Source organism: Butyrivibrio sp. VCB2001 (assembly GCF_000423965.1).
In the GTDB taxonomy this organism is placed as follows: domain Bacteria; phylum Bacillota; class Clostridia; order Lachnospirales; family Lachnospiraceae; genus Butyrivibrio.
Genome location: NZ_AUIZ01000019.1, coordinates 1 through 57671, shown reverse-complemented (window position 1 = coordinate 57671; position 57671 = coordinate 1). Strand labels below are relative to the sequence as shown.

The following is a 57671-nucleotide window of genomic DNA, read 5'->3' as shown; positions in this document are numbered from 1 at the left end:
AAAGATCTCGTTGATGGCAAAAAACCTTATTTCACCGCAGGTTCCGTCGGGATTCTTTCTTACGGACATGACGGTTGCCGGCATTGTGAATGTGTTTAAGCTGCTTTTGAAGATATTGTACATCTGACTTGACATTTTGGCCTCCATACAAACGGCATGACGTTAATAATTGTACTATTATATATTATCATAAAATGCGTGGAAAGATTAGATTACAGGACAATATTTTTGTGAAAAGACTATTAACAATAAGCTACTTCCGCCAAAGGGCAAAGTGAAGTATAATCTACTAAAAGGAGGAGAGTGTATGGATGTCTCATTACCGATTATCTGGTTGATCATCACAGTTGTAATGTCAGTAATCGAACTTATGACCATGGGACTTGTTACCATCTGGTTTGCAGCAGGGGCAGTGATAGCTCTTTTGCTGGCTCTTATCGGAGCACCTCTTTGGCTTCAGGTGGCAGCTTTTCTTGTGGTATCAGTGGTAGTTCTGGTTCTCGTAAGACCTATTGCAGCAGCACATTTTAACAACAGGCTTAAGAAGACCAATATAGATGCTATCATCGGCAGAAAACTCATTGCCAAGACCGACATTGACAATCTTCATGGCACAGGTAAAGTAGATATGGACGGCTCAACCTGGATGGCAGCTTCAAGCGTTGACAATATCACAATAAAGGCAGGAGAAGAGGTCAGGGTTGTAGAAGTCAGAGGAGCAAAACTTATTGTTGAAAGGGAGGGCTTATAATGACAGCCGCAATAATTGCAATTTTCGTTGTACTCGTAATCATTTTATTAGCTACCAATATCAAGATCGTACCACAGGCTCATTCCTACGTAGTTGAGGAGCTTGGTGCATACAAGGAGACCTGGGACGTTGGTCTTCACTTCAAGATTCCTTTTATCGACAGAGTAGCAAGACAGGTGGACTTAAAGGAACAGTACTGTGACTTCCCACCTCAGCCCGTTATCACACAGGATAACGTTACAATGCAGATCGACTCAATCGTATTCTTCAGAATTTCCGATCCAAAGGCTTATGCATACGGCGTAAGAAATCCTATCGGAGCTATTGAGAACCTTACAGCTACAACACTTCGTAACGTAATCGGTTCACTTACACTTGATGAAACTCTTACTTCAAGAGATCAGATCAATGCCCAGATGCAGGATGCACTTGATATCGCAACCGATCCCTGGGGAATCAAGATCACAAGAGTAGAGCTCAAGAACATCAATCCTCCTGAGCAGATCAGAGATGCCATGGAGAAGCAGATGAAGGCTGAGCGTGAAAAGAGAGAAAAGATCCTCTTTGCAGAAGGTGAGAAGCAGTCACAGATCACTGTTGCAGAAGGTGAGAAGCAGAGTAAGATCCTTCAGGCTGAGGCTGACAAGCAGGCTACGATCCTTAGAGCTGAGGCTGAGAGAGAGAAGAGAATCCGTGAGGCTGAAGGTCAGGCTGAGGCTATCAAGAGCATTCAGAAGGCTAACGCTGAAGGTATCACAATGCTGAAAGAGGCTGGAGCTGATGAGTCAGTTCTTACACTTAAGAGCCTTGAGGCCTTTGAGAAGGCCTCAAACGGACAGGCAACCAAGATCATTGTTCCTTCAAATATCCAGGGCATTGCAGGCCTTGCAGAATCAATAAAAGAGATAGTTAAGTAATGGCAAATGATTTCGCGGTATTTAGTGACATACACGGCAATCATACAGCTTTTCAGGCATGTATAGATTATGCCATGGGCAAGGGAATAACCAATTTTGTCCTTTTGGGTGACTTTGTCACTGACTGCCCGTACCCCCAGAAGACCATGGAACTGATATATGTGCTGAAGCAGTACTTTAACACATATATTATCCGTGGAAATCGGGAGGAATATCTTTTAAATTATAAGAATACCGGAGCCGGAAACTGGAGAAAAGGCTCTGCCAGTGGTTCTCTTCTTTATACCTATGAGAATCTTACGGGCAAGGACTTTGATTTCTTTGAGTCTCTCCCCAACTATGGGATGTATCAGGTGAAGGGAATGCCCGGATTTGAATTCTGCCACGGCTCACCTACCAATACCAGTGAGCTTTTGTTCAGGGAAAAGAGAAATACCAAGAAGGTACTTTCTCACCTAAAGTCGGGAGTTCTTCTGCACGGGCACAACCATATTCAGGGCACCTACGTGTACAGAGGAAAAAAGGCCGTCAATCCCGGATCCATAGGTATACCGTGGTACTACGGAGGAAAGACTCAGTTTTGCATTCTCCACGGTAATGGTAAGGCCTGGGAAGAGGAGTATATTCAGCTGGACTACAACAGGAAAGAGATCCTCAGGGAGTTTAAGGAATCGGGACTTAGGGAGATAGCCCCCGCATGGGCAGCTGTTACCATGCACACCATCAGGACAGGCGTGGACCTTAACCAGACGGTTCTGTTAAGAGCCATGAGGCTCTGTGAACAGGAGAGGGGAACAGTAAAATGGCCCAATATTCCTGAGAAATACTGGGCTATAGCTCTTAAAGAAAACAATATCGATCTTAAGGGTAAGGAAATACCCAAAAAAGAAGAGGAGACTTAAAGGTCTCCTCTTTATGTTTGCATTAAATTGTTGTGTCTACATTTGTTCCGGCTGCTGCTTCAGAAGCAGTTGTCTGTGCCTTGCTCTCTTCATTTTTTAGTTTAGCAAGAAGCTCTGACTTAGTGTAGGTTCCTGAGTTTTTGATAGATGAAAAATGGCTGTCCAGGAAGTTTGACTTGGAAGCCGAACTCTTTTTTGAACTTGCTGTTGTTGTAGCATTAGAAGAGTCAGCAGCTGTAGTGGTGGAACCTGTCTCCTGATAAGCCTTCAGTGCAGATTTGTTTCCGACTTTTTTTACATATGACTTCATAAGAGAGCCATAAGCGCCGCTCTTTATCTGATTATAATCGCCATAAAGGCTGCTCATGCTGCTGTTGAGATCAAACTTGCCGTTTAAACTTGAAAAGAAGTTTGTGCTCACTTTAATCACCTCCTTGAGTAAGTGTCTGCCAATCCGGCAAACGCCGCGCCGTCCATGGCGGGGCAAAGCATACAATTACTTATGATTATTATGCAGCAGGCCCTTTGTAAATGCAATTTACCTGATATTAAAAAAATATAAATTTATTGTAATATCGATTTATTCGATAAATCCTTTTATTGGTGGTATAGTTAATAGGCTATTAAAGAATTAGGTGGATTTTAAATGACAGAAGGTTCTATTACAAAGAAGCTGATAAGCTTTGCAATACCGCTGTTCTTTGGGCAACTTTTGCAGCAGCTCTACAATGTTGTTGACTCGGTTGTTGTGGGACAGTTCGTTGGAAAAGAGGCTCTTGCTGCTGTAAGCACGACAGGAAGCCTTATATTTCTTATGGTCGGATTTATCAACGGCCTCTTTATGGGTAGCAGTGTAATAATAGGAAAGAGCTATGGGGCAAGGGACTATGACAAGGTCTCTGTGGCTGTACATACAGGCATTAAATTTGCAGTTCTGATGGGAATTACACTTACGGCTGTGGGCTTTTTCTTTACACCGGTGATCCTTGGATGGATGGGGACTCCTTCTGACGTTTTACCAAGCTCAACACTGTATTTCAAGATATATTTCCTCGGCGGACTCGGAAATGTTATGTACAATGCCTGCTGCGGCGTTTTTCAGGCGGTGGGTGATTCGAAAAGACCTCTGTATTATCTGATGGTCAGCACGATCGTCAATACTTTACTTGATATTTTATTTGTAAGATTTTTGAGCTTTGGGATCGGCGGAGCAGCAGCTGCTACGGTTATTGCTCAGTTTATAAGCGCAGGTCTTGCTTTTTCAAAGCTTACGCGCGTGGATGGACCTCACAGGATAACCATATCCAAGCTTGTTATAGATCCTCAGATCATTAAAAAGGAACTGGCTCTGGGCTTTCCAACAGGAATTCAGAACAGTGTTATCGCTATCGGCAATGTTGTCGTACAGTCTAACATCAACGCTTTTGGGGCAGATGCAATGGCAGGGTGTGGAAGTTACTTCAAGCTCGAGGGATTTGTCTTTTTACCGATTGTATGTATGACTATGGCACTGACCACGTTTGTTAGTCAGAATCTCGGAGCGGGATTGTATGAGAGAGTTACCAAAGGCTCCAAGATAGGCGCCTTTATCAGCGCAGGCGCTGCAGAGATCATAGGTGTTATAACATTTGTCCTTGCACCTGTGCTTCTTAGAATGTTCTCACAGGATCCGGAGGTACTTGCTATCGGAGCTATGCAGGCAAGGACCGAGAGCCTTTTCTATTTCCTGCTTGCAACAAGCCATGCTCTGGCGGGAGTTTACAGAGGAGCAGGCAAGACTACCGTTCCCATGATCGTAATGCTCTCAAGCTGGTGCCTTTTGAGAATAACCTATATCACCATCACAGTAAGACTCATACCTGTGATCAATGTCATCTTCTGGGCTTATCCGCTTACCTGGTGTACCAGTACAATCATATTCATCATCTACTATTTCAGGGCAAACTGGATGAGACAAGAAAAATCATAAATATACTTGAATGACATGATAAAAGGTGCTAATATATGTTCTTGGAGGTTAGCACTCAATAGACCAGAGTGCTAACAAATAAAAAAGTAAATTCATAAGATTACATAAAGGAGGCGTTTTGTAATGAAGTTAGTACCACTTGCAGACAGAGTTGTATTAAAGCAGCTTGAGGCAGAAGAGACTACAAAGTCAGGAATCGTTCTTCCCGGCGCTGAGAAAGAGAAGCCACAGCAGGCTGAGGTTATAGCAGTAGGACCCGGCGGAGTTGTTGATGGTAAGGAAGTTAAGATGGAAGTTAAGAAGGGTGACAATGTCATCTATTCTAAGTACTCAGGAACAGAAGTTAAGCTTGATGATGTAACATACATCATTGTTAAGCAGAATGATATTCTTGCAATCATTAAGTAATTTTGCGAAGTAAGAAAAAGAAAATCGGAGGCAATAAAAATGGCAAAGACAATTAAGTACGGCGCTGACGCCCGCACAGCTATGGTAGAAGGCGTTAATAAGCTTGCTGATACAGTCAGAGTAACACTTGGACCAAAAGGAAGAAACGTAGTTCTTGATAAGTCATACGGTGCACCTACAATCACAAACGATGGTGTTACTATTGCAAAAGAGATCGAGCTCGAGGATTCTTACGAGAACATGGGAGCTCAGCTTGTAAAGGAAGTTGCTACAAAGACAAACGATGTAGCAGGTGACGGTACAACAACAGCTACAGTTCTTGCACAGGCTATGATCAATGAGGGTGTTAAGAACCTGGCTGCAGGTGCTAACCCAATCGTTCTCAGAAAAGGTATGAAGAAGGCTACTGACGCAGCAGTAGAGGCTATCGGCAAGATGGCAACCAAGGTTAAGGGCAAAGAGCAGATCATGAGAGTAGCTGCTGTTTCATCAGGAGATGATGAAGTAGGACAGATGATCGCTGATGCAATGGAGAAGGTTTCTAACGATGGTGTTATCACAATCGAAGAGTCCAAGACAATGCAGACAGAGCTTGACCTTGTAGAAGGAATGCAGTTCGACAGAGGATACATTTCAGCATACATGGCAACAGATATGGATAAGATGGAAGCTACTTTAGAGGATCCATACATCCTTATCACAGACAAGAAGATCTCTAACATCCAGGATATCCTTCCTCTTCTTGAGCAGATCGTTAAGACAGGAAGTAAGCTCCTTATCATCGCTGAGGATGTTGATGGTGAGGCTCTTACAACACTTATCGTTAACAAGCTCCGTGGTACATTCAATGTAGTAGCTGTTAAGGCTCCCGGATACGGCGACAGAAGAAAGGCTATGCTTGAGGATATCGCTATTCTTACAGGCGGTAAGGTTATTTCTTCAGATCTTGGTCTTGAGCTCAAGGATACAACAATGGATGACCTTGGAAGAGCTAAGAGCATCAAGGTTGAGAAGGAGAAGACAACAATCGTTGACGGTCTTGGAGCTAAGAAAGAGATCCAGGCAAGAGTAGCTCAGATCAAGAAGCAGATCGAGGATACAACATCAGACTTCGACAGAGAGAAGCTTCAGGAGAGACTTGCTAAGCTCGCAGGCGGTGTTGCAGTTATCAGAGTTGGTGCTGCTACAGAGACAGAGATGAAGGAAGCTAAATACAGAATGGAAGACGCTCTCAACGCTACAAGAGCAGCTGTTGAAGAGGGTATCATCTTCGGTGGTGGATCAGCATACATCCACGCTTCCAAGGAAGTTGCAAAGCTTGCTGACAAGCTCGAGGGAGATGAGAAGACAGGAGCTAAGGTTGTTCTTAAGGCTCTTGAGGCACCTCTTTTCCACATCGCAGCTAATGCCGGTCTCGACGGATCAGTTATCGTTAACAAGGTAAAAGAGTCTAAGGCCGGAATCGGATTTAACGCATACTCAGAGCAGTACGTAGACATGGTTAAGGACGGAATCATCGATCCTGCCAAGGTTACACGTTCAGCTCTTCAGAACGCTACATCAGTAGCTTCAAGCTTCCTTACAACTGAGGCAGCTGTAGCTACAATCAAGGAGCCGGTTCCTCCTATGCCAGCTGGCGGCGCAGGAATGGGTATGGGGATGTAACGTATAACGAGTCAAGCATCCTACAAGAATATGAATAAGGACCACGTTAGTGGTTTCAAAATAAGAGAGACAGTCCTTCAAGCTTGCTTGATAAGGGCTGTCTCTCTTATTTTGAAAGAATCGCCGGGGCGATTGTTGTTCATATTCGCAGGAGGATATTTGGCGACAAGCGATGACAACGAAATTGCAACGCAATTTCGTTGTATGATCTGATTCAACACAGTAGAGGGAAACACCCCAAAATGTAAAAAAAATGCTTCAAAAATTTGCTACTTATTTTTCGCCTAATTTGTTTTTCCTTGCAGTATAATATAAAAGGGTAAAAGACAGCTCTTATTGAGCTAAATTGGCGGGGGATAAGCATGATAAACAAAGCAATTGAGGACTACACTAAGGAAGACCTGTTAAGCATCCTTGACGAGACAGTCGATGCGATCGTAATTGTCGATTCAAAGCTTAACACCTACAGAAGCATCATAAGAAAAGGGGTATTTGCTGAGCTTCTTGGTGAAACAGGTGTCTATGAGGATCTGATTCAAAAGATCTGGTTCCATCTTGATAATTCCAATGAAGAAATAAACGATGATTACAAGGCGTTCATCTCATATTACCGGGAGTTTAGGGGTAAATACAGCAGAAGAGCCAAGGTATTTGTAGATGGGGACGATACCCCTCACCATATTCAGATGAATGTTTATCCAATAGATGGCACAGGGCAGTATATATTTGCCATGGATGAACTCAATGATGGGGAAAATGTCGAGGAACATGCTACATCAAGCAAGGTAAACACTATACAGAGCACCTATCTGTTCTCAATGTATGTGGATCTTATAAGGGATACCACCAGCAGTATCAGTGTTACCGAGATATCTGAAGATACTGTTAATGCCACCATCAAGTACTCCCAGTGGAGACTTATGACTGTAAATATGATATGGCCTGAGGATCAGCAGCAGTTCATGACTATTACAGATCCAGAGTATCTTAAGGCCAATCTGAGTACCGGTCGAACAACCTCATTTGACTGCAAGATGAAGAATCTTGAAGGTGTGTTCATCTGGGTTAAGCTTGTTTTCATTAAAGCCGAGACATCTGATGATGAGTTCAGATTTGTCTTCATGGTTCAGGACATCAACGAGAATGTAAAAGAGCTGATGACCACTATGAAGAAATATGAGAGCCTTGCTCTTAAGGATCCTTTGACAGGACTCTTTAACAGGGGCGGTATAGAAACAGAGATCAGAAATGCCATTGAGCTCTTTAAAAATGGCGGTTCCGATGTAGCACTACTGATGCTGGATCTTGACTTCTTCAAACAGGTAAATGACACATATGGTCATTCTGCAGGTGATACAGCACTTAAAGACTTTGCTAAGATTCTTGAAAGCGCTGTGGAGTGTAAGAGCGCTTCTGTCGGAAGATGGGGCGGTGAAGAATTTATTATCATTCTTCGCAACATGTCCGGAAATGAAGCTTATAAGTTTGCCGAGGAACTGAGAAGGCGCGTAGAGGAAACTCATTTTGGCGAAGTAGGAAAGCTTACCTGTTCAATAGGACTTAGCCGTGTAGAGCCTGAGGACACCTTTGATGATGTTTTTAAGCGAATTGACAGAGCTATGTATTCATCCAAGGATTCCGGAAGAAATAAAGTAACTGAAGAATAATACAAAAAGGAATAATTGTTTAAAACGCTTTAATTTAAAACAATTATATAGTATGATTAAGTGCGGTCAAATTAGATATAACAAGGGGTAGCATGAGAGAAATCTCATGCCACTCCTTTTCGCGTGTTTACAAGAGCGAATGGTTGGAGGAAGTTTAGTTGGATTTAGAACAGCAGAGAAGAGCCCCTATATATGAAGCACTGGAGCGTTTCAGGAAGCAGAGAGTAGTTCCCTTTGACGTGCCGGGGCATAAGAGGGGAAGAGGAAATGCCGAGCTGGTGAGGTTTTTGGGAGAGAGATGCGTAGGCATTGATGTAAATTCCATGAAACCGCTTGATAATCTGTGCCACCCGGTTTCGGTTATAAAAGAAGCAGAAGAGCTCATGGCTGATGCCTTTGGTGCAGCCCATGCTTTTATGATGGTAAACGGAACAACAAGTGCCGTGCAGGCAATGGTTCTTTCCCATGTGAAGATGGGAGAGAAGATCATCATGCCCAGAAATGTGCATAAGAGTGCGATCAATGCCCTTATTTTGTGCGGAGCTGTTCCTGTATATATTGACCCCAAGGTTGATGTGAACTTAGGGATTCCTCTGGGAATGGAGATAGCTGACGTTGAGAGGGCGGTAAAAGAGAACCCCGATGCCAAAGCTATCCTTATCAACAATCCTTCCTACTACGGAATCTGTTCGGACCTTAAGGCAATCGTTGATCTTGCTCACAGACATGGCATGAAAGCCCTGGTGGATGAGGCCCATGGCACTCACCTTTACTTTGGACCGGGACTTCCTCTAAACGGTATGGCTGCAGGAGCGGATATGGCTGCCATCAGTATGCACAAGTCAGGAGGAAGTCTGACTCAGAGTTCCATCCTTTTATGCGGACCAGATGCAAATGTTGGCTACATCAGCAGGATCGTTAACCTTACTCAGACCACATCTGCAAGCTATCTTCTTCTGGGAAGCCTTGATATATCAAGAAGAAACCTTGCCCTTAACGGACATGACAGCTTCGAGAAGGTTACCAAGATGGCGCAGTATGCAAGGGAAGAGATCAATGATATAGGCGGCTACTATGCATACGGCAACGAGCTGAAAAATGGCGGAAGCATCTTTGATTTCGACGAGACCAAGCTTGTTGTAAACACCAGGAAAATAGGACTTACAGGAATCGAGGTCTATGACCTCTTAAGAGATGAGTATGATATCCAGATGGAGTTTGGAGATCTCTCAAATGTTATGGCCTACATCTCAATCGGAGACAGGATCCAGGATATCGAGAGACTTGCCGGGGCTTTGGCTGATATCAGAAGACTATACAGTAAGCCTGAGCAGCAGTTCTTCTCAGCAGAATATGTCACACCTATCGTTAAGGCTACTCCGCAGGAAGCTTTCTATGCAGAAAAAGAGTCACTGCCTATAGATCAGTGTGTTGGCAGAATAAGCGCAGAATCGGTTATGTGCTATCCACCGGGAATCCCGATTTTATCACCCGGAGAGATGATAACCGAGGAAATCCTTGAATATATAAAGACTGCCATGGAGAAGGGATGCTCCATGCAGGGACCGGAGAGTGAGGATATCTCCGAGCTTTTTGTACTAAAGTAATAAGGGAGAATGACTATGGCAGAGATGGATTATTGGTTCAGTGATATGCATACCGCTAATGTTAAAATTAGTATAAGGCTTGCCAAGCAGCTCTTTTCCGGAACCAGTGAGTTCCAGAGAATAGACGTGTTTGACTCGCCGGAGTTTGGCAAGTTCCTGACATCAGATGGAAACATCATTTTCTCAGAGAAGGACGAGTTCACCTACGATGAGATGATCGTTCACGTACCCATGGCTGTTCATCCAAAGGTCCAGAGAGTACTGGTTCTTGGTGGCGGCGATGGAGGAGTTGCAAGAGAGCTGACTCACTACGATGAGATTAAGGTCATCGACGTGGTTGAGCCCGATTCAATGTTTGTGGATGTGTGCAAGCAGTACTTCCCGGACAATGCTATCGGCCTTGAGGATGACAGGGTTCATATCTTTTATCAGGATGGCCTTAAGTACTTAAGAAAATGTGAGGATATGTATGACCTGATCATAAATGATGCCACAGAACCTTTGGGGCATGAGGCAGGTCTTTTCACAAAAGAGTTCTACGGAAGCTGCTACAAGGCACTTCACGACGACGGAATCATGGTTTATCAGCACGGAAGCCCATTCTATGACGAGGATGAGGAGAGCTGCAGAGCTATGCACAGGAAGGCTTACAGAGTATTCCCAGTAAACAGAGTTTATCAGGCACATATTCCGACGTGCCCGGCCGGTTACTGGCTCTTTGGCTTTGCCAGCAAGAAGTATCATCCGCTCAAGGACTTTAATCCCGACAGGTGGGATGAGAGAGGGATCAAGACCTGGTATTACACAACGCATTTGCATAAGGGAGCGTTCATGCTGCCTAAGTATGTAGAAGATTTATTACAGGAAGAGGAGGATATGTCTAGATGAGTAGACTTTTAGTTATCGGATGTGGAGGAGTAGCACAGGTTGCTATCCAGAAATGCGCACAGAACAGCAAGGTTTTTACAGAGATGTGCCTTGCAAGCCGCACAGTAAGTAAGTGCGACGCACTTAAAGAAAAACTGGAGAAGAACGGTACTCCTGTTAAGATCACAACAGCAACTGTTAATGCTGATGATGTAAATGACCTTGTTAAGCTGATCAAGGAGTATCAGCCTGATGCGGTACTTAATGTAGCACTTCCTTATCAGGATCTGACAATCATGGATGCCTGCCTTGAGTGTAAGGTTGACTACATCGACACAGCAAACTATGAGCCTGAGGACACTGACGAGCCCGTCTGGCGCGCAGCTTATGAGAAGAGATGCAAGGAGAAGGGCTTTACAGCTTACTTTGATTACAGCTATCAGTGGGCATATATGGACAAGTTTAAGGAGGCAGGGATCACAGGCCTTCTCGGAACAGGCTTTGACCCGGGTGTAACCAGCGTCTTTGTTTCTTACGCCAAGAAGCATTATTTCGACGAGATCCACACCGTTGATATCCTTGACTGCAACGGCGGAGATCACGGCTATGCCTTTGCCACAAACTTTAACCCCGAGATCAACCTTCGTGAAGTATCAGCCAATGGTAGCTACTGGGAGGATGGACACTGGGTTGAGACAAAGCCTATGGAGATAAAGAGAGAGTACAACTTCCCTGAGGTTGGACAGAAGGACATGTACCTTCTTCACCACGAGGAGATCGAGGCTCTTGGAAGGAACTTCCCTGAGATCAAGAGAATCCGTTTCTTCATGACCTTTGGACAGAGCTATCTTGATCACATGAGATGTCTTGAAGACGTTGGAATGCTCTCAACAACTCCTATTAAGTTTGAGGGAAAAGACATTGTTCCTATCCAGTTCTTAAAGGCTCTTTTACCTGATCCTGCAAGCCTTGGACCAAGAACTGTCGGCAAGACCAACATCGGCTGCATCATCCGCGGAATCAAGGATGGCAAGGAAAAGGTTATTTATATCTACAACGTATGCGACCACCAGGAGTGCTACAAGGAGCTTGGAAGCCAGGCTATCAGCTACACAACCGGTGTTCCTGCCATGATCGGTACAGCTCTTGTACTTTCCGGACAGTGGAAGAAGCCCGGTGTATACACAACTGATGAGTTTGATCCCGATCCATACATGGATATGCTCAATGAATTCGGACTTCCATGGGTTGTTGACGAGAATCCTGTAGAGGTAGAATAAGCGAGAGCATGACTTCATTGTGAGGTGCACTGTTTATGAGATTTGAAGATATTCCGACACCATCCTATGTGCTGGATGAGAAGAAATTAAAGCAAAATCTTGAGATACTAAAGGAAGTAAGGGAGAAGTCAGGAGCTAAGATACTTCTTGCCCAGAAGGCCTATTCGGCATATCAGACTTATCCGCTGATCGCTCAGTATCTGGATGGCACAACAGCTTCGGGCATATATGAAGCAAGGCTTGCCCATGAAGAGTTTAAGGTTCCCACAACGGACAGACTGGCCCGTGATGAGATCAGAAAAACTCTTGATGCAAATGCTCCAAAGCCCGAAAACCACGTGTTTGAGCCGGCATTTAAAGAGGATGAGCTCAGGGACCTTTGTAAAATGTGTGATCACATTGTCTTTAACTCACTTAGCCAGCTTGAATATCACAGACCAACATGGGAGAAAGCCGTTTCAGAGGGCAAGGTTTCAGTTGGCATAAGGATAAATCCTGAGATCAGCACCGAGGATTCTCATGAGATATATGATCCCTGTGCTCCTGGTTCAAGACTTGGAGTCAGAAATGATGACATGCCTGAGACACTCCCTAAGGGCGTTGAGGGACTCCATGTTCACAATCTCTGCGAGCAGGGCTTTGAGCCGCTTGAGGATACATTCCTAAAGGTTGAGAGGGAGTTTGCAAGGTTCTTCCCGAGTCCTCTTATTCCTGACGACTATGATACATTTATTTTCAAAGAGTTTGAGAGAAACATGCGCATCCGCGACAGGGAGGAGTATGACGTAAATTACGGTGAGAATGCCGATAATACAGAGCTTGCTGCGCCTGCTCCGGATGAAAACATTGGAAAGATCAAGTGGATCAATCTCGGCGGTGGTCACCACATCACAAGATCTGATTATGATATTGATGCACTTATTGGACTTGTGTCCTATATCAGGGCCAAGTACGGTATTGACGTTTATTTAGAACCGGGAGAGGCTATAGCATTAAATGCCGGATACCTTGTTACCACAGTTCTGGATGTTGTTGAGACAGACAGAATGCCGGTACTTATCCTTGATACATCCGCTGCCTGCCATATGCCGGATGTACTGGAGATGCCATACAGACCACCTCTTCGCGATTCTGAGGAGCCTGGTGAGATGAACTACACCTACAGGCTTTCATCAAGGACATGTCTTGCAGGGGATATCATCGGAGATTACAGCTTCAATGATGAGAAAAAGCCCGGAGACAGACTCGTCTTTGAGGATATGGCGATCTACAGCTTTGTTAAGAACAACACCTTCAACGGAATGGCGCTTCCAAGCATTTCGCTTATGCATGAAGACGGAGAGGTGGAGATTCTTAGAAGCTTTAACTATTACGACTTCAAGACAAGGCTCTGATAACAGAGCCTTTTTTGAAAAGGAGACATATTGGAGAAGTTTAAGTCAAAACCAATCGAAGATGGCTTTTCTATGCCGGCTGAGTTTTCACCTCACCTTGGCACTATCATGATCTATCCGACGCGCCCGGGAAGCTGGGGGAAGGATAGGGGTGATACACTAAAGTCCTTTGGAGAGGTCTTTTTGGAGATCCTAAAGCGCGAGGACTTGTATCTGCTTGCCTCTAAGGATTTTGTAAAAGAGGCGGATGCCTTCATGGACAACCTGATAACAACTCATTGCCATGGGGATGAGAATCTGGAAAAAGAACTCTCGGAGAGATGCTTTATTTTTGAGATAGATAGCGATGATGCCTGGGCCAGAGATGTAGGACCTACATTTGTGACAGGACGTGGGAAAGACATTCGCGCAGTCAATTGGAGCTTTAATGCCTGGGGCGGAGAAGTGGACGGTCTTTACGCCTCCTGGGATAAGGATGATAAGGTTGCACTTTCGTTTCTTGAAACCATGGAAGTTGATGGGTATGACGCTTCGCCTTTTGTGCTTGAAGGGGGATCCATACACTGTGACGGCGAGGGAACGGTGATGGTGACGGAGAGTTGTCTTTTGAGCAAGGGACGAAATCCTTCGCTGTCTAAAGAGCAGATCGAAGATAGATTAAAAGAGTATCTGGGAGCAGAAAAGGTTTTGTGGCTTCCAAGAGGAATTTACAATGATGAGACCAATGAGCATGTGGACAACGTCTGTGCCTTTATAAGGCCCGGAGAAGTGGTTCTTGCATGGACAGATGATGAGAGCGATCCTCAGTACGAGATGTCCAAGGCTGATCTTGACTACCTTGAGAGCGTGACGGATGCAAAGGGAAGGAAGATCAAGGTCCACAAGCTTTATATTCCGGATAACCCTGTTCTCGTTAAAGAGGAGGATCTTGCAAACTACGAGTTTGAAGAGGGCGAGGATATGCGTGAAGTAGGAGAGAGACTGGCTGCAAGCTATGTCAATTTCTATTTTATAAACGGCGCAGCTTTAGTACCTCAGTTTGGAGATGAGAACGCAGAAAGCGATAAAAGAGCTTTGGATACGCTTAAAGCTCTTTTACCCGAAAAAGAGATCATCGGCATTGATGCAAGGCCCATACTTCTGGGCGGCGGAAACATCCATTGCATTACGCAGCAGGTGCCGGTAGGAGGAACAAAGGCATGAGTGAGAAGATAAAGGTTGCCTGCGTGCAGTTTGAGTGCGGAAACAGCGCCCTTACTGACGCAGAGCTGGTTAATAGAAATATAGAAAAGGCCGGGGAACTGACAAGAAAGGCAGCTAAGGAAGGCGCGAGGATCATTCTTTTGTCTGAGCTCTTTGAGAGGCAGTATTTCTGTCAGGAGAGAAGATACGACTACTACGAGTATGCCACGGAGATTTTGGAAAACCCTGCAGTTAAGTATTTTTCAGACCTGTGCAGAGAGCTGGAAGTCGTGATGCCCATCAGTATTTACGAGAAGGATGGGAACGAACTCTACAACTCGGTTGTTATGATAGATGCAGACGGAAAGCTCCTTGGAATATACAGAAAGACCCACATTCCGGATGATCACTATTATCAGGAGAAGTTCTACTTCACACCCGGAAATACAGGCTTTAGAGTGTTTGAGACAAGATACGGAAAAGTCGGTGTCGGAATCTGCTGGGATCAGTGGTTCCCGGAGACTGCAAGGTGTCTTGCACTTAAGGGAGCGGACATTATTCTCTATCCAACAGCCATCGGCTCAGAGCCAATACTTAACGTTGACAGCTCAGGCCACTGGATGAGGACCATGCAGGGACATTCGGCAGCAAACATTATTCCTGTGGCTGCGGCCAACAGGATCGGCACGGAAACGGTCGAGCCATCTGAGGAGAATGGCGGACAAAAGTCATCTCTTTGTTTCTATGGAACGAGCTTTCTTACAGATGAGACGGGAGAGTGCGTAGCAAAGGCTTCCAGGGATAAAGAGGAGATCATCTATGCGGAGTATGACTTTAGTGAGATACGCAGAAACAGGCTCTCCTGGGGACTGTTCAGGGACAGAAGGCCTGAGTGCTACAGTGATATTACAGGATAAGAAAAGAGGAAAAAGAATTGGCTTATAAAGATTATATGGTAAGAGCAACTGCAGGAAATGCCCAGATAAGGGCTTTCGCCGCAACAACAAAGGATCTTGCGGAGTACGGAAGAAAGGCTCACGGCCTCTCACCCATCGCAGCTGCGGCTCTTGGAAGACTTATGACGGGCACAGTTATGATGGGAACAATGATGGATAATGAGAGCGATCTTATTACCGTCAAGATGGACGGTGACGGACCACTTCGCTCTGTGCTGGCAACAGCTGATAACAAGGGAAATGTAAAGGGATATGTAAGTAATCCTTACGTCATAATGGAGCCCAATGAATCCGGCCATTTAAATGTCGGCGGCGGAATCGGCGAGGGCACACTTACCGTTATCAGAGATATGGGAATGAAAGAGCCCTATGTGGGACAGGTTCCTCTCTACACAGGAGAGGTGGCAGAGGACCTGACTTACTATTTCACCAAGTCAGAGCAGACACCATCTTCAGTCGGGCTTGGAGTTTTGGTTGAGAGGGAGAGCCTTTCTGTCATAGCTGCAGGAGGTTTCATCATCCAGCTCCTTCCTTTTGCTGATGAAGCTACCATATCCCATCTTGAGGAAAATCTTCAGAAGTTTACATCCGTTACGGATATCTTAAAAGCCGGCAAGACACCTGAGGAGCTTCTGAATATCGTACTTGATGGATTTGACGTAGAGATAACCGACAGAGTGGACCTCAATTTCTACTGCAACTGTGACAAGGACAGAGTAGAGAGAGCCCTAATGCTCATCGGAGAAAAGGAAATCCAGGAAATGATAGATGAAGGCAAGGAAGTGGAGCTTAAGTGCCATTTCTGCAATAAATCTTATATGTTCAGCGTAGATGAACTTAAGAAAGTAAAAGAGAAAGCTAAGATTCAGAAAAAGTAATGGTCCCTGGGGACGGGGGTTAGGGACCATTATTCATGCATATGTACTGTGGGCAGATTCCATTCAAAGTGCATAGCGAGGAAGCGTAGCAGTACTATGGTTGAGAAACCGAAGAGTGAGCTGATAAGTTCACTTCCTGTAAACTTCCACAAAACTACGGTTACAGCTGCACCTGCAATACAAGCGATGGCGTATACGTGCTTGACCAAAACGTAGGGTACTTTGTCGGCGAGTACATCTCTGATAAGCCCGCCTCCGATTCCTGTTATTACTCCCAGGAATGCAACGAGAAAGAGATTGTCTGAATAATCCGAGTAGATTCCGGCAAATGCGCCATCTACGGTAAAGGCTGCAAGGCCGAGAGTATCAAGCCAGAACAGGAGCTTGTCATAGACCGGAGTTATGCCTTTGGGCATGGGCTTTTTGAGATACATGACCACAAATGCAATATTTGCAGTGATGAGAGTGATTATCGTCAGTGAAGGATTAACAAACATCACCGGTGGGATCCTGTCAATTATGATGTCACGGATAAGTCCGCCTCCTGTGGCAGTTACAAGAGCCATCAGGTTAATGCCGAACAGATCCATATCTTTCTTGGCTGCAACGACAGCACCTGAAATAGCAAAGGCTATTAGTCCGACATTTTCAATTATTACCATTATTAGTGAATTCATTTAAATTTCCTGCTTATTGATTTATTTTAATCAGCCTTAAAATCATATATGATTTTTGGTCAAATGTAAACTTGATTTGGCTTATTTGCGCACAAAGGTAATAATCGGCGATACGTGCTTAATTTATCAAAATTTAAGAAAAGATTCTGACAATTATAATGCGATATTTTGTATAATTATTATGTTATATCAGTATTATTATGTCTTTTCCTAAGGAGGCACATTATGGAAGCCAGAGAAAGAAAAGGTAAGCTTGTACAAAAACTCATCATTGCAGCGGTTGCTGCTATTGTCGGAGTATCGATTGTGCTTGTAATAATAAGCTCTTTATCGATAAACAACACCTATGATGAGATGGTTCAGGAAGAACTTCTTCTTGCCGTAGAACAGCTTAACAGTGAGATGAGCAACGTATGGGACGGTGAATGGGAATATACTGACGGTGTTCTGACAAAAGGTGGCGAAAACGTCATGGCAGAATACGAAGAGATCATGGATGAGCTCAAGGCCAGTACAGGAGTTGAGTATTCTCTTTTCTATGGAAAAGAGAGAGTCATCACTACTCTTAAGGATTCCAGTGGTGCCAAGGCAGTAGGCTATAACATCTCTGATAAAGTGGCAAGTGCAGTCCTTACCGGCGGTCAGACTTATTACGCCAAGATGGTGCCTGCAGGTGCTACAGGGAGCTATTTTAGCTACTATATGCCACTTAAGAATGATGACGGAACCATCGTAGGAATGGTATACTCCGGCAGAGAGAGCGATTCAGTTGACGCCAAGATCAGGGGAATTACGATACAGATGGTTATATTATCCCTGCTGATTGCTATTGGCGTTTCTATAGTAGGAATTCTTGTTGCTAACAAGTCTTCAGGCAAGATGAGAGCAATTGCCGAGGAACTCGGCAATCTTTCCAAGGGTGAACTTAAGCTTTCAATTGACAAGTCATCTCTTGATCGAAATGATGAGATCGGACTTCTTGCAGACGGAGCACAGACTCTTTCAGAGAAACTTGGCGAAGTAATCAAATCCACAATGGAGATGTCCGAAGAACTCAAGAGATCCGGAAGTGAGCTCTCCGAATCGGCAAGCCAGGCATCTGCAGCATCCGGACAGGTATCTCAGGCAGTGGATGACATTTCAAAGGGCGCTGTAAACCAGGCAGAGAGCGTAGAGACAGCAGCCGGAAATACACAGGATATCGGAAAAGACATTGAAGACGTATCAGAGAACGTACAGCAGCTTAACAGCTATGCAAACGAGATGAAGACCTCCTGCGAGGCAGCGATGGAAGCTCTTAACAAGCTCATTGCTCAGAGCAGCGAAGTACAGTCATCGGTTCGTGATATCGGTGCAACCATTGATTCGACCAATGAATCTGCAAAAGAGATTTCCAAGTTCTCAGAGGCTATCACAGAGATCGCATCACAGACCAACCTCCTTTCACTCAATGCAAGCATTGAGGCAGCAAGAGCGGGAGATGCAGGAAAAGGCTTTGCAGTTGTTGCTACAGAAATTGGCCAGCTGGCTGTACAGAGTAGCAATTCCGCAGAAGAGATCAAGAAGATCGTTGAAAAGCTTGTTGCTGATTCCGAGCAGTCGGTAGAGGTAATGCAGAGACTTAATGCAAGCTTCGAGCAGCAGGAAACACAGCTTGATGATACCAAGGTCAACATGCAGAGCATGGCTGAGAACGTAGATAACGTTTCTGAGAGTACCGACAATATTGCAGCCCACATCGATAAGCTCAATTCAGCCAAGGATAAGCTTGTTGAGATCATTTCCGATCTGTCGGCTATATCAGAAGAAAACGCAGCTTCGACAGAAGAGACCAATGCTTCAATGCAGGAACTCAACGCTACATTTGCTATCATTACAGAGTCTGCTGGCAAGCTTCAGGAACTGGCTACAAACATGTCCGATACAATAAGCTATTTCAAACCATAAAATATAAATAAAATTTTACGATCCCCTGACCGCAAAAGCGCATGGTCAGGGGATTTTTTAACGATTTTACGGAATTGACATATATTTAACGTATAGATATAATCAATTTGTAGGATAATTAACAAACAAAGCATTTTTTGGAGAATGACATGGCAGAAAAAGAGATTTCTCAGGCGGTCATAAGCAGACTGCCCAGATATTTTAGATATCTTGGAGACCTTAAGGAGAGAGGCGTTGAGAGGATTTCTTCTCAGGAGCTTTCCGATATCATGAAGGTCACAGCTTCACAGATCAGACAGGATTTCAACAACTTTGGTGGCTTCGGCCAGCAGGGATATGGCTACAACGTACAGTATCTCTATGACGAAATCGGCAAGATCCTCGGCCTTGATAAGCAGCACAGCCTGGTTATCATCGGCGCAGGACACCTTGGTAAAGCCCTTGCAGGTTATACCAATTTCACAAGAAGAGGCTTTGTGTTCAAGGGAGCTTTTGATTGCAATCCTGAGCTCTACGGAACCAAGATCCGTGACGTTGAGGTAAGACCTGTTGACGAAGTGGAAGATTTTGTCAGAGACAACAAAATTGAAATAGCTGTTCTTACTATTCCCAAGGAGCAGGCTGTTCCAATGGCACACAGACTGGCAGGCTGCGGAATCAAGGCTATATGGAACTTTGCGCATGTTGACCTTGAAGTTCCTAACAATATTCAGGTAGAAAATGTACATTTATCTGACAGTTTGATGAAATTATCGTATAATATAGATAGGTATGAAAAATCATTAAAACATTAGTGAGAGAATCTGATGGCAAGAGATGATAATGTCTATATGTCTGCGCTGGAGGGCAAGAGTATCCCTATTCTGACACTTGATGACAAGTGGCACCAGCTTTTCACCCAGACTGAGATGACTCCGGAGATAGAGAGTCTTTCTGAAGAACTTAATGCATTGGTCGACAGGGACGGCAAGATACGCACAGAGACCAAGAAGATCAAGAAGCTAAAAAAGACGCTTCTTTCAGAGATTGTGCCCCTTCGCGACAAAGCCAACAAATCAGGTGGCAACAATGCAGCGATAGAAAAAGAGATCTCCGAGAGAACCAGACTTATCAATGAATGCAATGAGAAGCTTGATAGTCACAATGACGAGCTTTTGAATCTTTCAAGGCAGATATATGATGTGGACTACAAGCTCATGATAGAGACCATGAAGGCCTGTTACGATACGCTTCACAGCAACACGGAGTACATAAAGGGCCTTGATGAGTGGATATCCAAGGTGCGCGTAGAACTCAAGAAAAATGTTATTCACCTGCAGGAAGCAGAAATGGAGAACTACAATCTCTACTCCTACATGCATCAGATCTTCGGGCCGGAAGTTATCGACCTCTTTGATATGAAATATGATCCAAACCGCAGACATCCTATAAGACGACCTCTTGAAGGGTATGAGGATGAATATGTAGAGTGATTGGAAATAATACGTCCCGGTCTGGCTTTTCAGACCGGGGCTTTCGTTTAACTGGGGGTATTGGTATGGTGAATGGTTTTAAATATGCTGTAAATAGTCAGGAAATGAGGATTTACGACAGGAATACGTCGGAGCATTTTGGGGTGGCGACGGAAGTGCTGATGGAGAGGGCATCATTAGCAGTTGCAGATGTCATCGATGACTGGCGCAAAAAGAGAGAGGCGAAGAGAGTCTACAAAGCGCTGGTTATGGCCGGAGTTGGCAACAATGGCGGAGATGGAGTGTGCGTCGCAAGACTCCTTAAACAAAGAGGCTACCAGGTGAACCTGTGCGTTGTGGGAGATCCGACTAAGTGCTCGGAACTTCTTTTAAAGCAGCTGGAAATTGCAGAAAACTATGGAATCCACAAGGACACTTTTTCCAACATAAGCTGCAACAAATCCGAAGCGGACTTTGATATCATTGTAGATGGTTTATTTGGTATAGGTCTCTCAAGGCCTGTTACTGGAGAATATCTGGATGCTGTCAATTATATAAACAGTTGTAAGAGACAAAGAGATACAGATCTGTTCCTGGTTTCTATAGATATAGCATCGGGCATAAGCGCTGATGACGGACACATTTGCGGAGCAGCAGTCAGGGCCGATGCCACAGTGACCTTTAATCAGGCCAAGATCGGGCATATCATGTATCCCGGATGTGAATATGCAGGTAAGCTTTTTGTTAAAGATGTCGGCATTACCGAAGATAGCTTTCTTTCTAAGGAGCCGGGAGCCATCTATTACGACGGCAGTGCGAAAGCTCTTTTACCAGAAAGGGACCCTTCAGGAAACAAGGGTACTTACGGGAAGGTGCTGATCATCGCAGGATCAAAGGATATCAGCGGAGCGTGCATCTTGTGCGCTGGAGCATGTCTTAAGGCCGGAGCAGGGATGGTCAGAGTGTTCACGGCGACGGAGAATGCAGAGGCGGTAAAAGCTCTTTTACCTGAAGCGATACTTGATACCTACGATAACTTTGAACCTGTGGGAGATAAGCTGATGACGGCCATGAAGTGGTCAACACAGGCGGTCATAGGCCCGGGAATCGGAACGGAAGGAAAGGGACGCGAGCTTCTTACAGATGTTCTTACCTTTTATGACAAGAGCCTTATTATGGATGCCGATGCCCTGAACCTTATTGCAGAGGATGAGCAGCTCTTCAAGCTTGCAGGTAATTTTGGAAGAGACGGAAAAAGACTTATCATAACACCGCATATGGGCGAGTTTGCAAGGTTGTTTGGAAGCAATATAAGGGACTGCAAGGAGCATATTACCCAGTATCCGGTTGAACTTGCCAAAAAGCTGCACTGCACCGTTATCTGCAAGGATGCCAGAAGTGTTGTGGCTGACATGGACTCAAAAAAGATATATATTAATGTGAGTGGGAATGACGGGATGGCAACAGCAGGAAGCGGAGATGTGCTGGCCGGAATTCTCGGAGCGCTCCTATCATACGGTATGGACGGGTTTGACACTGCAATAGCAGGTGCATATATTCACGGACGAGCAGGAGATGTGGCAGCAAAAGAGATCGGGAAGCACTCGGTGGTTGCTTCAGATATAGCTACGTCGCTCCCTGAAGTACTGCGATAAATATTTAAACATTCAAAAGGATGTACTTAAAATGATAACAAGTAACGATGAATATTCACGCGTGGCTGCAAGGATCAGCCTTGGCGCAATTGAACATAACCTTGAGGCTATGAAGAGAAATATCCCCGAAGGGACTAAGATGATGGCAGTCATCAAGACCGATGCTTACGGGCATGGCTCTGTAGAGATCGGTAAGTTCCTGGAGAACAAGGATTATATCTGGGGCTATGCTACAGCAACAGCTGAGGAAGCCTTTGAGCTTCGCGATGCCGGACTTAAAAAGCCCATTCTGATCCTTGGTTATACTTTCCCTTACGCCTATGAGAGAATGCTTACGGAAGGTATCAGACCTGCAGTTTTCAGGATGGATATGGCAAAAGAGCTTGATGAGTGTGCCAAGAAACTCATGGCTGAGGGTGTTTTGAAGGAGCCGGCTCCTATACATCTTGCTGTAGATACAGGAATGAGCAGGATCGGAATAACTCCTGATGAAGACGGAGTGTCTTTTGCAAGAGATGTAAGACTTTTGGAAAACCTGCATATTGAAGGCGTGTTTACTCACTTTGCAAGGGCTGACGAAGAGGACCTTACAAATGCAAGAGAGAGGGAAGAGGTATTTAAGAGCTTCCTTGCGGCCTTTGAAGAGGAGTGCGGATATCGTATCCCTATCAAGCATTGCGCAAACTCAGCCAGTATAATAGCTATTCCTGAGTCTTCAATGGATATGGTAAGAGCCGGAGTTACAATGTACGGAATGTGGCCTTCTGACGAGGTGCCCAAGGATATCATTGATCTTAAGCCCGCAATGGAGCTTATCAGCCATGTTGTAATGGTTAAGGACGTACCGAAGGGAACTCCTGTCAGCTACGGCGGAACCTTTGTGACGGATAAAGATAACACCAGGATTGCTACGATTCCTGTGGGATACGGCGACGGATATCCAAGAAGTCTTTCAAACAAGGGATACGTGCTGATTGACGGCCATCGTGCTCCGATTCTCGGAAGAGTATGCATGGATCAGTTCATGGTTGATGTGACGGATATTCCTGATGTAAAAGAGGGAGATGAAGTTGTTCTTCTTGGAACGGACAAGAAGTCTGGGGAGACCATTTCAGCAGAGCTCCTTGGTGATATGAGCGGACGCTTCAACTACGAGCTTACCTGCGATATCAACAAGAGAGTACCAAGGATATATGAATAAAATAAAAGATTCCGGTAATGAACTTACTGGAATCTTTTTTTTGCATCAGCATATTGGGCGTTGATCTCCTGGAGGGCAGCTGTGTCGCCGTCCATATTGTCGGGATGATATAGCTTTACAAGAGATTTGTACTTCTTGTCTACGCTTTCACGGCTGGTACAGCCGGCAAAGAAATCGAAGGTGGAAGAGGCTACAGGCTCGCGATAGCGATCATGCCTGGAATCATCGTAGTCGTCCTCGAAGTCCTCGTCGTCATAGTCATCATCTTCGTAATCTTCGTCTTCGTAGAAGCCTTCATCGTCTTCATAATCTTCATCACCGTAGAAGTTTTCATCATCATCGTATCTGCCGCGGCGATCATCATAATAATCGTCTTCGTAATCCTCATCTTCATAGAACTCGGCGCGCTTATCGCGTCTTCGAATGCGTTCTTCCTCTTCAAGCTCTTTGTTTCTGCGCTTCATCATCTTGTCGTACTTGCGCTCTTCATGCTTTCGTCCGGCCTCAGGGAAGAGACGGTAGTACCTGCCCATGAACTGGGCAAGGAAGTTCTTTCCAAATAATGCCATAAGAACATAGAGTACAGCATCAACTACCATTCCGATAAACAGGACATTTCCGTAAGAAGCAAAAACCGAGATGAGTAGAAGCACGCATACTACAGGCAGGAACATAAGAATGGTCAAAATCAGCAGTGCAATATAAGCAGCCTTTCCCTTATAGGAATGGACATTGAACATCCACCAGCGGAAGAGTTCTGCGAAGATCGCAGTAGTCACGTACCTGCCTCTGTCCAGCATAGGTGTTGCCTGCTGAGCAATCTCGCCACCCTCGGGAATGTTACCTACAATAGTGTTAAAGCCTCCAAAGAGCATGAATATATTCACAATAAATAGCAGGAAAAAGACAATGCAGGTGACGGGAAGGGCTGCGAAAAAGAGCTTAACAGCTTTAAGCAAGCTCTTAAGAAACCATGAGATAAGCGAAAAGAACGCCTTTAAAGCATATAAAAGCGCAGTGGTAACTGCGTTTATGATCATTGTAAGAAATGAAACCATTTTGCCTCCAATCAATACTTTCTCAATTATAAGAAAAATGTGTCATGTTCACAAGTGAGTCAGTGGGAGCCAGCGGGGGAGTCAGTGGGGACGGTTCTCTTTGACTCCCTTTTTGGATAATTAAAAGGTATAAAACACCAAGCAAAAGGGAGTCAAAGAGAACCGTCCCCACTGACTCCCCCGCTGGCTCCCACTGACTCACTTTACGTAGATACAGCTTTTCTCATATAATTAAGACTACAGAAACGAATAGAAACATCGGAGGATAACAATGACACAAAAGCTTGGAATAATAGCCCTTGAATCAGCAGCAGACATAGGAAAGAAGGTCAATGAAACATTAAAAAAATGGCGCGGAGAGGACTTTCTGATCGGTTGTGAGTGCCCGAGATTTAACAGCGGAGAAGCAAAGGGAATAATAAGAGAATCTGTCAGGGATAAGGATATCTACATAATTGTCGATGTCTGCAATAATTCCCTTACGTATAACATGGACGGAGAGCCGAACAGGATGTCTCCGGATGATCACTATCAGGATCTTAAGAGAATAATAGCTGCGTGTAACGGTAAGGCTTCAAGGATAACCGTTATCATGCCTTTTCTCTATGAGAGCCGTCAGCACAGAAAGACCATGCGCGAGTCACTGGACTGTGCTGTTATGCTCAAGGAACTTGAGACGATGGGAGTACATGACGTAGTAACTTTTGATGCACATGATCCCAGGATGCAGAATGTAGTACCACTTAAGGGAATTGAGAACATTTCACCTGCACTGCAGTTCTCACAGGCTCTGCTGACTGAATATGATGATATTAAAATCGACAAAGAACACCTGATGTTTGTTGCACCGGATGAGGGAGCAACCGAGAGAGTAGTATTTTTGGCGTCCATCTTTGGTGTGAATATCGGAATGTTCTACAAAAGAAGAGACTATTCTACGATCGTTAACGGTCAGAACCCGATCATCGCACACGATTTCTGTGGCGGAGATGTATCAGGTATGGACGTGGTAATTGTAGATGACATGATAGATTCCGGCGGAAGCATGATGGATGTTTCCAGGCAGCTCAAGGACAAAGGCGCAAAAAGAGTATTCATTTTCTCAACCTTTGGCCTGTTCTCGAGGGGCTTTGATAAGTTTGACAAAGCATACGAGGAAGGCGTTTTTGACCGCATGTTTACCACGGACCTTATCCATCAGAAGCCTGAGTTATTGCAGAAACCATATTACTGCAACGTCAAGATGGGAAGATATATAGCAGCAATAATAGATACCATGAATAAGGGCGACAGCCTGCGTGCCATCGTAAAACCGGCGGAAAGAATCAAAGAAACTATAGAAAACTATAAAAAGAATAAGGCATAATATGCAAAAATGTGGTATAGTGTAATTTGACTTATTTTGCAAACCTATTTAGCAGGAGGAATTATTATGGAGGGTGGCCCCTCTTCAGACAGTATTATCGCCTTTTTTGTCATTCTCATAATTGATTTTCTGATACAGGGCTTTGGTATGGCTCTCGACCATGTCAGCAAGGACGAGATTGAGAAAAAGAGCCTTGAGAACAAGGACAGCGTTAGCAGCAAGCTCCTTAAGCTCCTTGAGAACGAGACTCGTCATATAGAAGCAATGCAGCTTCTTACCATTATCTTAAATATGGTTTTGGGAGTTTTATGTGTTCTTAATCTCAGCAGCTTTTTTGCCAGGACCTTTGCATTTTCTCAGAGCATGGTAACATGCGCACTTGTCACCATCCTTACAGGTATTCTGGTGGCGGTTCTGATCATGAGCTTTGGAGTAATAATCCCAAGAAGGCTCGCTGCGAGAAATCCTGAGAAATGGGCTTACGGCTGCTATTATCCAACAAGCGTTTTCAGAGTGATCCTCTATCCGCTGGTTGTGTTATCAGATATCATATCAAGCGGAGTACTCTACCTGTTTGGTATAAGAGGAGATGACAAGCTCGCAGATGTTACCGAGGAAGAGATCAAGTCCATGGTAACAGAAGGTCAGGAGCAGGGCGTTATTCAGGAATCTGAGGCAGACATGATCTCCAATATCTTCGAGTTCTCTGACAAGGAAGCTCAGGATATCATGACCAACAGAAATGCCATGGTAGCCATAGATGCCAACAGCTCCCTTAAGGAAGCTGTAGACTTCATGATGGACACCAACAACTCAAGATTCCCTGTCTATCTTGATGATATTGACCACATAATAGGAATCATGCACATCAGAGATGCCATGAAAAAGCTTGCTGACAGCACGGATTCAGATCTTCCCATCAGGAAGATAAAAGGACTCCTAAGGCAGCCCAAGTTTGTTCCCGAGACCAGGAACATTGATTCTTTGTTCCACAGCATGCAGTCTTCCAAGACTCAGATGGTAATTGTCATCGATGAGTACGGTCAGACAGCAGGTCTTGTTTCCATGGAGGATATCCTTGAGGAAATTGTAGGAAATATCATGGATGAGTACGATGAAGAGGAGAACTACGTAAGACCTACCAAGAACGCAGGAGAGTTTACGGTAGATGGCAAGACCCCTCTTGAGGTACTTGAGAAGAAATTCAAGATCTCTTTTGGAGAGAGTGAGTTTGAAACCCTCAACGGATACATCATATCCAAGCTCGACAGGATACCTGAGAGCGATGAGGACTTTGATGTAACAGTAGATGGCTATAATTTCAAGATTCTTTCAGTTCAGAATCACATGGTTACCAGCGTTCTTCTGACCAAATTGCCGGAGGAAGCGCCTGCTGAAGAAGAAAAAGAATCAGAAATAGCAAAATAGATTAACAAGTAATACGAAAGGAAGTTTTTATGTCAGGACATTCAAAATTTGCAAACATCAAGCACAAAAAAGAAAAGAATGATGCAGCAAAGGGTAAGATCTTTACCATTATCGGAAGAGAAATTGCTGTAGCAGTTAAGGAAGGCGGCCCTGATCCTGCCAACAACTTTAAGCTTGCTCAGGTTATCGCCAAGGCTAAGGCCAACAACATGCCTAACGACACAATCGATCGTGGAATCAAAAAGGCATCCGGCGCTGAAGGCAACGTTGATTATAAGAACATCACTTACGAAGGATACGGCCCCGGCGGAACAGCTATCATCGTAGAGGCACTTACAGACAACCAGAACAGAACAGCATCCAACGTTAAGGCAGCATTTTCAAAGGGGAACGGAAATGTTGGAACACCCGGATGTGTATCTTACATGTTTGATAACAAGGGACAGATCCTCATCGACAAGGAAGAGTGCAAGGTATCATCAGATGATCTTATGATGCTCGTTCTTGATGCAGGCGCTGATGATTTCAACGAGGAAGAGGACAGCTACGAGATCCTTACAACTCCTGATAATTTCCAGGCTGTAGTTGAGGCACTTAACAAGGAGAACATCGAGACAGCATCTGCTGAGGTTACTATGATCCCTCAGAACTATGTTGCTGTAACAGATCCTGAGAACGTTAAGTATCTTCAGAGAATCCTTGATCTTCTCGACGAGGATGACGACGTTCAGGCAGTATATCACAACTGGGATGAGCCTGAAGAATAAAACAAAACTTTAATATTGGGGGACTTAAAATGAAACTGAGACGAGCATGGCCGGCGGTAGGCATCTGGGTTATATTTCTTATATTTGAATTTGCAATGGTGGCAAGTAGCGGTTTCTTTTTAGGTCTTTTCCCCAATGAGAATAAACTGATCTATTCCATAGTCTTTGCAGTACTTAGTATTCTGCTCATGTCAGTGATCGTGATATTTGCAGGCAGATGCAGTGACAGCATGAAGGCCGATCTATGGCCATCCAAGTTGCCCTTTAAGATTGGGTATCAGATAACCATTGCGCTTATACTCATAGGTGCTGTCTGGTACAGGATTGAACTGCTGGCACATACGTCAAAAGAGATCACGGGCAAGATGAGCCTGTATGAGAACGCCATGGTTGGCGGAACACCTGTAGCAGAGTACGATTTGTTATCAATCGTATATTCAACGATACTAAAAGGAATACTGTTCTTTACCGGTAACATCATAACGATTCCGTTCTTTTTCCAGATTGTATGTTTCACAATATTCATGATCTGCGGCTTTTTCACAGTGCAGAAGCTTCTTGGCTATGCAGCAGCGCTTGTCTTTACTGCTTATGTTGGCTTTATGCCGGTGTTCACGCCTGCATTTACAGGCCCAGAGCTTTCTACAGGTCCATTGTTCATGGCCATGTTTGGCATAGAGCTTTTGTTTGTGGCTCTGTTTTTGGAAGGCTCTTTTAAGAAAAAATATACTTCCAAGGCATGGATACTCTGGTACATTCTGGTTGGTATCGTTGTGGGCTTTATGTCCTATATGGATGCCGGAACCATAATCATGATCGTGCCGTTTTTATTTGCAGTACTGTTTATCTATGGCACTAAGGTAAAAGAGGAAGTCGTAAGGCTTATCATTGTGGTTGCAGCAGCCGTGCTGACATTTATCGGCATGTTTATCCAGGAGCAGGGATTTATGATGGCTGATGTGCGCTTTGCAAACTGGGCATCATATTACTTCCACAACCTCAACACTTTTGATATGTTCTGGGCTTACACTGATTACAAGATCATCTATCTCGTAACTCTTATCGTTATGAGCGGAGTAATTGTGGGCTTTTGGAAGAACAGGACTGTTGAGAAGATTTCACCCTGGCTGTGGTCAATTCTCTTTATCTTTGTTTCTGTTCCTTTTATGGGAGCAACAAGGATGAATACACAGGTCTTCGTTACCGTTTACTACGCATTCATCCTAGGATGTGTTGCTTCACTTATCGCACTTCCTGCTGACGAGGAAGAGGCGGAATACATTGAGGAACCTGTAAAAGAAACTTTAGAAGAAAAAGAGGCTGAGGAAATCAGGGAACTTGCAGAAGATGCAACTGAAGAAGTTGCAGATGAGACTGCATCAGAGTCACCTGAAGCTGCTCAGGGTGCGCAGGAAGTTACAGAACCTGACTACGAGTTCGAAGATGAACCCGAAGAAGATGCTGAGCCTGAGACAGAAGAATCTAAGGCAAAACCTGAACCTGAGGAAGAAGAGCCTCACGGACACTTTGTTCCCGAGGGAATGGTTCTTCCAGAGGATGATGAAGACGTCGACCTCACACCTCGCATGAAGATGCCTGAATTCACAGGAACCATCAGCCTTGCAGAAACAGCGAGACAGGTCAATGAGAAGCTCAAGGAAAAAGAAAGAAAAGCAGCAGAGAAGAGAGAAACTGAGCGGAAATCAGCGCATGTTACAGACAAAAAGCCAAGAAAAGATGACTTTGACATCGAGCTTAAGCCCGGTGATGACTTCGATATTTAAAGATAGAAAGGTACATAAATGAGAATTGAAGATTTATCTTCGTATGAAATTATTGAAAAGAGAAGGATTGATGACCTGAATTCCGAAAGCTATTTGTTAAGACACAAGAAATCAGGTGCGAGAGTAGCTCTTTTGTCCAATGACGATGAGAACAAGGTGTTTTCAATCGGCTTTAGGACACCACCCAAGAACTCAACAGGTGTGGCTCACATTATTGAGCATACCGTGCTCTGCGGTTCTAAGGAGTTCCCGGTTAAGGATCCTTTTGTAGAGCTGGTTAAGGGCTCGCTTAATACATTTTTGAATGCAATGACTTATCCCGATAAGACCGTGTATCCGATAGCCAGCTGCAATGATGCTGACTTCCAGAACCTGATGCACGTTTATCTGGATGCAGTTTTTTATCCAAATATATACAGTACTGACAAGATATTTAAGCAGGAAGGCTGGCACTACGAGATGGAGGATGAAACTTCAGACCTTACCATCAACGGTGTTGTTTACAACGAGATGAAGGGAGCGTTCTCATCTGCTGATGACATGCTCTCAAGAGAGATCCAGAACTCTCTTTATCCCGATACTACTTACGGTATCGAGTCGGGCGGAGATCCGGACGTTATTCCTGAGCTTACCTATGAAGAGTATCTGGACTTCCACAGGAAATACTATCATCCTTCAAACAGCTATATTTATATGTTTGGAAACATGGATATGGCTGAGAAGCTTGATTATATCGACAAGAACTATCTCTCAAAGTTTGACCGCATAGAGGTTGACTCAGAGGTTGGAGTACAGAAGGCGTTCGATAAGCCGGTGAAGGTAGTTAAGCCTTACCCAATCCTTCCTGAAGATGAAATTGCGAGGAACACATATCTGTCCTATAACTTCAGCGTTGGATCGCCACTTGATAAAAAGCTCTACATTGCTTTTGACATTCTTGACTATGCGCTTTGTTCAGCTCCCGGAGCTCCTATCAAGAAAACTCTCATTGAAAAGGGCATCGGACAGGATGTCTACAGCGAGTATGACAACGGCATAAGACAGCCGATCTTTTCTATCGTTGCCAAGAATGCTGATGAATCACAGCTGGATGACTTTGTGGATACCATTCAGTCACTGCTTAAAGAGCAGGTAGAGAAGGGAATTGACAAGAAGTCTCTTCTTGCGGGCCTTTCCTACGATGAGTTTAAGTACCGCGAGGCAGATTTCGGAAGATTTCCAAAGGGTCTTTTGTACGGCCTTCAGGTTATGGACAGCTGGCTCTACGACGATGAGAAACCCTGGATAAATGTTGAGGCCGGAGAGACCTTCGCTGAGCTTAAGAAGGAAGTGGATGGCAGATACTTTGAGGAGCTTGTTGAGAAGTATTTCCTTGATAACAATCACAAGAGCGTAGTAGTTCTGCGCCCCGAAAAAGGTCTTACCGAGAAAAAAGACGAGGAGCTTAAGAACAAGCTTCAGAAATACAAGGATTCTCTCTCCGAGGATGAGATAAAGAAGATCGTTCAGGAGACCAAAGAGCTTAAGGAATATCAGGATACACCCGATGATCCGGAAGACCTTGCCAAGATTCCGCTTCTTACTTTGGCTGATATGAAGAAAGAGGCCGATAAGTTCATATATGAGCTCAGAAGTGCAGGGGATACAAAGGTTCTTTTCCATAACGTGTTCACAAGTGGCATTGCATACATAAACTTTGTGTTCGACATGAGCACTGTTGATAAAGAGCTCCTTCCTTACGCTTCATCTCTTAAGAAGGCGCTTGGAATGTTGAATACCGAGCATTATGCATACGGAGATCTTTACAATGAGATCAACATAAGGACCGGCGGAATCAGCGGATCCATCAGCACTTACACGGATTCAGAGGATGTCACCAAGTTCCAGACCAAGTTTGAGATAAACGTTAAGGTTCTTCATGACAACCTTCACTACGCCTTTGACCTGGTAAAAGAGATCCTGACAGCCACCAAATTTGATGACGTAAAGAGACTTCGCGAGATCTATGGAGAGCAGTATGCAAGACTCCAGACCGACCTTGCATCTGCAGGCCACCAGAGTGCAGCGCTCAGAGCTATGAGCTATGTATCGCCTGCTGCAATGGTTTCTGACAATGTCAGCGGAATTGGTTATTTCAGACATCTTGAGAGGATGAACAAGGCTCTTGAGACCGAGGATGGGGCAAAAGAGATCATTGAGAAATTCCAGCATCTCTGCCGCCTGATATTTAGACCCGAGAATCTTCTTGTGGATGTCACAGGTACAGAGAAGGAATACGAGGGTATAGAGGATGAGGCAATAGAGTTTGCGAAAGCTCTTTATACAGATGACGTTACAAAGGGTGAACTCAAGCTTGTGCCCGAGAAGAAGAACGAGGGCTTTAAGACAGCCGGACAGGTTCAGTACGTTTGCAGAGCCGGTAACTTTGCTTCAAAAGGACTTAAATATAACGGCTCTTTGAGAGTTCTCAAGGTAATGATGGGCTATGACTACCTCTGGAAGAACATAAGAATTCTGGGAGGAGCCTACGGATGCATGAGCAGTTTTGCCAAGAACGGCGACAGCGCTTTCGTGACCTACAGAGACCCTAACCTTCAGAACAGTATAGATGTATTTGAGGGAGCTTCAGAGTATTTAAGAAGCTTTGACTCGGACGATAGAACAATACTTCAGTACATAATCGGTGCAATATCAGACCTTGATACACCGAAGACACCGTCAGCCAAGGGTGCATACGGACTTACAGCTTTCCTTTGCAATGCCAAGATGGAGAACATCCAGAAGAACAGGGATGAGCTTCTTGGAACTACCAAGGAGAGCATCAGAGGCCTTGCGGATTATGTTGATGCATTCATGTCCGACGAGTGCCTGTGTGTTATCGGATCAGCTGAGAAGATCGAGGAGAGTAAAGAGCTGTTTAACTCGGTTCAGCAGCTGGTTGGAAGGTAAATCTATCGTATCAGGACGCCCAGAGCGCCAAAAGGAGGAGATTATGAAAAAGAGAAGTATCAGAGTATTTGGAACAGCCATGGCTCTTGTCATGGGAGTTATGCTCACAGCCTGCGGATCTTCTTCAAGCGATTCATCAGGATATGCTAAGTATGCAGCGACTGAAACGGCTGCTGACTATGGCGTATATGAAGAGCCTGCTGCGGCTATGGAGATGGCAGATACTTCTGCAGGAACAGATGGCCAGACTCAGGTTAATGACACCAGCAGAAAGCTGATCAAGACCGTTAATCTCGATACCGAGACAGAGGACCTTGATCAGACTGTATCCCTTATTGAACAGAAAGTTACCGGACTTGGTGGATATATCGAGTCCAGTAACATCTACAACGGAACCACCTATTCCGGACGTTCATCCAGAAGCGCCAGCATTACTGCAAGAGTTCCTGCTGTAAACCTTGACTCCTTTGTTGATTCGGTAGAGGGTAACACCAATATCACAAGAAAGTCTGTCAATGTAGATGACATTACTCTTACATATGTTGATATCGAGAGTAAGAGAAACTCCTTAAGAACAGAGGAGAAGAGACTTTTGGAGATCCTTGAGTCTGCTGAGACAGTTGAAGACCTCATAACAGTAGAGGATAAGCTTGCTGATGTAAGATATGAACTTGAGAGCATAGAGTCTCAGATCAGAAGCTACGACAACCTTGTTGATTACAGCACGGTATATCTCAACATTGAAGAGGTTGTTAAGTTCACTCCCGTAGAAAAAGAGAGTGCCTTCAGCAGAATGGGCAAGGGCTTTATGGAGAATCTCTCTGATGTGGGCGAAGCCATTGTTGACTTCCTTGTATGGTTCGTATCGCACATCCCCGGACTTATAGTATTTGCCATTGTTGTAGTAATTATTGTGCTCATTATCAGAGCAATTGTTGTGGGAAGCAAGAAGAAAAAGGCTAAGAAGATGCAGATGATGTATCAGGCAGCTGCGCAGAACGCAGCTCCGGTACCAAGTAACCAGGCACCTCAGCAGGCTAAAGAGCCTGAAAAAGGAAACGATGGAAATAAGTAATTTTAAAACAGGTTTTGTAACTTTAATAGGGCGTCCCAATGTAGGTAAGTCGACACTGATGAACCACCTCATCGGGCAGAAGATCGCCATAACCTCCAACAAGCCTCAGACCACCAGAAACAGGATCATGACTGTTTTTACAGATGACGAGGCACAGATGATATTCCTTGACACCCCGGGAATCCACGACACCAAGAATAAACTTGGCGAGTACATGACTAAGGTGGCAAAGAGTACGCTGGAAGAGGTGGACCTTATTCTCTGGCTCGTTGAGCCCAGTACCTATATAGGTGAAGTGGAGAAGTCCATTATCGAGGAGCTTAAGAAGTCCAAAAAGCCCATAATACTGGTCATCAACAAGATTGATACCGTATCGGCGGAGAACCTTCAGAAGTTTGAAGATGCTTACACCAAGGAAATGGACTTTGCCAGAGTGGTAAAGGTGGCAGCCCTTAAGGGGCAGAACGTTGACGGTGTGCTTGCTACCATCAAGGAATTCCTTCCTTACGGACCGGCTCTTTATGATGAAGACACAATAACCGACCAGCCCGAGAGGCAGATTGTAGCAGAGATCATAAGAGAAAAGGCCCTTAGACTTCTTCAGGACGAGGTACCTCACGGAATCGCGGTAACAATAGAGACCATGAGGATGAGGGAGAAAAAGGTCGAAAAGCCCAAGAAAAAGAGACATCAGCATCCGCCGAAAAAGAGCGCTCTTGAGAAACAGATGCAGGCCATGGATGAAGACCTTCCGGATGGCCCGGTTGTCTTTTCCCTGGATGATATGAATGCCGAGGAAGAGGTTTATGATCCTGAGGGTATCATGGACATCGAGGCAACGGTCATCTGCGAGAGAGACTCCCACAAGGGAATCGTCATTGGAAAGGGCGGCGCTATGCTAAAGAGGATCGGCAGCGCAGCCAGAAAAGATATCGAGGAACTGGTTGGGTGCCAGGTTAATCTCCAGCTCTTTGTTAAGGTAAGAAGAGACTGGCGCGATGATACGCAGCAGATGAAGAATTTTGGTTACAATCCAAAGGATTTTAAATAGGAGCTTTTGATGGAAGATATCATTACCGTCAGAGGAATAGTACTAAAGCATAGTCCCAGTGGGGATTATGACTGGGTAGCAACTATATTCACAGCCGAGAGGGGCAAGATCACAGCCTTTGCCAGAAGCGCAAGAAAGCCAAACGGGCGGCTCTCAGGCACAGTTGAGCCATTTTGTTTCGGAACTTTCAAGCTCTTTGTGGGCAAAAGTTCCTACAATATAGTAGAGGCGGATATAGAGAACTACTTCGAAGGATTTAGGGGGGATCTTGAAGGTGCCTGTTACGGCACCTTTTTCCTTGAACTGGCTTCGTACTATTCAAAAGAGAATATTGAGGACAGGGAACTGCTAAATCTCTTGTACATTTCCCTGAAAGCTCTGCAAAAGGACTCAATTCCCAATAAGCTGGTAAGGTGCATTTATGAGCTAAAGAGCCTTCAGATAGAAGGTGAGTATCCCGGAGTTCCGGCAAATATGGAGATACAGGAATCCACGAGATATGCTCTTTCACATATAGAGTCTTCGCAGCTTGAGAAACTCTATACCTTTAATGTAAGCGACGAAGTACTAGGTGAACTTTGCAGGGTAACATCCCTTTACAGAAGTAAGTTTATCGACAGGACACTAAAAAGCATGGAAATGCTCGCCACCTTTGACGATGCCCTGTAATGAAGGCGCTATTGAAAAAGAAAAATGATTTGGATATAATTACTTTGTTTGTGAGGTGAAAAGGTGGTTATTATAAAGAAAAAACTTACGGCAGCTGCCGTAATATCTTTTACCATATTGGGACTGTGCGCCTGCGGAAACGAGACTGCGAGGGTTTCCACTGTTTCGGTGGACAAGGAAGGCAAGGTTGAGAGCGTTTTATACGATGCCTTCGACAAGGATTACTACAGCCTTGATGAACTTAAAAATATGGCAGAAGAAGAAATTTCAGACTACAATTCAGAGTATGAGAACCCAAGGATCACGCTTTCAGATGCTCAGGTGCTTGAGGAGGAAGGCGTTGTTAAGCTTACAATGCAGTTTGAGAGCGCTCAGGACTATTCCTATTATAATCAGGTGGATATGTTCTACGGCACTGTGGCAGATGCCAGAAGCGCAGGGTATGAGCTTAATTTAAACCTTGTGGATGATAAGGGTGACAAGATAGATCCTTCTATAATCGATCAGAATCCTGACAGACACATAATAATAACCAGTGACAAGACAAACATTAAGACCCCTTATAACATCGAATACATGTCAAAGGGAGTCAACAGCCTTGGTAAAAAGGAAGCAGAGCTTCATGCGGTAACTGCAGAGTACGCACAGCTCCTTCTTTCAAAATAAGAAACATTTACAGAGAGGAATATTTAAACATGGAAAAATCAGCAAAGACAATGGACAAGATTGTTGCTCTGGCAAAGGGAAGAGGCTTTATTTATCCCGGATCTGAGATCTATGGCGGACTGGCGAACACTTGGGACTACGGCAATCTCGGCGTGGAGTTCAAGAACAACGTTAAGAAGGCATGGTGGCAGAAGTTCGTACAGGAGAGCCCATACAACGTAGGCGTAGACTGTGCGATCCTTATGAACCCTCAGACATGGGTTGCTTCAGGACATCTTGGCGGTTTCTCAGATCCTCTTATGGATTGTAAGGAGTGCCACGAGAGATTCAGAGCAGATAAGATCATTGAGGACTTTGCTGCAGAGAATAATATTACTCTTGAGACATCAGTAGACGGATGGTCTCACGAGGAGATGGAGAAGTTCATAAACGATCACAACGTTCCCTGCCCTTCATGTGGCAAGCATGACTTCACCAGCATCAGAGAGTTCAACCTTATGTTCAAGACATTCCAGGGTGTAACAGAGGATGCCAAGGATACAGTTTACCTTCGTCCCGAGACAGCCCAGGGAATTTTCGTAAACTTCAAGAATGTACAGCGTTCATCACGTAAGAAGGTACCTTTCGGAATCTGCCAGGTAGGTAAGAGCTTCCGTAACGAGATCACTCCCGGTAACTTCACTTTCCGTACAAGAGAGTTCGAGCAGATGGAGCTTGAGTTCTTCTGCAAGCCCGGAACACAGACAGAGTGGTTTGAGTACTGGAGAAAGTTCTGCTATGAGTGGCTTCTTTCTCTCGGAATAAAGAAAGAGAACCTTCGTCTTCGTGACCATGATCCTGAGGAGCTTTCATTCTACTCAGATCATACAACAGATATCGAGTACGCATTCCCATTCACAGAGTGGGGCGAGCTTTGGGGCATTGCTTCAAGAACAGATTACGACCTTACACGTCATCAGGAGACATCAGGCCAGTCTATGGATTACTTCGATGATGAGACAAATGAGAAGTACATCCCTTACGTTGTTGAGCCTTCACTTGGTGCAGACCGTGTAGCTCTTGCATTCCTTTGCGAAGCATACGATGAGGAGAACCTTGGAACAGAAGATAAGCCTGATATGAGAACAGTTCTTCGTTTCCATCCTGCGATCGCACCTGTTAAGATCGGTATCCTTCCTCTTTCCAAGAAGCTCAACGAAGGCGCAGAGAAGATCTATGCTCAGCTTTCAAAGAAGTACAACTGCGAGTTTGACGACAGAGGAAACATCGGTAAGAGATATCGCAGACAGGATGAGATCGGAACACCTTTCTGCATCACATATGATTTTGATTCAGAGACAGACGGCAAGGTAACAGTAAGATTCAGGGATTCAATGGAGCAGGAGCGTATTGCCATTGATGAGCTTGAGAGCTTCTTTGCTGATAAGTTTGACTTCTAATGGAGGAATGTAATGAAACAGTTTACTGCTAATGAGCTTAGAAAGGCTTGGAAGGACTTCTACATCAAGAGAGGTCACGTTGATTGCGGAGCCGTATCACTGGTATCAGACGGTTCCACAGGTGTTATGTTCAACGTTGCAGGAATGCAGCCACTTATGCCTTATCTTTTAGGTAAGAAGCATCCCATGGGAACAAGACTTTGCAACGTTCAGGGATGTGTTCGTACCAATGATATTGATTCCGTTGGTGATAAGAGCCACGGAACCTTCTTCGAGATGATGGGAAGCTGGTCACTTGGTGACTACTTCAAGAAAGAGCGTTGCCAGTGGAGCTATGAGCTTCTTACAGAGCTCTTTGGATTTGACAGAGATCACCTTGCTGCAACAGTATTTGCAGGTGATGAGAATGCACCAAGAGATGAAGAGGGTGCTAAATACCGTATCGAATCAGGATTTAAGCCTGAGAATATATTCTATCTTCCCGCTGAGGATAACTGGTGGGGACTTGAATATGGTCCTTGTGGCCCCGACTCTGAGATGTTCTATGTAAAAGACATCCCGGATTGCGGACCTGATTGCGGACCCGGATGCCACTGCGGTAAGTACACAGAGATCGGTAACGACGTATTTATGCAGTATGAGAAGCATCACGACGGTTCCCTTACACCTCTTTCACAGAAGAACGTTGATACAGGATGGGGACTTGAGAGAATCCTTGCATTCCTCAACGGTGTTGATGATGTTTATAAGATCGATCTTCACGCTCCTGTTATCGCATACATTGCAAAAGAGAGCGGAATCGCTTATGAAGCTGACGAGAAGTCAACACGTTCAATGAGAATCCTTGCTGATCACACAAGAACAGCAGTAATGCTCATCGGTGATGAGGCTAAGCTTCTTCCTTCAAACACAGGAGCAGGCTATATCTTAAGAAGACTTATCCGTCGTGCTGTAAGACACGCAAGAGCACTTGGACTTAAGAAGGAGCAGATCCTCGGAGTAGCAACAATTTACCTTGATGAGTACTCAGAGAGCTATCCAAACCTTGTTAAATACAGAGAGTTCGTATTAAGAGAGCTCGGAAGAGAAATCGATCGTTTCGAGTCAACTCTTGAGAACGGAATGAAAGAGTTTAAGAAGATCCTTGATAAGACTTCATCAGAAGGAAAGAAGACAGTAGACGGAAAAGATGCATTCTTCCTCTATGATACCTTCGGATTCCCTGTAGAGCTCACTGTAGAGCTTGCTGAGGAAGAGGGCTTTACTGTAGATGAGGACGGCTTTGCAAAGGCTATGGAAGAGCAGAAGCAGAAGGCAAGAGATAACCAGAACTTCTCAGCTAACCTTACAACCGGAGCAGGTGTATTCGATTCTCTTGATGAGTCAGTTAAGAGCGAGTTCGTTGGATATACATCTATTACAGCTGACGGCAAGATTGTTGCCATGGCTGATGAGGAGCTTTCAGATGAGCTCACAGCCGGATCAAAGGGCAGCATCATTACAGACGTAACACCTTTCTACGGAACAATGGGTGGACAGGTTGGAGATATCGGTGTGATCGAGGGCGCAAACGGTGCCAAGTTCACAGTAACAGACACCATCCATGTAGCAGGCGGAAGAACAGCTCACGTAGGTGAGGTTACAGAAGGCTCCTTCAAGGTTGGCGATGCTGTTAAGCTCTGCGTAGATGCAGAGAACAGAGCTAAGACCTGCAGAAACCACAGTGCTACTCACCTTCTTCAGAAGGCACTTCAGGAAGTACTCGGTGATCACGTTGAGCAGGCAGGTTCTTACCAGGATCCTGACAAGACAAGATTCGACTTCTCACACCATCAGGCTATGACAGCTGAGGAGATCAAAAAGGTTGAGGATCTTGTAAACGAGAAGATCGCAGCAGCCCTTCCTGTTGTCACAGAAGAGATGACAATGGAAGAAGCCAAGAAGACAGGAGCTATGGCTCTGTTTGGCGAGAAGTACGGCGAGAGAGTCCGCGTAGTCAAGATGGGAGATTTCTCCATCGAGCTCTGCGGTGGTACTCACGTATCAAATACAAGTCATGTAGGTATCTTCAAGATTGTTTCAGAGAGCGGCGTTGCTGCAGGAGTTCGTCGTATCGAAGCTCTCACAGGAAGCAATGCAAGAAATTACTACAGAGATGTTGAGAATAAGCTTGAAGAGGCAGCTAAGGCACTCAAGACAACACCTGCCGATATAAATGACCATATAAAGAAGCTCCAGGAGGAGCTCAAGGCCCTTAAGAGCGAGAACGAGTCCTTAAAGAGTAAGGAAGCTCAGGCAGCTCTTGGAGATGTGGGCGACCAGGTCAAGGAAGTAAAGGGAGTCAAGCTCCTTGCCACATCTGTTAAGGGCGTTGACATGAACGGCCTAAGAGACTTGGGAGACCAGATGAAGACTAAGCTCGGTGAGGGCGTAGTAGTTCTTATATCTGAGCTTGATGGCAAGGTAAACCTTGTAACCATGGCTACTGACGGAGCAATGGCAAAGGGTGCCCATGCAGGAAACCTCGTTAAGGCAATTGCGCCTAAGGTAGGCGGAGGCGGCGGTGGTCGTCCAAACATGGCTCAGGCCGGCGGTAAGAACCCTGCAGGTATCGCAGATGCCATAGCTGAGGCAGAAAAGGTCCTTGGTGAGCAGATAGGATAAAAGGTAAAAGATGGGGCTATTCGATTTACTACAAATTAAGACTCAAAATGAAGACGCCTTTGAAGAAGAATTAAAAGAGCTCGAGACTCAGAAAAAACATGTCATCGAAAAGATCGGTGAGAAGTTTGCCTCTGAGAATCGCTACAATGACATGTCGGGGACACAGTACGAGGAGCTGTTTCATAAGCTTTCGAAAATAGAGGGTGAAATGGACAGACTCCTTGATGAAGGCCCCATAGACAATGTCCTGAAAGGCGAAGAAAACGAAGGGCAGTATGAAGGAGCATCAGGCAGGAAACTCCAGTTGCGGCTTGTTATCTCCGGAACAGTGCTGTTTGTTGTCGTGTGCCTTGGCATAGGACTGGCTCTTTTGTACAGACAGCCCAAAGTTGACCTTGGAAATGATGAACCGTCTCAGGCAGTTATAGTAGAAGGACCTGATGCAGCATCAGAAGAGAGCACTGTGGTTTCGCCCCAGCAGCTTATGGAAGACTTTGGCCTGTATAAATCTAACCGTGCCAATTATGAAAACTCGCAGGTGCTTGATTATACCAAGTACAAGAGATATGACTCGGAGATCACCGGATTTTCTTTTAACTATCCATCAGATATCTACAATGATGTGAAGATGGTGAATAATCAGGAAAATGGTGACTATGGCAAGATCATAAGAAACATCACATTCTCAGGATCGGACAGCTCAACAGCTGTTTTTACCGTCTATGAAAACGGACTTAATTATAAAAAAGACATGGATGCCATGATGGAGAAGGTCCTTAGCTCTGAGAAAGAAAAGCTCTTTTCACCTGTTGTTGAAAAGACTCAGATCTCAAAAGAGAAGGACAATGCCATTGTGATCATTACAGCTTACGCCGATGGCGGAGCTGAGGCTGAGCGTGTCTATGATCTTTGCAGGATAGAAAACGAAAAGATATATCAGATGAAGCTGACTTATCCAAGACCTATTGACGAGGAAGAGGATAAGCAGAAGGCATATTATTCCTATGTTCTGTACAACCTTTGCGGATTTAGCGGGGCAGAGGCTGACAAGCTTGAGAGCTACGAAGAGTTTGTGGACAGAAACTATACAAATTTTCAGCTATCTCAGCAGCAGAAGGATATCTTCTGGGGAATTATGGACAACATGGTAATTTCAAGAGACCTCTATGACCAGCAGGGTATGGAGTATGTTGTACCGGTTGGAACAACTAAGGAGCTTGAAGATATACTCTCAAAGGATCCACTACTTCTTCAGATGTACTTAAAGGCAGGAATCAACAAGGACAATGAGAATATCCAGTCCGAGCGATTCGCCTGCATCGTCGATCAGGGCGATGGTACTAACAAGATGTACCTAAAGAGTGAGATTGGGAAAGAGGAGTTTGAGGAGTTTTACAGCAAGGCTGTCGGAGAGAAGAATGTGCTCGGCGGATCCCTTGCATACGCCAAGACTTTTTACCGTGATATGTTTTCACTTGAACTTGATGTAAACAGTGTGATGCAGGATAATCCGAGTGTTTATCCTGAGAGTGCATCACTTTTGTTATACAGTCCAAGCTATAACGAACTGGTATATGCCAGCGGATACGGAAACAGAAACAGAGTAGACGGTCCGGAAGACTATGATTATAATGAGGAGCTTCAATGCTTTGATTATCACTTCGGTCCTGTCTATGAACTTACTCCCGGTGATCTGAACTGGCAACAGAAAAGAGATGAAGAAGATCCCGGAAACGGTATCTATATCGCACATATTCGTCCATATCTGAACAATTCTCTTGGCTTTAAGCTTTTGGGAATTGAGAGAGTGGAATAAAATAACTAAAAGAAATTTAAATTTTCCCTTGACGGAATTTGGGTTTTATGCAATAATATGTGATGTTATGTGAGCAAATGGCTCAAAACATAGCAAATAACCCAATCAGTCATGTACTTAATGGGACTGAAGGGAGGGTAAGAGTAGAGATGTCAACTGTAGTAGTAAAAGAAAACGAGACTTTGGATAGCGCACTGCGTCGTTTTAAGAGAAGTTGCGCAAAGGCTGGTATCCAGCAGGAGATCCGTAAGAGAGAGCACTACGAGAAGCCAAGCGTAAGACGCAAGAAGAAGTCTGAAGCAGCAAGAAAGCGCAAATATAACTAAATCAATTGGAAGGGTCCCTGGATTTTCCGGGGACCTTTTTATGTATCTGCAAAACTCAAAGTACAAATCTGTGCTTAGCTGTGATAAAATACTTTTTGTTACGTTTGAATTGGGATAAGTGCCTATGTCGATTTCTGCTATTGTCATAATTGCATTACTGATAGTTTTATCCGCTATTGTCATCTATCACGACACTCATAATTTTAAGATTTATGAGTACGAGGTTACTACTGACAAGCTGGATAGGGACTTCATGTATGTATTTTTGACTGACCTTCACGGCTATTTTTATGGGAAGGGCAATGAAAAGCTTATAGAAGCCGTTGATAAGATATCACCGGATGCCATATTCTGTGCGGGTGATATGATCACGGCAACCAAGAACCATCGCAATGTCGAGGTGGATTCAGGGCTTCGCCTTTTAGAGAACCTGTCTTCCAGATATCCCGTATATATTTCAAACGGCAATCACGAGGAGAAGATAAAAGCATACAGAGATTCTTTTGGAAATCTCTTTGACAGATATAAGAACAGACTAAAAAGAGCCGGAGCCGTGTATCTCGAAAATGACTCTGTGATGATAGAGGGAACAAACATCAGAGTTACCGGCCTTTGCCTTGACCTTGGCTTTTTCAAGAAGGTTGTTAAGGTCAATATGGATGACAAATATCTCGATAATCTCTTAGGCCGCGTAAATACTGCCGAGAAGGAGAATTATCAGATACTTATTGCTCATAATCCGATCTATTTTAAAAACTATGTCGACTGGGGAGCTGACCTTGCTCTTTCCGGTCACGTTCACGGCGGGATCATAAGGCTTCCGCTTCTTGGAGGTGTAATATCGCCTGCGATAGCTCTTTTCCCTAAATATGATGCGGGAAAGTATGAGAAGGACGGAAGTACCATGATACTCAGCAGAGGCCTCGGAACTCACACAATTCATGTGAGAATGTTTAACCCCGGAGAGGTTTCTGTTATAAAACTACGAGGAAAAAAGAATGTCACTTGAGGTCAAACTTCAGGTGTTTGAAGGCCCTCTGGATCTTCTGATGCACCTGATCGACAAGAATCAGATAGATATTTACGATATTCCTATTGTTACCATTACAGAGCAGTATATGGCATACATTAATGCCATGCAGAGGGAGGACATGGACGTTACCTCTGAATTTCTGGTCATGGCAGCAACACTTATCGATATTAAATGCAAGATGCTTCTTCCCAAGGAAGTAAATGAGGACGGCGAGGAAGAAGATCCCAGAGCAGAGCTTGTTGAGAAGCTCCTTGAGTACAAGATGTACAAGTACATGGCATACGAACTCAGGGACATGCAGATGGATGCCGACATGCAGTGGTTCAGGACAAAAGACCTGCCTAAGGAAGTCAAGGACTACGAGATGCCCATTGACTTTTCAGACCTTATCGGCGACACAACACTTACCAAGCTCAATTCAATCTTCCAGGAACTCCTTAAAAGGCAGGAGGATAAGGTGGATCCGATCAGAAGTAAGTTCGGAAACATCGAGAAGGAAGAGATTGACATGGATGCCAAGACTCTTTATATCAAGGCATACATCAGAGAACACGAGAGATTCAGTTTCAGACAGCTCCTTGAAAAACAGCACAGCAAGACCGAGATCATTGTTACCTTCCTTGTTATGCTTGAGGAGATGAAGCTTGGTGAGATAGAGATCGAGCAGGAGACCACATTCGGCGACATAATAATTACATCCAGAAAGGCAAACTAAGATGACCAGAGAAGAAGGCGCAGCCATCGTTGAGGCTATTCTTTTTACCATGGGAGATTCCGTTGAGATAAATTCCCTTGCCAAGGCAATGGAGGAGGAGCCCAAAAAGGTTAAAGACTATATTGCATATCTGAAAGAGAAATATGAGAAGCAGGACAGCGGAATAGGAATCATTGAGCTTGATAAAGCCGTTCAGCTCTGCACCAAAAAAGAGATGTACGAGTACCTGGTCAAGATTGCCAAGGCACCTAAAAAGGCAGTACTAACCGATTCGCTCATGGAGACTCTTTCCATAATTGCTTACAAACAGCCCATAACAAGGCTTGAAGTTGAAAAGATCCGTGGTGTAAACAGCGATCATGCAGTTAACAGACTTGTGGAGTTTGGTTTGGTCCAGGAGCTGGGAAGGCTCGATGCTCCGGGAAGACCACTTCTGTTTGGAACCACAGAGGAGTTTCTAAGGAGCTTTGGAGTTCGTTCCATCGAAGAATTGCCGGCAATAGGCACTGTTCAGGTGGAAGAGTTCAAGGCACAGGCTGAAGCAGAGGTTAATTTAAAACTTGATATTTAAAAACCTAGGGAGAATGTGAATTAATTGGCATTCTCCTCTTTTTTTTGCCGACTTTTGTGATATACTATACTGTGACTAAAGTTGCGGAATTTATGCATAAAAATATATTCATGGAGGTAAACAAATGAGTAGTTCTTCACAAGCGAGTCAAAGAATAAATGCTTTGCTCGATGAAAACAGTTTCGTTGAAATTGGCGCACTTGTGACCGCAAGAAGCACAGATTTCAATCTGAAACAGGAAGAGACACCATCAGACGGTGTAGTAACCGGCTACGGTGTCATTGACGGAAATCTGGTGTATGTATACAGCCAGGATTCGTCTGTACTTGGCGGATCTATTGGTGAGATGCATGCCAAGAAGATCGTTCGTCTTTATGACCTGGCTATTAAGACCGGATCACCTGTTATCGGACTTATCGATTCAGCAGGCCTTCGTCTTCAGGAAGGCAGCGATGCACTCAATGCATTCGGTGAGATTTATCTTAAGCAGGTGGAGGCTTCAGGTGTAGTTCCTCAGATAACAGCTGTCTTTGGAACATGTGGTGGAGGACTTGCTTTAATCCCTTCAATTACAGATTTCACATTCATGGAGTCTGACAAGGCTAAAATGTTTGTCAACTCACCTAACGTACTTGATGGCAACTACAAAGAGAAGCTTGATACATCAAGTGCCAAGTGGCAGAGCGAGAACGCAGGCAACGTTGATGTTGTGGCTGATGAGGCTACAATCTATGCTCAGATCAGAGAGCTCGTTTCACTTCTTCCTTCAAACAACGAAGACGGTGATTCCTATGACGAGTGCACAGATGATCTCAACAGAGCATGCGAGAATCTCGACGGCTACACAGCAGATCCTGCTCTTATCGCAGGTCAGATCGCTGATAACGGCGTATTCTTTGAGACAAAGAGAGACTATGCAAAAGAGATGGTTACAGGTTTTGTTAAGCTTAACGGATCAACCGTTGGTCTTGTAGGAAACCGTACAGCACTCTTTGACGAGAACGGCAAGGAAGCAGAGAAGTTTGGTGACAAGCTCACAGCTCATGCATGCAATAAGGCAGCTGAGTTCATTAACTTCTGCGATGCTTTCGATATTCCTGTTCTTACACTTACAAACGCAACAGGCTTTAGCTCAACACAGTGTGATGAGAAGCACGTTGCAAAGGCTGCAGGCAAGCTTGTATTTGCTCTTGCAAACGCAACAGTTCCAAAGGTTAACCTTGTAACCGGCAAGGCTTTTGGAAGTGCTTATGTTGTTATGAACTCCAAGGCTCTTGGCGCAGACATCACCATCAGCTGGCCTGATGCTCAGATCGGAACAATGGATGCAAATATCGCAGCCAAGATCATATGTGACGGCAAGGATGCTGAGACAGTATCCAAGACAGCTACAGAGTATGCTCAGCTTCAGAACAATGTTAAGAGCGCTGCAGCAAGAGGATATGTAGATGAGATCATCGAGCCCGCTGACACAAGAAAGTATGTCATCGGCGCTTTCGAGATGCTTTTTACAAAGAGGGATGAGCGTCCTGCCAAGAAACACGGCACAGTTTAATGAAGGGAGCACTCAGAATGAAGCATAAAATACTTGTTTTGGGACTTGTTATGAGCTGCCTCCTTGGTTTAACAGCCTGTGGAAAAGAGATTACCTACAACACTGTTGAGGGTAGCAGATACAATCCCGATGAATTCAACCAGGATTTCATGGCTAATTACGCCAACATATTCGAGGACAGGTTATTCGAACAGTGGTATCTTCGCGACATAACCCCAGAGAACTTCGAGAAGGAGCTGTACTTTGATATAGCTACAAGTCAGCAGGGCGGAACAATCACCTATGACGATGACTTCTTTGAGGTTTGCAGATCCGGATATGATAGCTGGTATAAGGCTATTAAGGATATCGGATTTACTTCAAAAGACACACTTGCTGATGAAGTAAAGGTAACCGATACAACCTACTACATCAATGATGATGGCGTTCTTGTACTTGACGCCACAGTTACAGGAACCAAGCACTCCGCTCTTATGGAGATGTATCTAAACAACAGTGGTCTTCCTACAGACGTAGGTATCACAGTCAACAAGACCACAGGAGAGAAGCTTGAGAATGCCGGACTTAATACTCTTCTCGGAATGGGAATGGCATTCGCAGTACTTATCATTATTTCTCTTATAATTTCATTGTTCCCGCTTATCTCCGGAACAGGCAGAAAGAAGAAAGAGAGCGATAAGGAAATTGCCCAGAAGGCAATGGATAATACAATCACTCAGATTGCTGACAAAGAGGATCTTTCCTCTGACGCTGAGCTGGTTGCAGTTATTGCAGCAGCTATCGCAGCATATGAGGGAAGCGCATCTACAGATGGCTTCACGGTAAGATCTATCAGAAAAGTAAATTCAAAATGGAAGAATAACAGATAAGCTTTGGGCTTTGAAAGGAGAAACAATGAAGAACTATACAATAACCGTTAACGGAAACGTATATGATGTAACAGTAGAGGAAGGCGCAGGCGGAGCAGCTCCCGTAGCAAGAGCAGCAGCTCCCGCTCCTAAGGCTCCTGCAGCTCCTGCTAAGAAGGCTAGCGCAGGCGCAGGTTCTATCAAGATCGAGGCAGGTGCAGCAGGTAAGGTTCTCAGAATCGATGCTAACGTTGGCGCTGCAGTTAAGAAGGGCGACACAGTTGTTACTCTTGAGTCTATGAAGATGGAGATCCCTATGGTAGCTCCTCAGGACGGAACAGTAGCAAGCATTGATGTTGCTGCTGGTGATGCAGTAGAGGCAGGAAGAGTACTTGCAACTCTTAACTGATAAGGTCAGAGAAACTTAAAGTTTGAAAAAACAGAAAGAGGATACGAATGGATTACATAGTTAATACATTATCTAATCTCTGGCAACAGACAGCCTTTACAACAATGGAGCCGGGCAACTACATCATGATCGTGGTAGCGCTCGTGTTCTTGTACCTGGCCATTGCCAAGGGATTTGAACCTTTGCTTTTGGTACCGATTTCTTTCGGTATGCTTCTTGTAAATATTTATCCTGAAATTATGGCAGAGCCGGCAAATGGTGCAGCCGGTGGACTTCTCCATTATTTCTATATTTTGGATGAGTGGGCTATCCTTCCTTCACTTATTTTCATGGGTGTAGGCGCTATGACAGACTTTGGTCCGCTTATTGCCAATCCTATCAGCTTCCTTATGGGAGCCGGAGCTCAGTTTGGTATCTTCTCAGCTTACTTCATGGCCATCGCATTTGGCTTCAATGATCAGCAGGCTGCAGCAGTATCAATCATCGGAGGAGCAGATGGTCCTACATCTATCTTCCTTGCATCCAAGCTCCACCAGACATCAATCCTTGGACCTATCGCCGTTGCAGCTTACTCTTATATGGCTCTGGTTCCAATGATTCAGCCACCTATCATGAAGGCTCTTACAACACAGAAGGAAAGAACCATCAGAATGCAGCAGCTTAGAGAAGTTTCCAAGCTTGAGAAGATCCTTTTCCCTGTAATCGTTACTATCGTTGTATGTATGATCCTTCCTACAACAGCACCTCTTATCGGTATGCTGATGCTCGGTAACCTCTTCAGAGAGTCAGGCGTTGTTCGTCAGCTCCAGGAGACAGCATCAAACGCACTTATGTACATCGTAGTTATCCTTCTTGGAACATCAGTTGGTGCTACAACAAGTGCTGAGGCATTCCTTAACAAGACAACTCTTATCATCGTTGTTCTTGGACTTATCGCTTTTGCATTTGGTACTGCAGCAGGATGTCTCTTAGGAAAGCTCCTGTGCTTTATTACCAAGGGCAAGATCAATCCGCTCATCGGTTCCGCAGGTGTTTCAGCCGTGCCTATGGCTGCCCGTGTATCACAGAAGGTTGGTGCAGAGTATGATCCATCCAACTTCCTGCTCATGCATGCGATGGGACCTAACGTTGCCGGAGTTATCGGTACTGCCGTAGTAGCAGGTACCTTCATGGCCGTTTTCGGCGTATAAGATTTAGATAATAATTATCTTAGAAAGGATATTAGATATGGCAGAATTAGAGAGAAAACCAGTTCGCATCAATGAGACCGTTCTGCGTGACGCTCATCAGTCTCTGATCGCAACCAGAATGCCTACAGAGAAGATGCTTCCAATCATCGAGACAATGGATAAGGTTGGATACAACGCTGTTGAGTGCTGGGGCGGTGCTACATTCGATGCTTCAATGAGATTCCTTAAGGAAGATCCATGGGAGAGACTTCGTAAGCTCAGGGCAGGATTTAAGAACACCAAGCTTCAGATGCTTCTTCGTGGACAGAACATTCTTGGATACAAGCACTATCCCGATGACGTAGTTGAGTACTTCGTACAGAAGTCAATCGCTAACGGTATCGATATCATCCGTATTTTCGACTGTCTGAATGACCTTCGTAACCTTGAGGCTTCAGTTAAGGCCTGCAAGAAGGAAGGCGGACATGCTCAGATCGCTCTTGCATATACCCTTGGTGATGCTTATACAGAAGAGTACTGGATGAACATTGCAAAAGATATTGAGAACATGGGTGCAGATTCAATCTGTATTAAGGATATGGCAGGACTTCTTCTTCCTTACGAGGCAGAAAAGCTTGTTAAGGCTCTTAAGAGAGCAACTAAGCTTCCTATCGACCTTCACACACACTACACCTCAGGTGTTGCCAGCATGACATACATGAAGGCAGCTGAGGCAGGTGTTGATATCATCGACTGTGCTATTTCACCATTTGCTCTTGGTACATCACAACCTGCTACAGAGGTTATGGTTGAGGCCTTCAAGGGACAGCCTTTCGAGACAGGACTTGATCAGAAGGTTCTTGCTGAAATCGCTGATTACTTCAGACCTTACAGAGAAGAGTGCCTTGCAAGCGGACTTCTTGATCCTAAGGTTCTTGGTGTTAACATCAAGACTCTTATGTATCAGGTTCCCGGCGGAATGCTTTCCAACATGGTTAGCCAGCTCAAGGAGCAGAATGCAAGCGACAAGTACACAGCAGTGCTTGAGGAGATCCCTCGTGTTCGTAAGGACTTCGGTGAGCCACCTCTTGTTACACCTTCATCACAGATTGTTGGTACTCAGGCCGTTATGAACGTACTTATGGGCGAGAGATACAAGGTTGCTACTGACCAGACCAAGGACCTCCTTGCAGGTGCTTATGGTAAGACAATCAAGCCTTTCAACCCTGAAGTTCAGAAGAAGATCATCGGCGACAGAGAGGTTATCACATGCAGACCTGCTGATAAGCTCGAGCCCGGTCTTCCTGATTTCGAGAAGGAAGTTGCACAGTGGAAGGAGCAGGATGAGGACGTTCTCTCATATGCACTGTTCCCTCAGGTTGCTACAGACTTCTTCAAGTATCGTGCAGCTCAGAAGGATAAGGTTGATATTACAGCAGCTGATACTAAGAATGGGGCATACCCCGTATAAATTAAGCCATGCCGAAGACTCGGAACGATAAAGCTGTTCCTCGTTTTCGCGGCTGCGCCATATAAAACAAGAAAAGAGATGAATTTTAGCCATGTAAACATGCAAAATTCATCTCTTTTTTGTTTTGCATGGCTTAATTTACACGAAATTTCATCTTTTTTTATTCTTTGCAATGCACAGTAGTGGTAAAATATAACTATGGACGAGATTAGAAGACACGCAAAGCCTAAAAAACCAGTAGAAATCGGCGAAAGCGCACCCAGAGAGCTCAGAAAAGCAGATGTGGGAAGGCAGCTCCTTGCCCTTAATGAGGTAAACGGCTACAGGATCAGACCCGGCTTCTACAACATAAACGGCGCCACCATGCTTACTGATGGCGTTAATTTTACTGCCTATTCCAACGGGGCAACATCTATAACTCTTCTTTTGTACAAAAGAGGCGAAATAAAGCCCTTTGTGCAGATTCCTTTCCCCGAGAGCTACAGGATAGGCAAAGTGTATTCAATGATCGTCTTTGGCCTTGATATTGAGAATCTGGAGTACTCCTACAGTGTTGACGGACCTTGGGAGCCGGAGAAAGGTCTTTTGTTCGATAAGAATCATCTGCTTCTGGATCCGTTTGCAAAGGCTGTTTCAGGTCAGAGGATATGGGGACAGAACCCAAATCGCGACGGAGCCTACAGGGCAAGGGTGGTTAGAGATAACTTCGAGTGGAACGATACCAATTCCCTTGGAATCCCTATGTGCGACTCTGTTATCTACGAGATGCATGTAAGGGGCTTTACAATGGACCCGTCATCTGGAGTTAAGTTCAGAGGAACATTTGATGGCATCAAACAGAAGGTAGAATACTTAAAGAGACTTGGCATAACAGCTGTTGAGCTGATGCCCATCTTTGAGTTTGACGAGACCAGAGACAAGAGAGAGGTAAACGGAAAGACGCTCCTTGACTACTGGGGATATAACACCATCAGTTTTTTTGCACCAAATACCAGCTACGCTTCTCAGAGTGAGTACAACAAAGAGGGCGTTGAACTTAAGCATATGATCAAGACCCTTAAGGATAACGGAATTGAGGTTATCCTTGATGTTGTGTTCAATCACACAGCTGAGGGCAATGAAAACGGCCCATTTATCTCATTTAAGGGCTTTGATAACAACATTTACTATCTGCTGACTCCTTACGGGCAGTACTACAACTTCAGTGGATGCGGAAATACCATGAACTGTAACCACCCGATGGTACAGGAATTCATCGTTGAGTGCCTCAGATACTGGGTTGAGGAATATCGTGTGGACGGATTCAGGTTCGACCTTGCAAGTATCCTCGGAAGAGACCAGGACGGAGCTCCCATGGAGAAGCCTCCGCTTATCCAGAGGCTTGCTTATGATCCGATCCTTGGAAACGTTAAGCTTATTGCAGAAGCCTGGGATGCAGGCGGAATGTATCAGGTTGGTAATTTCCCGGCCTGGAAGAGATGGGCAGAGTGGAACGGCAAGTACCGTGATGATATCAGATCCTACCTAAAGGGCGATATTTGGTCAGCGCCTGAAGCAGTCAAGAGAATCACAGGTTCCATGGACCTCTACGGCGGATCGTACCTTGGATACGATTCCTCGGTCAACTTCATAACCTGTCACGACGGCTTTACACTCTATGACCTGTATTCTTATAACAACAAGCACAATGAGGACAATGGCTGGAATAACACGGACGGAGCCAACGACAACAGAAGCTGGAACTGCGGCTGTGAGGGTGAAACCGATGATCCGAACGTAAAAGACCTCAGATTCAGGATGATGAGAAATGCCATAACTGTGCTTATGTGCAGCAGAGGAACCCCGATGATCTATGCCGGGGATGAATTCGGAAACACACAATTTGGCAATAACAATGCATATTGTCAGGACAATGAGATAAGCTGGCTCAACTGGAATCTTCTTGATAAGAACAAGAACTTCTTTGATTTCTACAGAAATATGATCCAGTTCAGGAGAAAGCACCCCTGTATAAGAAAAGAGCTAAGGCCGGCTCAGTGCGGATATCCATCAATTTCCGTGCATACAGAGAATCCTGACCACGGCAATATCACCAAGGACTCCAGAGTTATTTGTGTGAGATTTGCCGGTTATATCAAGAAAAAAGGACATGATGATATTGTATATCTTGCGATAAATGCTTACTGGGAAGATATACAGATGATGCTTCCGAATCCTCCGGAAGGAGCTTTCTGGGCTCTTTGCGTTGATACCGGAGATGAGGGAGGCAAGTATTTTTACAACAGGCCAAAACCTATGACATGGCGAAACAAGACCCTTAAGGCCAGAAGCGTTAATGTATTCATAGCATCTTACGGAGCTGAATATGGCGGCTGATGAAGGAAAAGGCAAAGAAAAGTTTATAGTTGGCGGGTATGAGTTTTTATCAGAAAACGACGCACAGAAAGCGTCAATGGACCTATCAAAGATAAATCTTCTTGAAGCAAGGGTCAAGGCATCAAGACCTGTCGACATAAAAGCCGTTTATGAGAAATCAATTGAAAATAAGATATTTAAGACTCCCATAGGCTGGGAATATCTGGTAGGGCTAAGGCGTAAACTTCTTGAGAGCGGTTATAAGGAGGAAGACCTGATCCCTATCCCTTTGAATGTTTCCATGACAAGGCACTCCGCCATGGACAGCCTTAATGTGAAGCAGAGAATCCTGCCTCAGGAACCCAAAAAGGAAGCGAACTTTAAGACTATCTTCTCGATTATCCTGAACATTGTACTGCTTATTCTGGTCGGGGTGATGTTCTATATTACCGTCACCGCGGAGACCGATAACATCATAAATTACAGGAAAAACATCACAAATCGCTACGCCGGATGGGAACAGGAGCTTTCTGACAGGGAAAAAGCCGTCAGGGAAGCGGAAAAAAGACTTGGCATTGAAGGTACGAAAGGCTATGATGAGGATACAGGAACAAATTAGACAGGAGGAAACCTTCAGTGGACGATTTAAAGATACTTGTAGTAGATGACGAGAGCAGAATGCGAAAGCTTGTAAAGGACTTTCTTACTAAGGACGGATACATTGTCCTTGAGGCTGAGGATGGCCAGCAGGCTCTTGACACATTCTATGCTGACAAAGATATAGCACTTATTATCCTTGATGTAATGATGCCAAAGAGAGATGGCTGGGAGGTATGCAGAGAGATAAGGACCACATCAAAGGTGCCGATCATCATGCTGACAGCCAAAGCCGAAGAGAGGGATGAGCTTCTTGGTTTTGAACTTGGTGTTGATGAGTATATTTCAAAGCCCTTTAGCCCGAAGATCCTGGCAGCAAGGGTTTCGGCAATCCTTAGAAGGACCACAGGCAAGTCTGTAAATGAAAAAGTTTTAGAGGAAAACGGAATTGTCCTGAATAAGGTTGCACACAGCGTTTTGGTAGATGGAAAAGAGGTTGAGCTCAGCTATAAGGAATTTGAGCTTTTAACTTACTTCTTTGAGAACAAGGGAGTTGCTCTTTCCCGTGAAAAGATACTTAACAACGTTTGGAACTACGACTATTTTGGTGATGCGCGTACCATTGATACCCATGTTAAAAAGCTCAGAGGAAAGCTCGGCGATAAGGGCGAGATGATCAAGACCATCTGGGGTATGGGCTATAAGTTCGAGGCATGAGTACCAAATGAAAAAGAAAAAGATCCATTCGCTGAGATTTGAGATTAGTGCTGTATTCATCGGCATTATGGTAGGCACATTTTTAATGTGCCTTGTTGTTAACCTCTTCTTTATGGAGAAGTTTTATATCCAGAACAAGAGAGAAGCCATTATAGCTGCCTACAGGAGTATATCTCAGGCCATAGGAAGCGGAGACATTACCTCTGAAGAATTCGATGTTGAAATCTATCATATCTGCGAGAGATACAACATCGAGATGATAGTACTGGATGCTGATTCAAAGACACTTAAGACATCCAGTAACAATGCTGAGCTCCTTGCAAAGGTTTTGTGGGATAACATGATAAGCTCTGCAACAGGAATGGCCAGCGATATGTCCGACAGGACAATAATAGATTACGGAGATGACTATACTCTTCAGATCACTGTGGATAAGGGGACAGGCAGACAATACCTGGAGATGTGGGGCATTGTCGGAAACGGAAATCTGGTTCTTGTAAGGACCACTATGGAGAGTATCAGAGACAACGTTAGCATATCCAACACTTTTATGGTATATGTAGCGCTGATTGCCATCGTTGTTGGTTCTGTCCTTATTCTCTATATTTGTAAAAAAGTAACTGACCCAATCAAGAGGCTATATTACATCTCAGATGACATGAAAAAGCTTAATTTCGAAGCTAAATATGTACCTGAGAATGAATACCGAAACGAGATAGATGTTCTTGGGCAGAACATGAATGAGCTTTCTGAGACCCTTGAGTCAAACATCAAGGAACTCAAAAATGCCAATATTGCTCTAAAGAGGGATATCGCCCGCAAGGAAGAGATCGATACCATGCGAAAAGAGTTCCTCTCAAACGTATCACATGAGCTCAAGACTCCCATTGCTCTTATACAGGGCTATGCAGAGGGACTTAAGGAAGGTATTAACGACGACGAGGAGAGCAGGAACTTTTACTGTGAAGTAATCATGGATGAAGCATCCAAGATGAACATCATGGTAAAGAAGCTCCTTACACTTAACCAGCTTGAGTTTGGCAATGAGAGCGCCAATATGGAGCGTTTTGACATTGTCGATATGGTTACCAATTACCTTAAGTCCGCATCAATGCTTGCCAAGCAGAAGGATGTAACGGTTAAATTCGGAGATTATCCTCCGATATTTGTATGGGGGGATGAATTCAAGATTGAGGAAGTGCTGCAGAACTACTACAGCAACGCCATCAACCACATAGACGGAGAGAAGGTGATTGAGGTTAAGATCACCACAACTGAGGATAATCATGTCAGAGTATCCGTCTTTAATACGGGAGAACCTATTCCTGAGGATAGCATAGATCACATTTGGGAGAAGTTCTACAAGGTAGATAAGGCAAGGACAAGAGAATATGGAGGAAGCGGAGTAGGACTTTCAATTGTTAAGGCTATTATGGAAGGCATGCACCAGAAATACGGTGTCATAAATTACGATAATGGTGTGGAATTCTATTTTGAACTGGAGACAAAATAGTATGATGAAAAAAAGGTATTTGCAGGCGGTACTAATAGTTATGACAACGCTCATGATGACAGGATGCGGAACGAAATTCCCGGATCTGACTGATGAGCAGTATAAACAGACTGTGGAATATGCTGCAGGTCTTTTGATGAAGTATTCAAATAACGGCCAGGAGCGACTGGTTGTTGTGGATGCAAAAGAGGTCCTTAAAGAAAGGCAGAAAGAAGCTGCAAGGGCTGCTGAGATAGAGCTTGCAAAAGAACAGGCAGCCAAGAACAGTCAAAAAGACCAGACTCCTGCGCAGGTACAAGAACCTGCATTAGAGGAGACAGAGCCTGAAGGACAGGAACTTACAACGGATCCTGATGCTATGACTGAGAACACAGAAGCTACTGAAGGCGATAGCAGTGAAGAAGCAACAGAAGTATCAGATCCAAATGCAATAACCTTATCATCTGATGAGTCACAGGAGATCATGTCTGACATCTTCCTGTCATATCAGGGCTATTCTGTATCCAGTACATATCCTGAGAGCTCAAAGAGCTATGTTGTAAATGCAGATAAGAGCAAGAGGCTTTTAGTGCTTCGCTTTGACCTTTACAACGGCTCAGATACAGAAAAGAGTGTTAATCTGATTCCGCTTGGACTTAGCTTTAAGATAATCTTAAACGGTAAGGATATCGGCTATTCATCGGTTACTTTCCTTCCTAATGACCTCTCATCATACTCCGGGAATATAGATTCCAGGGCGCACGAGAGCGTTGTGGTCCTCACGCAGATAAGTGAAAAGGAAGCAACTAAGATAGAGAGTCTTGGAATGATCGCAACTATCAGGGGAGAAACTCAGACGATAGTTCTTAAATAAAACGGAGAATACAATGATCAAGATACTTTCAGACAGCACATGTGACCTCTCGCCCGAGCTGATCAAGAAATATGACATAGGTATTATTCCTTTGTATGTAAGACTCGGAGAAGACGAGTATTTGGACGGAGTTAATATCACTCCCGACGACATCTATAAGTGGTCCGACGAGACGGAGAAAACGCCGGGAACGGCTGCTCCAAGCGTCAATGACATCATGAATATCCTGAAGACTTATGATGCGGACGACTATATTATCTTTACAATCTCAGCCTCCATGTCCTCATGCTACAGCAATTGTATGCTGGCAGCTGAGGAACTTGCCATGGAGGATCATATTCATGTAATAAATTCCAAAAATCTTTCAACAGGAATAGGACTTCTGATAATTGAAGCTGCGCAGATGGCAGAAAGTGGCAAGAGCGCAGCAGAGATTACAGATTATATTGAAAAGCTGATCCCACGCGTAAGAGCAAGCTTTGTTGTTGAGACCCTAACATATCTTTACAGAGGCGGCAGATGCTCAGGCGTTGCAGCTTATTTTGGTAATGCTCTAAAGCTCCACCCCAGGATTGCTGTAGTTGACGGAGGAATGAGGCCTGAGAATAAATACAGAGGTTTCCCTCAGAAGTATATAAGCGACTATGTAAAAGACATGGAAGATGCTCTAAAGAGTGCTAAACCTGAGAGAGTATTCATAACTCATTCCGGATGCAGCCCCGAGCTTGTAATTATGGTAAAAGACTACCTCACAAAGATGGAACGATTTGGAGAAATCTTAGAGACAAGAGCAGGCAGCGTTGTTTCATCGCACTGCGGACCGGGAACACTTGGCGTCCTGTTTATAGATAAGGAGCAGGAATAATATTTACGCTTTTTTTGCATACCTTGTTTCAAGACAGCTCCTTGAAAATGAGGTCAGTGCATAAGAAATTCAAAAAAAGTTGTGGCTTGAAAACGGCGTTGTTGCGCCGTTTTTTTGTTTGAAATATAAAAAATTTAAAAAAATTTGAAAATTGTTGTTGACATCTTTTTTGGTGGGTGATATAGTTAAATTCGTTGCGGCGCTGATGAATAAAAAACAGCGCAAACGCAGCGCTGGAGCGGATTCTAAGCTCCTGCACCTTGACAAATAAACAGTAATGCAACCCTGAAAAATTCCAAGAGAATTATTCAGAAGTAACAAACCAAAAGTAATAACGGACAGAACGAAAAGCTAACGTTTTAGTTCTGGCTGGAATTGAACTTATTTTAACGTGAGAGTTCGATCCTGGCTCAGGATGAACGCTGGCGGCGTGCCTAACACATGCAAGTCGAACGGAGATTAGACGCTGACGAGACTTCGGTCAAATCTTGTTTAATCTTAGTGGCGGACGGGTGAGTAACGCGTGGGCAACCTGCCTCATACTGGGGGATAGCAGTTGGAAACGACT

The 57671-nt window shown here is 44.5% G+C and carries 50 protein-coding genes and 1 rRNA gene (1 of these 51 running past the window's edge); 47 read left to right on the top strand and 4 right to left on the bottom strand.

What is annotated here, in order from left to right; all coding sequences use genetic code 11:
* Positions 1-135, bottom strand: the 5' portion of a protein-coding gene (locus G589_RS0114835) for a GGDEF domain-containing protein (protein WP_026522669.1). Its footprint begins 1323 nt before the window's first position; only the first 135 of its 1458 coding nucleotides appear in the window; the start codon lies at positions 133-135; its stop codon lies beyond the left edge, outside the window.
* A 172-nt stretch (positions 136-307) separates the two neighbouring features.
* On the opposite strand from G589_RS0114835, the gene G589_RS0114830 reads away from it, so the two are divergent.
* From G589_RS0114830 to G589_RS20150, 3 genes are read left to right on the top strand one after another with little or no spacing between them, the layout of a single operon-like run.
* A complete protein-coding gene (locus G589_RS0114830) occupies positions 308-751 on the top strand; it encodes an NfeD family protein (protein ID WP_022769068.1) in 444 nt (147 codons plus the stop codon).
* Positions 751-1668: an SPFH domain-containing protein gene (locus G589_RS0114825; protein ID WP_026522668.1), complete on the top strand. Its 918-nt coding sequence runs from the start codon at positions 751-753 to the stop codon at positions 1666-1668. The genes G589_RS0114830 and G589_RS0114825 overlap by 1 nt, the downstream gene beginning before the upstream one ends.
* Entirely contained in the window at positions 1668-2570 is a 903-nt protein-coding gene (locus G589_RS20150; RefSeq protein ID WP_051192418.1) for a metallophosphoesterase family protein, read from the top strand. The genes G589_RS0114825 and G589_RS20150 overlap by 1 nt, the downstream gene beginning before the upstream one ends.
* 22 nt (positions 2571-2592) lie before the next feature.
* On the opposite strand, the gene G589_RS0114815 is transcribed toward G589_RS20150, so the two are convergent.
* A complete protein-coding gene (locus G589_RS0114815; protein ID WP_026522667.1) occupies positions 2593-2991 on the bottom strand; it encodes a hypothetical protein in 399 nt (132 codons plus the stop codon).
* A 225-nt stretch (positions 2992-3216) separates the two neighbouring features.
* On the opposite strand from G589_RS0114815, the gene G589_RS0114810 reads away from it, so the two are divergent.
* From G589_RS0114810 to hslO, 11 genes are all read left to right on the top strand, one after another.
* The gene (locus tag G589_RS0114810) at positions 3217-4539 is read left to right on the top strand and encodes an MATE family efflux transporter (RefSeq protein WP_026522666.1); all 1323 of its coding nucleotides are present in this window, start codon (positions 3217-3219) and stop codon (positions 4537-4539) included.
* A 123-nt stretch (positions 4540-4662) separates the two neighbouring features.
* Complete coding sequence (locus G589_RS0114805) at positions 4663-4947, top strand: co-chaperone GroES (protein WP_022766927.1); 285 nt, start codon at positions 4663-4665, stop codon at positions 4945-4947.
* A 39-nt stretch (positions 4948-4986) separates the two neighbouring features.
* Positions 4987-6612, top strand: coding sequence for a chaperonin GroEL (gene groL, locus G589_RS0114800; protein WP_026522665.1), 1626 nt, complete (start codon positions 4987-4989; stop codon positions 6610-6612).
* A 362-nt stretch (positions 6613-6974) separates the two neighbouring features.
* Entirely contained in the window at positions 6975-8279 is a 1305-nt protein-coding gene (locus tag G589_RS0114795) for a GGDEF domain-containing protein (protein ID WP_026522664.1), read from the top strand.
* A gap of 158 nt (positions 8280-8437) precedes the next feature.
* Complete coding sequence (locus G589_RS0114790) at positions 8438-9886, top strand: aminotransferase class I/II-fold pyridoxal phosphate-dependent enzyme (RefSeq protein WP_022770910.1); 1449 nt, start codon at positions 8438-8440, stop codon at positions 9884-9886.
* 24 nt (positions 9887-9910) lie between these two features.
* Positions 9911-10774 (top strand): polyamine aminopropyltransferase, encoded by an 864-nt coding sequence (gene speE, locus G589_RS0114785; RefSeq protein WP_026522663.1) that lies wholly within the window; start codon positions 9911-9913, stop codon positions 10772-10774.
* A complete protein-coding gene (locus G589_RS0114780; RefSeq protein ID WP_026522662.1) occupies positions 10771-12033 on the top strand; it encodes a saccharopine dehydrogenase family protein in 1263 nt (420 codons plus the stop codon). Before speE ends, G589_RS0114780 begins: the two co-directional genes overlap by 4 nt.
* A 35-nt stretch (positions 12034-12068) precedes the next feature.
* Positions 12069-13427, top strand: a complete 1359-nt coding sequence (locus G589_RS0114775; protein ID WP_026522661.1) for a carboxynorspermidine decarboxylase — start codon at positions 12069-12071, stop codon at positions 13425-13427.
* A 30-nt stretch (positions 13428-13457) separates the two neighbouring features.
* Positions 13458-14630 carry an agmatine deiminase gene (gene aguA / locus G589_RS0114770; RefSeq protein WP_026522660.1) on the top strand — a complete coding sequence of 391 codons (1173 nt, stop codon included), beginning with the start codon at positions 13458-13460 and terminating at the stop codon, positions 14628-14630.
* On the top strand, positions 14627-15526 hold the full coding sequence (gene aguB / locus G589_RS0114765; protein ID WP_026522659.1) for an N-carbamoylputrescine amidase: 900 nt from the start codon (positions 14627-14629) through the stop codon (positions 15524-15526). The genes aguA and aguB overlap by 4 nt, the downstream gene beginning before the upstream one ends.
* Positions 15527-15561: 35 nt before the next feature.
* On the top strand, positions 15562-16443 hold the full coding sequence (gene hslO, locus G589_RS0114760) for an Hsp33 family molecular chaperone HslO (protein WP_035776234.1): 882 nt from the start codon (positions 15562-15564) through the stop codon (positions 16441-16443).
* A 29-nt stretch (positions 16444-16472) separates the two neighbouring features.
* Here hslO and G589_RS0114755 read toward each other — a convergent pair whose 3' ends face one another.
* Positions 16473-17120 carry a trimeric intracellular cation channel family protein gene (locus tag G589_RS0114755; RefSeq protein WP_026522657.1) on the bottom strand — a complete coding sequence of 216 codons (648 nt, stop codon included), beginning with the start codon at positions 17118-17120 and terminating at the stop codon, positions 16473-16475.
* 225 nt (positions 17121-17345) lie between these two features.
* Between G589_RS0114755 and G589_RS0114750 the strand changes: the two genes are divergently transcribed.
* The 5 genes from G589_RS0114750 (at position 17346) to alr (ending at position 23374) form a co-directional block, all read left to right on the top strand.
* The gene (locus G589_RS0114750) at positions 17346-19067 is read left to right on the top strand and encodes a methyl-accepting chemotaxis protein (protein ID WP_035776226.1); all 1722 of its coding nucleotides are present in this window, start codon (positions 17346-17348) and stop codon (positions 19065-19067) included.
* Between the two features lie 149 nt (positions 19068-19216).
* The gene (locus G589_RS0114745) at positions 19217-19861 is read left to right on the top strand and encodes a redox-sensing transcriptional repressor Rex (RefSeq protein WP_026522655.1); all 645 of its coding nucleotides are present in this window, start codon (positions 19217-19219) and stop codon (positions 19859-19861) included.
* A 12-nt stretch (positions 19862-19873) separates the two neighbouring features.
* Positions 19874-20539 (top strand): flagellar type III secretion system protein FlhA, encoded by a 666-nt coding sequence (locus G589_RS0114740; RefSeq protein ID WP_026522654.1) that lies wholly within the window; start codon positions 19874-19876, stop codon positions 20537-20539.
* 65 nt (positions 20540-20604) lie between these two features.
* Positions 20605-22173 carry an NAD(P)H-hydrate dehydratase gene (locus G589_RS0114735; protein WP_081669069.1) on the top strand — a complete coding sequence of 523 codons (1569 nt, stop codon included), beginning with the start codon at positions 20605-20607 and terminating at the stop codon, positions 22171-22173.
* Between the two features lie 31 nt (positions 22174-22204).
* The gene (gene alr / locus G589_RS0114730; RefSeq protein WP_026522652.1) at positions 22205-23374 is read left to right on the top strand and encodes an alanine racemase; all 1170 of its coding nucleotides are present in this window, start codon (positions 22205-22207) and stop codon (positions 23372-23374) included.
* Positions 23375-23397: 23 nt separating this feature from the next.
* Here the strand turns inward: alr and G589_RS21350 are convergent, their stop codons facing one another.
* Complete coding sequence (locus G589_RS21350) at positions 23398-24432, bottom strand: hypothetical protein (protein WP_051192413.1); 1035 nt, start codon at positions 24430-24432, stop codon at positions 23398-23400.
* Between the two features lie 271 nt (positions 24433-24703).
* Here G589_RS21350 and G589_RS0114720 point away from each other — a divergent pair, with 271 nt between their 5' ends.
* The 28 genes from G589_RS0114720 to G589_RS0114585 all read left to right on the top strand — a co-directional run.
* On the top strand, positions 24704-25798 hold the full coding sequence (locus G589_RS0114720; RefSeq protein ID WP_051192411.1) for a ribose-phosphate pyrophosphokinase: 1095 nt from the start codon (positions 24704-24706) through the stop codon (positions 25796-25798).
* A 66-nt stretch (positions 25799-25864) separates the two neighbouring features.
* Positions 25865-27226, top strand: a complete 1362-nt coding sequence (locus tag G589_RS20140) for a hemolysin family protein (RefSeq protein ID WP_035776223.1) — start codon at positions 25865-25867, stop codon at positions 27224-27226.
* A 29-nt stretch (positions 27227-27255) separates the two neighbouring features.
* Positions 27256-27993 (top strand): YebC/PmpR family DNA-binding transcriptional regulator, encoded by a 738-nt coding sequence (locus G589_RS0114710; RefSeq protein ID WP_022770449.1) that lies wholly within the window; start codon positions 27256-27258, stop codon positions 27991-27993.
* Between the two features lie 29 nt (positions 27994-28022).
* Positions 28023-29777 carry a hypothetical protein gene (locus G589_RS0114705; RefSeq protein ID WP_026522650.1) on the top strand — a complete coding sequence of 585 codons (1755 nt, stop codon included), beginning with the start codon at positions 28023-28025 and terminating at the stop codon, positions 29775-29777.
* 18 nt (positions 29778-29795) lie between these two features.
* The gene (locus G589_RS0114700) at positions 29796-32726 is read left to right on the top strand and encodes an insulinase family protein (RefSeq protein ID WP_026522649.1); all 2931 of its coding nucleotides are present in this window, start codon (positions 29796-29798) and stop codon (positions 32724-32726) included.
* Between the two features lie 43 nt (positions 32727-32769).
* Positions 32770-33801, top strand: coding sequence for a DUF4349 domain-containing protein (locus tag G589_RS20135; RefSeq protein ID WP_051192409.1), 1032 nt, complete (start codon positions 32770-32772; stop codon positions 33799-33801).
* Positions 33788-34852 carry a GTPase Era gene (gene era / locus G589_RS22270; RefSeq protein ID WP_026522648.1) on the top strand — a complete coding sequence of 355 codons (1065 nt, stop codon included), beginning with the start codon at positions 33788-33790 and terminating at the stop codon, positions 34850-34852. The genes G589_RS20135 and era overlap by 14 nt, the downstream gene beginning before the upstream one ends.
* A 9-nt stretch (positions 34853-34861) precedes the next feature.
* The gene (gene recO / locus G589_RS0114685) at positions 34862-35521 is read left to right on the top strand and encodes a DNA repair protein RecO (RefSeq protein ID WP_026522647.1); all 660 of its coding nucleotides are present in this window, start codon (positions 34862-34864) and stop codon (positions 35519-35521) included.
* 63 nt (positions 35522-35584) lie between these two features.
* A complete protein-coding gene (locus G589_RS0114680) occupies positions 35585-36187 on the top strand; it encodes a hypothetical protein (RefSeq protein ID WP_026522646.1) in 603 nt (200 codons plus the stop codon).
* Between the two features lie 29 nt (positions 36188-36216).
* Positions 36217-37626 (top strand): glycine--tRNA ligase, encoded by a 1410-nt coding sequence (locus G589_RS0114675; RefSeq protein WP_022766909.1) that lies wholly within the window; start codon positions 36217-36219, stop codon positions 37624-37626.
* A gap of 12 nt (positions 37627-37638) precedes the next feature.
* On the top strand, positions 37639-40290 hold the full coding sequence (alaS, locus tag G589_RS0114670) for an alanine--tRNA ligase (RefSeq protein ID WP_026522645.1): 2652 nt from the start codon (positions 37639-37641) through the stop codon (positions 40288-40290).
* A gap of 10 nt (positions 40291-40300) precedes the next feature.
* Positions 40301-42106, top strand: coding sequence for a hypothetical protein (locus G589_RS0114665; RefSeq protein WP_026522644.1), 1806 nt, complete (start codon positions 40301-40303; stop codon positions 42104-42106).
* Positions 42107-42255: 149 nt separating this feature from the next.
* Positions 42256-42432 carry a 30S ribosomal protein S21 gene (gene rpsU / locus G589_RS0114660; RefSeq protein WP_013280615.1) on the top strand — a complete coding sequence of 59 codons (177 nt, stop codon included), beginning with the start codon at positions 42256-42258 and terminating at the stop codon, positions 42430-42432.
* Positions 42433-42556: 124 nt separating this feature from the next.
* A complete protein-coding gene (locus G589_RS0114655; RefSeq protein WP_035776214.1) occupies positions 42557-43441 on the top strand; it encodes a metallophosphoesterase in 885 nt (294 codons plus the stop codon).
* Positions 43431-44180, top strand: a complete 750-nt coding sequence (locus G589_RS0114650; RefSeq protein WP_026522642.1) for a segregation and condensation protein A — start codon at positions 43431-43433, stop codon at positions 44178-44180. Before G589_RS0114655 ends, G589_RS0114650 begins: the two co-directional genes overlap by 11 nt.
* A gap of 1 nt (position 44181) precedes the next feature.
* Positions 44182-44751, top strand: a complete 570-nt coding sequence (gene scpB / locus G589_RS0114645; RefSeq protein ID WP_022770464.1) for an SMC-Scp complex subunit ScpB — start codon at positions 44182-44184, stop codon at positions 44749-44751.
* A 124-nt stretch (positions 44752-44875) separates the two neighbouring features.
* On the top strand, positions 44876-46306 hold the full coding sequence (locus G589_RS0114640) for an acyl-CoA carboxylase subunit beta (protein WP_026522641.1): 1431 nt from the start codon (positions 44876-44878) through the stop codon (positions 46304-46306).
* Between the two features lie 17 nt (positions 46307-46323).
* Positions 46324-47175 carry an OadG family transporter subunit gene (locus tag G589_RS21345; RefSeq protein ID WP_196811892.1) on the top strand — a complete coding sequence of 284 codons (852 nt, stop codon included), beginning with the start codon at positions 46324-46326 and terminating at the stop codon, positions 47173-47175.
* A gap of 25 nt (positions 47176-47200) precedes the next feature.
* Positions 47201-47563, top strand: a complete 363-nt coding sequence (locus G589_RS0114630) for an acetyl-CoA carboxylase biotin carboxyl carrier protein subunit (protein ID WP_026522640.1) — start codon at positions 47201-47203, stop codon at positions 47561-47563.
* Between the two features lie 47 nt (positions 47564-47610).
* Complete coding sequence (locus G589_RS0114625; protein ID WP_022770470.1) at positions 47611-48753, top strand: sodium ion-translocating decarboxylase subunit beta; 1143 nt, start codon at positions 47611-47613, stop codon at positions 48751-48753.
* A 37-nt stretch (positions 48754-48790) separates the two neighbouring features.
* On the top strand, positions 48791-50203 hold the full coding sequence (locus G589_RS0114620) for an oxaloacetate decarboxylase subunit alpha (protein ID WP_026522639.1): 1413 nt from the start codon (positions 48791-48793) through the stop codon (positions 50201-50203).
* A 198-nt stretch (positions 50204-50401) separates the two neighbouring features.
* Positions 50402-52579 carry a glycogen debranching protein GlgX gene (glgX, locus tag G589_RS0114615; protein WP_026522638.1) on the top strand — a complete coding sequence of 726 codons (2178 nt, stop codon included), beginning with the start codon at positions 50402-50404 and terminating at the stop codon, positions 52577-52579.
* On the top strand, positions 52569-53177 hold the full coding sequence (locus G589_RS21340; protein WP_026522637.1) for a hypothetical protein: 609 nt from the start codon (positions 52569-52571) through the stop codon (positions 53175-53177). Before glgX ends, G589_RS21340 begins: the two co-directional genes overlap by 11 nt.
* A gap of 17 nt (positions 53178-53194) precedes the next feature.
* Positions 53195-53872, top strand: coding sequence for a response regulator transcription factor (locus G589_RS0114605; RefSeq protein WP_022770475.1), 678 nt, complete (start codon positions 53195-53197; stop codon positions 53870-53872).
* Between the two features lie 7 nt (positions 53873-53879).
* The gene (locus G589_RS0114600) at positions 53880-55385 is read left to right on the top strand and encodes a sensor histidine kinase (RefSeq protein WP_026520365.1); all 1506 of its coding nucleotides are present in this window, start codon (positions 53880-53882) and stop codon (positions 55383-55385) included.
* A gap of 1 nt (position 55386) precedes the next feature.
* Complete coding sequence (locus G589_RS0114595; RefSeq protein WP_026522636.1) at positions 55387-56238, top strand: hypothetical protein; 852 nt, start codon at positions 55387-55389, stop codon at positions 56236-56238.
* Positions 56239-56251: 13 nt separating this feature from the next.
* The gene (locus G589_RS0114590) at positions 56252-57103 is read left to right on the top strand and encodes a DegV family protein (RefSeq protein WP_022770479.1); all 852 of its coding nucleotides are present in this window, start codon (positions 56252-56254) and stop codon (positions 57101-57103) included.
* Between the two features lie 387 nt (positions 57104-57490).
* Positions 57491-57671, top strand: a 16S ribosomal RNA gene (locus G589_RS0114585); the annotation flags it as partial.

Bases quoted from the DNA above. Each gene is read 5' to 3' on its own strand.
- G589_RS0114830 (WP_022769068.1), top strand. From the start codon at position 308: ATGGATGTCTCATTACCGATTATCTGGTTGATCATCACAGTTGTAATG.
- G589_RS0114825 (WP_026522668.1), top strand. From the start codon at position 751: ATGACAGCCGCAATAATTGCAATTTTCGTTGTACTCGTAATCATTTTA.
- G589_RS20150 (WP_051192418.1), top strand. From the start codon at position 1,668: ATGGCAAATGATTTCGCGGTATTTAGTGACATACACGGCAATCATACA.
- G589_RS0114810 (WP_026522666.1), top strand. From the start codon at position 3,217: ATGACAGAAGGTTCTATTACAAAGAAGCTGATAAGCTTTGCAATACCG.
- G589_RS0114805 (WP_022766927.1), top strand. From the start codon at position 4,663: ATGAAGTTAGTACCACTTGCAGACAGAGTTGTATTAAAGCAGCTTGAG.
- groL (WP_026522665.1), top strand. From the start codon at position 4,987: ATGGCAAAGACAATTAAGTACGGCGCTGACGCCCGCACAGCTATGGTA.
- G589_RS0114795 (WP_026522664.1), top strand. From the start codon at position 6,975: ATGATAAACAAAGCAATTGAGGACTACACTAAGGAAGACCTGTTAAGC.
- speE (WP_026522663.1), top strand. From the start codon at position 9,911: ATGGATTATTGGTTCAGTGATATGCATACCGCTAATGTTAAAATTAGT.
- G589_RS0114780 (WP_026522662.1), top strand. From the start codon at position 10,771: ATGAGTAGACTTTTAGTTATCGGATGTGGAGGAGTAGCACAGGTTGCT.
- G589_RS0114775 (WP_026522661.1), top strand. From the start codon at position 12,069: ATGAGATTTGAAGATATTCCGACACCATCCTATGTGCTGGATGAGAAG.
- aguB (WP_026522659.1), top strand. From the start codon at position 14,627: ATGAGTGAGAAGATAAAGGTTGCCTGCGTGCAGTTTGAGTGCGGAAAC.
- hslO (WP_035776234.1), top strand. From the start codon at position 15,562: ATGGTAAGAGCAACTGCAGGAAATGCCCAGATAAGGGCTTTCGCCGCA.
- G589_RS0114755 (WP_026522657.1), bottom strand. From the start codon at position 17,120: ATGAATTCACTAATAATGGTAATAATTGAAAATGTCGGACTAATAGCC.
- G589_RS0114750 (WP_035776226.1), top strand. From the start codon at position 17,346: ATGGAAGCCAGAGAAAGAAAAGGTAAGCTTGTACAAAAACTCATCATT.
- G589_RS0114745 (WP_026522655.1), top strand. From the start codon at position 19,217: ATGGCAGAAAAAGAGATTTCTCAGGCGGTCATAAGCAGACTGCCCAGA.
- G589_RS0114740 (WP_026522654.1), top strand. From the start codon at position 19,874: ATGGCAAGAGATGATAATGTCTATATGTCTGCGCTGGAGGGCAAGAGT.
- G589_RS0114735 (WP_081669069.1), top strand. From the start codon at position 20,605: ATGGTGAATGGTTTTAAATATGCTGTAAATAGTCAGGAAATGAGGATT.
- alr (WP_026522652.1), top strand. From the start codon at position 22,205: ATGATAACAAGTAACGATGAATATTCACGCGTGGCTGCAAGGATCAGC.
- G589_RS21350 (WP_051192413.1), bottom strand. From the start codon at position 24,432: ATGGTTTCATTTCTTACAATGATCATAAACGCAGTTACCACTGCGCTT.
- G589_RS0114720 (WP_051192411.1), top strand. From the start codon at position 24,704: ATGACACAAAAGCTTGGAATAATAGCCCTTGAATCAGCAGCAGACATA.
- G589_RS20140 (WP_035776223.1), top strand. From the start codon at position 25,865: ATGGAGGGTGGCCCCTCTTCAGACAGTATTATCGCCTTTTTTGTCATT.
- G589_RS0114710 (WP_022770449.1), top strand. From the start codon at position 27,256: ATGTCAGGACATTCAAAATTTGCAAACATCAAGCACAAAAAAGAAAAG.
- G589_RS0114705 (WP_026522650.1), top strand. From the start codon at position 28,023: ATGAAACTGAGACGAGCATGGCCGGCGGTAGGCATCTGGGTTATATTT.
- G589_RS0114700 (WP_026522649.1), top strand. From the start codon at position 29,796: ATGAGAATTGAAGATTTATCTTCGTATGAAATTATTGAAAAGAGAAGG.
- G589_RS20135 (WP_051192409.1), top strand. From the start codon at position 32,770: ATGAAAAAGAGAAGTATCAGAGTATTTGGAACAGCCATGGCTCTTGTC.
- era (WP_026522648.1), top strand. From the start codon at position 33,788: ATGGAAATAAGTAATTTTAAAACAGGTTTTGTAACTTTAATAGGGCGT.
- recO (WP_026522647.1), top strand. From the start codon at position 34,862: ATGGAAGATATCATTACCGTCAGAGGAATAGTACTAAAGCATAGTCCC.
- G589_RS0114675 (WP_022766909.1), top strand. From the start codon at position 36,217: ATGGAAAAATCAGCAAAGACAATGGACAAGATTGTTGCTCTGGCAAAG.
- alaS (WP_026522645.1), top strand. From the start codon at position 37,639: ATGAAACAGTTTACTGCTAATGAGCTTAGAAAGGCTTGGAAGGACTTC.
- G589_RS0114665 (WP_026522644.1), top strand. From the start codon at position 40,301: ATGGGGCTATTCGATTTACTACAAATTAAGACTCAAAATGAAGACGCC.
- rpsU (WP_013280615.1), top strand. From the start codon at position 42,256: ATGTCAACTGTAGTAGTAAAAGAAAACGAGACTTTGGATAGCGCACTG.
- G589_RS0114655 (WP_035776214.1), top strand. From the start codon at position 42,557: ATGTCGATTTCTGCTATTGTCATAATTGCATTACTGATAGTTTTATCC.
- G589_RS0114650 (WP_026522642.1), top strand. From the start codon at position 43,431: ATGTCACTTGAGGTCAAACTTCAGGTGTTTGAAGGCCCTCTGGATCTT.
- scpB (WP_022770464.1), top strand. From the start codon at position 44,182: ATGACCAGAGAAGAAGGCGCAGCCATCGTTGAGGCTATTCTTTTTACC.
- G589_RS0114640 (WP_026522641.1), top strand. From the start codon at position 44,876: ATGAGTAGTTCTTCACAAGCGAGTCAAAGAATAAATGCTTTGCTCGAT.
- G589_RS21345 (WP_196811892.1), top strand. From the start codon at position 46,324: ATGAAGCATAAAATACTTGTTTTGGGACTTGTTATGAGCTGCCTCCTT.
- G589_RS0114630 (WP_026522640.1), top strand. From the start codon at position 47,201: ATGAAGAACTATACAATAACCGTTAACGGAAACGTATATGATGTAACA.
- G589_RS0114625 (WP_022770470.1), top strand. From the start codon at position 47,611: ATGGATTACATAGTTAATACATTATCTAATCTCTGGCAACAGACAGCC.
- G589_RS0114620 (WP_026522639.1), top strand. From the start codon at position 48,791: ATGGCAGAATTAGAGAGAAAACCAGTTCGCATCAATGAGACCGTTCTG.
- glgX (WP_026522638.1), top strand. From the start codon at position 50,402: ATGGACGAGATTAGAAGACACGCAAAGCCTAAAAAACCAGTAGAAATC.
- G589_RS21340 (WP_026522637.1), top strand. From the start codon at position 52,569: ATGGCGGCTGATGAAGGAAAAGGCAAAGAAAAGTTTATAGTTGGCGGG.
- G589_RS0114600 (WP_026520365.1), top strand. From the start codon at position 53,880: ATGAAAAAGAAAAAGATCCATTCGCTGAGATTTGAGATTAGTGCTGTA.
- G589_RS0114595 (WP_026522636.1), top strand. From the start codon at position 55,387: ATGATGAAAAAAAGGTATTTGCAGGCGGTACTAATAGTTATGACAACG.
- G589_RS0114590 (WP_022770479.1), top strand. From the start codon at position 56,252: ATGATCAAGATACTTTCAGACAGCACATGTGACCTCTCGCCCGAGCTG.